Annotated in this window: 51 protein-coding genes (2 of these 51 cut by a window edge); 37 read left to right on the top strand and 14 right to left on the bottom strand. The window is 47.6% G+C overall.

Going from position 1 to position 57,671, the window contains the following annotated elements; translation table 11 throughout:
- Positions 1 to 495, top strand: partial view of a beta/alpha barrel domain-containing protein gene (locus ACZ5R2_RS07925; RefSeq protein ID WP_464901752.1) — the 3' end only. The gene continues 579 nt to the left of window position 1, outside the view; only the last 495 of its 1,074 coding nucleotides appear in the window; its start codon lies off the left edge, out of view; its stop codon occupies positions 493 to 495.
- Positions 496 to 617: 122 nt separating this feature from the next.
- On the opposite strand, the gene purU is transcribed toward ACZ5R2_RS07925, so the two are convergent.
- The gene (gene purU / locus ACZ5R2_RS07930; RefSeq protein WP_464901753.1) at positions 618 to 1,451 is read right to left on the bottom strand and encodes a formyltetrahydrofolate deformylase; all 834 of its coding nucleotides are present in this window, start codon (positions 1,449 to 1,451) and stop codon (positions 618 to 620) included.
- 306 nt (positions 1,452 to 1,757) lie between these two features.
- Here purU and ACZ5R2_RS07935 point away from each other — a divergent pair, with 306 nt between their 5' ends.
- From ACZ5R2_RS07935 to rnd, 6 genes are all read left to right on the top strand, one after another.
- Positions 1,758 to 3,680, top strand: coding sequence for an ATP-dependent DNA helicase (locus ACZ5R2_RS07935; RefSeq protein ID WP_464901754.1), 1,923 nt, complete (start codon positions 1,758 to 1,760; stop codon positions 3,678 to 3,680).
- Between the two features lie 8 nt (positions 3,681 to 3,688).
- Positions 3,689 to 4,390, top strand: coding sequence for a tRNA (adenosine(37)-N6)-threonylcarbamoyltransferase complex dimerization subunit type 1 TsaB (tsaB, locus tag ACZ5R2_RS07940; RefSeq protein ID WP_464901755.1), 702 nt, complete (start codon positions 3,689 to 3,691; stop codon positions 4,388 to 4,390).
- A gap of 59 nt (positions 4,391 to 4,449) precedes the next feature.
- The gene (locus ACZ5R2_RS07945; RefSeq protein ID WP_464901756.1) at positions 4,450 to 4,755 is read left to right on the top strand and encodes a chromosome partitioning protein ParA; all 306 of its coding nucleotides are present in this window, start codon (positions 4,450 to 4,452) and stop codon (positions 4,753 to 4,755) included.
- Between the two features lie 36 nt (positions 4,756 to 4,791).
- Complete coding sequence (locus tag ACZ5R2_RS07950) at positions 4,792 to 5,682, top strand: alpha/beta fold hydrolase (RefSeq protein ID WP_464901757.1); 891 nt, start codon at positions 4,792 to 4,794, stop codon at positions 5,680 to 5,682.
- A gap of 95 nt (positions 5,683 to 5,777) precedes the next feature.
- A complete protein-coding gene (gene fadD, locus ACZ5R2_RS07955) occupies positions 5,778 to 7,472 on the top strand; it encodes a long-chain-fatty-acid--CoA ligase FadD (RefSeq protein WP_464901758.1) in 1,695 nt (564 codons plus the stop codon).
- A 74-nt stretch (positions 7,473 to 7,546) separates the two neighbouring features.
- Positions 7,547 to 8,668: a ribonuclease D gene (gene rnd / locus ACZ5R2_RS07960; protein WP_464901759.1), complete on the top strand. Its 1,122-nt coding sequence runs from the start codon at positions 7,547 to 7,549 to the stop codon at positions 8,666 to 8,668.
- Positions 8,669 to 9,013: 345 nt separating this feature from the next.
- On the opposite strand, the gene ACZ5R2_RS07965 is transcribed toward rnd, so the two are convergent.
- Entirely contained in the window at positions 9,014 to 10,198 is a 1,185-nt protein-coding gene (locus ACZ5R2_RS07965) for a hypothetical protein (RefSeq protein WP_464901760.1), read from the bottom strand.
- A 416-nt stretch (positions 10,199 to 10,614) separates the two neighbouring features.
- On the opposite strand from ACZ5R2_RS07965, the gene ACZ5R2_RS07970 reads away from it, so the two are divergent.
- Positions 10,615 to 11,019 (top strand): amidase family protein, encoded by a 405-nt coding sequence (locus ACZ5R2_RS07970; protein ID WP_464919435.1) that lies wholly within the window; start codon positions 10,615 to 10,617, stop codon positions 11,017 to 11,019.
- Positions 11,020 to 11,118: 99 nt separating this feature from the next.
- Here ACZ5R2_RS07970 and ACZ5R2_RS07975 read toward each other — a convergent pair whose 3' ends face one another.
- Positions 11,119 to 11,733 carry a CoA pyrophosphatase gene (locus ACZ5R2_RS07975; protein WP_464901762.1) on the bottom strand — a complete coding sequence of 205 codons (615 nt, stop codon included), beginning with the start codon at positions 11,731 to 11,733 and terminating at the stop codon, positions 11,119 to 11,121.
- 42 nt (positions 11,734 to 11,775) lie between these two features.
- Positions 11,776 to 13,134: an aminodeoxychorismate synthase component 1 gene (gene pabB, locus ACZ5R2_RS07980; RefSeq protein ID WP_464901763.1), complete on the bottom strand. Its 1,359-nt coding sequence runs from the start codon at positions 13,132 to 13,134 to the stop codon at positions 11,776 to 11,778.
- Positions 13,135 to 13,358: 224 nt separating this feature from the next.
- Between pabB and ACZ5R2_RS07985 the strand changes: the two genes are divergently transcribed.
- From ACZ5R2_RS07985 to ACZ5R2_RS08035, 11 genes are all read left to right on the top strand, one after another.
- Positions 13,359 to 14,882 (top strand): fumarate hydratase, encoded by a 1,524-nt coding sequence (locus ACZ5R2_RS07985; protein WP_464901764.1) that lies wholly within the window; start codon positions 13,359 to 13,361, stop codon positions 14,880 to 14,882.
- A 121-nt stretch (positions 14,883 to 15,003) separates the two neighbouring features.
- Positions 15,004 to 15,189 carry a hypothetical protein gene (locus ACZ5R2_RS07990; RefSeq protein ID WP_438460000.1) on the top strand — a complete coding sequence of 62 codons (186 nt, stop codon included), beginning with the start codon at positions 15,004 to 15,006 and terminating at the stop codon, positions 15,187 to 15,189.
- A gap of 72 nt (positions 15,190 to 15,261) precedes the next feature.
- Positions 15,262 to 16,638, top strand: a complete 1,377-nt coding sequence (locus tag ACZ5R2_RS07995) for a YcjX family GTP-binding protein (protein ID WP_464901765.1) — start codon at positions 15,262 to 15,264, stop codon at positions 16,636 to 16,638.
- Positions 16,635 to 17,663 carry a YcjF family protein gene (locus ACZ5R2_RS08000; RefSeq protein WP_464901766.1) on the top strand — a complete coding sequence of 343 codons (1,029 nt, stop codon included), beginning with the start codon at positions 16,635 to 16,637 and terminating at the stop codon, positions 17,661 to 17,663. Before ACZ5R2_RS07995 ends, ACZ5R2_RS08000 begins: the two co-directional genes overlap by 4 nt.
- Positions 17,664 to 17,761: 98 nt before the next feature.
- Positions 17,762 to 19,306 carry a transcriptional regulator TyrR gene (gene tyrR, locus ACZ5R2_RS08005; protein ID WP_464901767.1) on the top strand — a complete coding sequence of 515 codons (1,545 nt, stop codon included), beginning with the start codon at positions 17,762 to 17,764 and terminating at the stop codon, positions 19,304 to 19,306.
- Between the two features lie 5 nt (positions 19,307 to 19,311).
- Positions 19,312 to 19,875 (top strand): ribosomal protein S5-alanine N-acetyltransferase, encoded by a 564-nt coding sequence (gene rimJ, locus ACZ5R2_RS08010; RefSeq protein ID WP_464901768.1) that lies wholly within the window; start codon positions 19,312 to 19,314, stop codon positions 19,873 to 19,875.
- Position 19,876: 1 nt separating this feature from the next.
- A complete protein-coding gene (locus ACZ5R2_RS08015) occupies positions 19,877 to 20,470 on the top strand; it encodes an HD domain-containing protein (RefSeq protein WP_464901769.1) in 594 nt (197 codons plus the stop codon).
- A gap of 2 nt (positions 20,471 to 20,472) precedes the next feature.
- Positions 20,473 to 20,946 carry a DUF2947 domain-containing protein gene (locus tag ACZ5R2_RS08020; protein ID WP_464901770.1) on the top strand — a complete coding sequence of 158 codons (474 nt, stop codon included), beginning with the start codon at positions 20,473 to 20,475 and terminating at the stop codon, positions 20,944 to 20,946.
- A 750-nt stretch (positions 20,947 to 21,696) separates the two neighbouring features.
- Positions 21,697 to 22,296, top strand: coding sequence for a GTP cyclohydrolase II (locus ACZ5R2_RS08025; RefSeq protein ID WP_464901771.1), 600 nt, complete (start codon positions 21,697 to 21,699; stop codon positions 22,294 to 22,296).
- A gap of 392 nt (positions 22,297 to 22,688) precedes the next feature.
- Positions 22,689 to 24,335: a L,D-transpeptidase family protein gene (locus ACZ5R2_RS08030; protein WP_464901772.1), complete on the top strand. Its 1,647-nt coding sequence runs from the start codon at positions 22,689 to 22,691 to the stop codon at positions 24,333 to 24,335.
- A gap of 121 nt (positions 24,336 to 24,456) precedes the next feature.
- The gene (locus ACZ5R2_RS08035; RefSeq protein ID WP_464902337.1) at positions 24,457 to 25,113 is read left to right on the top strand and encodes an MBL fold metallo-hydrolase; all 657 of its coding nucleotides are present in this window, start codon (positions 24,457 to 24,459) and stop codon (positions 25,111 to 25,113) included.
- A 2-nt stretch (positions 25,114 to 25,115) separates the two neighbouring features.
- Here ACZ5R2_RS08035 and ACZ5R2_RS08040 read toward each other — a convergent pair whose 3' ends face one another.
- Positions 25,116 to 25,820 (bottom strand): DUF2982 domain-containing protein, encoded by a 705-nt coding sequence (locus ACZ5R2_RS08040; protein WP_464901773.1) that lies wholly within the window; start codon positions 25,818 to 25,820, stop codon positions 25,116 to 25,118.
- 251 nt (positions 25,821 to 26,071) lie between these two features.
- Here ACZ5R2_RS08040 and ACZ5R2_RS08045 point away from each other — a divergent pair, with 251 nt between their 5' ends.
- The 3 genes from ACZ5R2_RS08045 to ACZ5R2_RS08055 all read left to right on the top strand — a co-directional run bounded on the left by ACZ5R2_RS08045 (position 26,072) and on the right by ACZ5R2_RS08055 (position 28,336).
- Positions 26,072 to 26,440, top strand: coding sequence for a MarR family transcriptional regulator (locus ACZ5R2_RS08045; RefSeq protein ID WP_438460011.1), 369 nt, complete (start codon positions 26,072 to 26,074; stop codon positions 26,438 to 26,440).
- 420 nt (positions 26,441 to 26,860) lie between these two features.
- Complete coding sequence (locus ACZ5R2_RS08050; protein ID WP_464901774.1) at positions 26,861 to 27,079, top strand: hypothetical protein; 219 nt, start codon at positions 26,861 to 26,863, stop codon at positions 27,077 to 27,079.
- Between the two features lie 408 nt (positions 27,080 to 27,487).
- Positions 27,488 to 28,336, top strand: coding sequence for a MaoC/PaaZ C-terminal domain-containing protein (locus ACZ5R2_RS08055; protein WP_464901775.1), 849 nt, complete (start codon positions 27,488 to 27,490; stop codon positions 28,334 to 28,336).
- A gap of 195 nt (positions 28,337 to 28,531) precedes the next feature.
- Here the strand turns inward: ACZ5R2_RS08055 and ACZ5R2_RS08060 are convergent, their stop codons facing one another.
- From ACZ5R2_RS08060 to ACZ5R2_RS08070, 3 genes are all read right to left on the bottom strand, one after another.
- Entirely contained in the window at positions 28,532 to 31,348 is a 2,817-nt protein-coding gene (locus ACZ5R2_RS08060) for an Hsp70 family protein (RefSeq protein ID WP_464901776.1), read from the bottom strand.
- Between the two features lie 101 nt (positions 31,349 to 31,449).
- Complete coding sequence (locus tag ACZ5R2_RS08065) at positions 31,450 to 33,375, bottom strand: Hsp70 family protein (protein ID WP_464901777.1); 1,926 nt, start codon at positions 33,373 to 33,375, stop codon at positions 31,450 to 31,452.
- Complete coding sequence (locus ACZ5R2_RS08070) at positions 33,375 to 34,007, bottom strand: DUF2760 domain-containing protein (RefSeq protein WP_464901778.1); 633 nt, start codon at positions 34,005 to 34,007, stop codon at positions 33,375 to 33,377. Before ACZ5R2_RS08070 ends, ACZ5R2_RS08065 begins: the two co-directional genes overlap by 1 nt.
- A 254-nt stretch (positions 34,008 to 34,261) precedes the next feature.
- On the opposite strand from ACZ5R2_RS08070, the gene ACZ5R2_RS08075 reads away from it, so the two are divergent.
- From ACZ5R2_RS08075 to ACZ5R2_RS08100, 6 genes are all read left to right on the top strand, one after another.
- Positions 34,262 to 34,792: a 3'-5' exonuclease gene (locus tag ACZ5R2_RS08075; RefSeq protein ID WP_438460017.1), complete on the top strand. Its 531-nt coding sequence runs from the start codon at positions 34,262 to 34,264 to the stop codon at positions 34,790 to 34,792.
- Between the two features lie 367 nt (positions 34,793 to 35,159).
- A complete protein-coding gene (locus ACZ5R2_RS08080) occupies positions 35,160 to 35,402 on the top strand; it encodes a hypothetical protein (protein WP_464901779.1) in 243 nt (80 codons plus the stop codon).
- A 613-nt stretch (positions 35,403 to 36,015) separates the two neighbouring features.
- Positions 36,016 to 37,362, top strand: coding sequence for a MipA/OmpV family protein (locus ACZ5R2_RS08085; protein ID WP_464901780.1), 1,347 nt, complete (start codon positions 36,016 to 36,018; stop codon positions 37,360 to 37,362).
- A gap of 148 nt (positions 37,363 to 37,510) precedes the next feature.
- Positions 37,511 to 41,446 carry an ATP-dependent RNA helicase HrpA gene (hrpA, locus tag ACZ5R2_RS08090; protein ID WP_464901781.1) on the top strand — a complete coding sequence of 1,312 codons (3,936 nt, stop codon included), beginning with the start codon at positions 37,511 to 37,513 and terminating at the stop codon, positions 41,444 to 41,446.
- 139 nt (positions 41,447 to 41,585) lie between these two features.
- Positions 41,586 to 42,044, top strand: a complete 459-nt coding sequence (locus ACZ5R2_RS08095) for an outer membrane beta-barrel protein (RefSeq protein ID WP_464901782.1) — start codon at positions 41,586 to 41,588, stop codon at positions 42,042 to 42,044.
- A gap of 339 nt (positions 42,045 to 42,383) precedes the next feature.
- On the top strand, positions 42,384 to 42,920 hold the full coding sequence (locus ACZ5R2_RS08100) for a GNAT family N-acetyltransferase (RefSeq protein WP_464901783.1): 537 nt from the start codon (positions 42,384 to 42,386) through the stop codon (positions 42,918 to 42,920).
- A 261-nt stretch (positions 42,921 to 43,181) separates the two neighbouring features.
- On the opposite strand, the gene ACZ5R2_RS08105 is transcribed toward ACZ5R2_RS08100, so the two are convergent.
- Complete coding sequence (locus ACZ5R2_RS08105) at positions 43,182 to 43,658, bottom strand: DMT family transporter (protein WP_464901784.1); 477 nt, start codon at positions 43,656 to 43,658, stop codon at positions 43,182 to 43,184.
- 41 nt (positions 43,659 to 43,699) lie between these two features.
- On the opposite strand from ACZ5R2_RS08105, the gene ACZ5R2_RS08110 reads away from it, so the two are divergent.
- The 4 genes from ACZ5R2_RS08110 to istB all read left to right on the top strand — a co-directional run bounded on the left by ACZ5R2_RS08110 (position 43,700) and on the right by istB (position 47,985).
- On the top strand, positions 43,700 to 44,821 hold the full coding sequence (locus ACZ5R2_RS08110; protein ID WP_464899922.1) for an ISAs1 family transposase: 1,122 nt from the start codon (positions 43,700 to 43,702) through the stop codon (positions 44,819 to 44,821).
- A gap of 174 nt (positions 44,822 to 44,995) precedes the next feature.
- Positions 44,996 to 45,430, top strand: coding sequence for a hypothetical protein (locus ACZ5R2_RS08115; protein ID WP_464901785.1), 435 nt, complete (start codon positions 44,996 to 44,998; stop codon positions 45,428 to 45,430).
- A 272-nt stretch (positions 45,431 to 45,702) separates the two neighbouring features.
- On the top strand, positions 45,703 to 47,235 hold the full coding sequence (gene istA, locus ACZ5R2_RS08120; protein ID WP_464899541.1) for an IS21 family transposase: 1,533 nt from the start codon (positions 45,703 to 45,705) through the stop codon (positions 47,233 to 47,235).
- A gap of 9 nt (positions 47,236 to 47,244) precedes the next feature.
- Positions 47,245 to 47,985 carry an IS21-like element helper ATPase IstB gene (gene istB, locus ACZ5R2_RS08125; RefSeq protein WP_464899540.1) on the top strand — a complete coding sequence of 247 codons (741 nt, stop codon included), beginning with the start codon at positions 47,245 to 47,247 and terminating at the stop codon, positions 47,983 to 47,985.
- A 65-nt stretch (positions 47,986 to 48,050) separates the two neighbouring features.
- Here the strand turns inward: istB and ACZ5R2_RS08130 are convergent, their stop codons facing one another.
- The 5 genes from ACZ5R2_RS08130 to ACZ5R2_RS08150 all read right to left on the bottom strand — a co-directional run bounded on the left by ACZ5R2_RS08130 (position 48,051) and on the right by ACZ5R2_RS08150 (position 54,292).
- On the bottom strand, positions 48,051 to 49,673 hold the full coding sequence (locus ACZ5R2_RS08130) for an IS1634 family transposase (RefSeq protein ID WP_464901786.1): 1,623 nt from the start codon (positions 49,671 to 49,673) through the stop codon (positions 48,051 to 48,053).
- Between the two features lie 416 nt (positions 49,674 to 50,089).
- Positions 50,090 to 50,653, bottom strand: a complete 564-nt coding sequence (locus ACZ5R2_RS08135; RefSeq protein ID WP_464901787.1) for a hypothetical protein — start codon at positions 50,651 to 50,653, stop codon at positions 50,090 to 50,092.
- 236 nt (positions 50,654 to 50,889) lie between these two features.
- The gene (locus ACZ5R2_RS08140) at positions 50,890 to 51,276 is read right to left on the bottom strand and encodes a RidA family protein (protein WP_464901788.1); all 387 of its coding nucleotides are present in this window, start codon (positions 51,274 to 51,276) and stop codon (positions 50,890 to 50,892) included.
- Positions 51,277 to 51,597: 321 nt separating this feature from the next.
- Positions 51,598 to 52,233 (bottom strand): LysE family translocator, encoded by a 636-nt coding sequence (locus tag ACZ5R2_RS08145; RefSeq protein ID WP_464901789.1) that lies wholly within the window; start codon positions 52,231 to 52,233, stop codon positions 51,598 to 51,600.
- A 532-nt stretch (positions 52,234 to 52,765) separates the two neighbouring features.
- Complete coding sequence (locus ACZ5R2_RS08150) at positions 52,766 to 54,292, bottom strand: sulfatase-like hydrolase/transferase (protein ID WP_464901790.1); 1,527 nt, start codon at positions 54,290 to 54,292, stop codon at positions 52,766 to 52,768.
- Positions 54,293 to 54,689: 397 nt separating this feature from the next.
- Between ACZ5R2_RS08150 and folK the strand changes: the two genes are divergently transcribed.
- The 5 genes from folK to ACZ5R2_RS08175 form a co-directional block, all read left to right on the top strand.
- Positions 54,690 to 55,196 carry a 2-amino-4-hydroxy-6-hydroxymethyldihydropteridine diphosphokinase gene (gene folK / locus ACZ5R2_RS08155; protein ID WP_464901791.1) on the top strand — a complete coding sequence of 169 codons (507 nt, stop codon included), beginning with the start codon at positions 54,690 to 54,692 and terminating at the stop codon, positions 55,194 to 55,196.
- A 103-nt stretch (positions 55,197 to 55,299) separates the two neighbouring features.
- Entirely contained in the window at positions 55,300 to 55,689 is a 390-nt protein-coding gene (gene folX / locus ACZ5R2_RS08160) for a dihydroneopterin triphosphate 2'-epimerase (RefSeq protein WP_464901792.1), read from the top strand.
- On the top strand, positions 55,689 to 56,327 hold the full coding sequence (gene folE / locus ACZ5R2_RS08165; protein WP_464901793.1) for a GTP cyclohydrolase I FolE: 639 nt from the start codon (positions 55,689 to 55,691) through the stop codon (positions 56,325 to 56,327). The genes folX and folE overlap by 1 nt, the downstream gene beginning before the upstream one ends.
- Positions 56,324 to 57,040 (top strand): dihydromonapterin reductase, encoded by a 717-nt coding sequence (gene folM, locus ACZ5R2_RS08170; RefSeq protein WP_464901794.1) that lies wholly within the window; start codon positions 56,324 to 56,326, stop codon positions 57,038 to 57,040. The genes folE and folM overlap by 4 nt, the downstream gene beginning before the upstream one ends.
- A gap of 236 nt (positions 57,041 to 57,276) precedes the next feature.
- Positions 57,277 to 57,671, top strand: the 5' portion of a protein-coding gene (locus ACZ5R2_RS08175; protein ID WP_464901795.1) for a GFA family protein. It continues 19 nt past the right edge of the window; only the first 395 of its 414 coding nucleotides appear in the window; its start codon is at positions 57,277 to 57,279; the stop codon falls past the right edge of the window.

Raw genomic sequence — 57,671 nt, forward strand, 5'->3', positions numbered from 1 at the left:
TACTCTTGTCCTAACCTAGGTGGTAGCAAAGAGGGTGCTCTGTTCTCAGATCCAGAAAACTCTGCGCTGGTTTCTAAGAAGATCCGCGAGTCTATCGGTGACACGCCACTAATGATCAAACTTGGTTGGATGCCAGCTGAGCAGCTTGAGAAAGTGATTGAAGCCAACCGCCCTTATGTTGATGGCTTTGCGGCAATCAACACCATCCCACGTAAAGTTATCACTCCAGATGGCGTTGCGGCTTTACCAGGTGAAGGACGCCTATCAAGCGGTACCTGTGGTTTTGCGATTGGTGACTTGGCTGAAGAGGTGACACAAAACCTTATCAACCTGCGCACTAAGTGGAAAGATGACTTTGTTATCTGTTCAGTAGGCGGCATGATGAACGCTGAAGATCTGCACCGTCGACTAGACATGGGCGCTGACTTGGTGATGAGTGCAACAGCGGCAATGTGGGACCCGTACCTGGCGCAGAAATTCCACCAGTACAAATAAACCCCACCTTTAACCCAGATTAGCGGTTAATTATTGAAGTGATTGGTGCTAAGTGCTTGGCACCAATCACTTATTCTCTGTATTTCCTTTCGATATTCCCTTTCGATACTGTGGCGAGCCAGTTACAGGATGACTGTCTTATTCCCGTAGACAAACACGTGGTCATTCAAGACCTTATTCAGAGCCTTACTCAGCACGTTTTTCTCTACATCACGTCCAGCCTGGGCCATATCTTTGGCGCTGAAGTTGTGATCAACTGGGATCACGTCTTGTTTGATGATCGGGCCTTCATCTAAGTCATTAGTCACGAAGTGCGCCGTGGCGCCAATGATCTTAACGCCGCGCTCATAGGCTTGCTGATACGGTTTCGCGCCGATAAACGCCGGCAGGAAGCTGTGGTGGATATTGATGATCTTGTGGTGATACTTTTCGACAAAGCCCGGGGTTAACACGCGCATGTACTTTGCCAGCACTAGATAATCAGGTTGATACTGCTCAATCACCTCAAGCACCGCTTGCTCATGCTCTTCACGATTAAGCCCTTCATGACTAACGTGGTGATAGGGGATATCAAATTTTTCAGTCAGTGACTGGAGCGTATCGTAGTTACCTACCACGGCAGCAATATCGATATCTAGCGAGCCATCATAGGTCTTCATCAGGATATCACCCAAGCAATGGGCCTCTTTGGTCACCAAGATCACCACTTTTTTGCGCGTTGAACCAATCAATTTGCGATTGGCACCATCGGGCAGTGCTTGGTCTAGGTCAGCAAGGAAGGTTTGGTCGTTAAAATAACCCTCTAGCTCAGTGCGCATGAAGAAGTGCCCACTGGTGTTATCAACAAATTCGTTGTTGTGGATGATGTTGAGCTGATGCTTGTAACAGATATTGGTGATCTTTGAGATAAGTCCCGGCGCATCACTGCAGTGGGTCAACAGGGTTTTCTTTTCCATCTATCGAGTACTTCCATGATTAATTGATATTCCTTGCGGCAGGCGCGAGTAGGCTCGCGACGTGCTGGTGGTCGGGGTCGTAGGACGCCCAAGCAGCACGGTAAGAAGAGACTTGCCGTTATTGACCCTAATAATTGATCGATTCTGGGGTGATTTTCAACCTAAGTTTCTGAGTAAATAGCACTATCTTGGTGCAAAAGGCCTGTGTGCGCGCAAGGCAATCGCCTGATCTTAGAGACTTGTAGCTAGTGATCGAGAGAAGGAAAGCTGCGATAATGGCGCCAAATTGATGACCCGATACGACCGATGATTGAAAAAACGTTTTCTGCGCAAGGCGCGCTAGGTAAAGCGATTCCCGGCTTTCAACCCAGACAGCCGCAAATAGACATGGCCAAAGCCACGCAGGAAGCGATTGCCGAGCAAAGCCAATTGGTGGTTGAGGCGGGTACCGGTACCGGTAAGACGTTTGCTTACTTAGTCCCTGCGCTGATGAGTGGCAAAAAGGTCATCATCAGTACCGGTTCAAAGAACCTTCAAGAGCAGCTCTTTCACCGCGACTTACCATTAATGGTTGAATCCCTAGGCTTTTTTGGCGCAGTCGCCCTGCTTAAAGGCCGAGCCAACTACCTGTGTCTTGATCGCCTCAGCCGACAAATGGTGGAGGTGCACAGTATTCAAGTCGAGAGTGATACGTTGAGCCAGCTAGTCAAAGTCCGTTCGTGGGCATCTAGCACCAAGAGTGGTGACCTCGGTGAGTGTGACGATATTGCCGAAGACAGCCCGATTATTCCCACAATTACCTCCACCAATGATAACTGCTTGGGCAAAGAGTGCCCAAGCTACACCGATTGCTTTGTGCTCAAGGCGCGCAAGCGGGCGATGGATGCCGATGTGGTGGTGGTGAATCACCACCTGTTTATGGCCGACTTAGCCATCAAGGAGACCGGGTTTGGTGAGCTGATCCCTGAGGCCGAAGTGTTTATCTTTGATGAGGCGCATCAGATCCCCGATATTGCCAGCCAGTACTTTGGTCAAAGTGTTTCAAGCCGCATGATCCATGAGCTAGCCAAAGATATTGAGATTGGCTATCGCACCGAAGCTAAGGACATGAAGCAGCTTAGCAAAGTCGCAGAGCAACTGCAGCAGGCCGCGATGGAGCTGCGACTGAACCTAGGCGATGCGAGCTTTCGCGGCAATTGGCGTGAAGCGGTGGCCTCGCCGGCAATAAGTCGCGCTATCGCAAGGCTAACAGATTCGCTCGATTTCGCGCTTGAGGTGCTCAAGCTTGCCTTGGGCCGCAGTCAAATCCTTGATGCCGCCTTTGAGCGCGCTACCACAGTGGCTAATCGCATCGAGCGTGTGTGTGATGTCTCCATCACAGGTTATAGCTACTGGTATGAGACCACAGCGCGCCACTTTGCCCTGCATATCACTCCGCTGTCGGTAGCCGATAAGTTTTATGAGCAGATTGAAGCTAAATCTGGGGCGTGGATCTTTACCTCAGCGACCCTCGCGGTAGATGGCAGCTTTGATCATTTCTCCGAGCGGCTCGGGCTCAAGCCGAAGCGCCAGTTTTCACTCCCAAGCCCGTTTGATTACGCTGAGCAAGCGCGTCTTTGTGTACCAAGATACTTACCAGAGCCAAACAGTCCCGGTCTGGCCGCTAAGTTAGTCCAGCTATTAACGCCTGTGATTGAACATAACCAAGGGCGCTGCTTTTTCCTCTGCACTTCCCATTCGATGATGCGTGAATTGACCGAGGGCTTTCGCGACAGCCTCGACATACCCGTGCTGATGCAAGGTGAGACCACCAAGCAAAAGACGCTCAATGAGTTTATGGAGCTGGGGAATGCCCTTTTGGTCGCAACTGGGGCCTTTTGGGAGGGGATTGATGTTAGGGGCGATACGTTAAGCTGTGTTATTATTGATAAATTACCCTTTACTGCACCGGATGATCCGTTGCTAAAGGCACGAATTGAGGATTGCCGCCTCAAAGGGGGAGACCCGTTTCGAGATGTGCAGATCCCAGACGCCGTGATCACCCTTAAACAGGGGGTAGGGCGTCTGATCAGAGACAAAAAAGATCGTGGTGCACTTATCTTGTGTGATAACCGGATGGTCACGCGTGATTATGGCGGGATTTTTCTCTCCAGCTTGCCACCCATTCCGAGAACGCGCGATCTTAAAATCATTACGGATTTTTTAACCGTAAAAGAACCCAATAGTTAGAGATACCCATGAGCATGAAAATACTTGCTGTAGACACCGCAACGGAAAACTGTTCAGTTGCACTGATGATTGACGACAAAATCTATAGCCGTAGTGAGGTGGCTCCGCGTGACCACACCAAAAAAGTCTTGCCGATGGTGGATGAAGTGTTAGCTGAGGCGGGTGTTGCCCTGACTGACCTCGATGCATTGGCGTTTGGTCGCGGCCCTGGCAGCTTTACTGGGGTACGTATAGGCATTGGCATTGCCCAGGGGCTTGGCTTTGGTGCAGATTTGCCGATGATTGGTATCTCTACCCTTAAAGCAATGGCACAGGCCACTTTCCGCCGCCATGGTGTTGAGCACGCAGCTGTGGCCATCGATGCTCGAATGAGCGAGGTGTACTGGGGCCAGTTTAGCCGTATGAGCAATGGCGATTGGCAGGAAGTGATGCCAGAGTGCGTGATCCCACCGGCGGAGCTAGCTGACGTTGTCAGTGACTCAGAGCATAACTGGTATGAGGCGGGCACCGGTTGGCAGGCGTATGCTGACCAACTGGCTGATTTGTCGATTACTCGCACTCGCAGTGATGTACTCCACCCAGATGCGCAAGATATGGTGCTGTTGGCTAAGTATGAGCTGGAAAAAGGCAACACGGTCGATGCCGAGCAGGCCAGCCCGGTTTACTTACGTGATACCGTGGCATGGAAGAAACTTCCAGGTCGCGAATAAGCTCCTCGCTTGGCGCCAGCTAGGCGATTGAACTCAGGCTATTAAATTAAGGATTTTTAATGGTTTCCATCGGTGGATTGCCCGTACAGTCGATATCCAATCGCAATAAGGTCGACAAGGCAAAGAACAAGCAAAAGGTTCAGAAGTCACAGGACAAGGCCACCGTTGGTCAACCAAGCAAAGTCGCCAATGCGGTATCACATTCGATCCGGCACCTTAACGAGTCGGATCTTAATCGCGCCCATATCCAATATGATCTGCCACGAGGTCGCGGGCGCAAGGCGATGGAAGAGTACATGGATGTGATGAATCAAGCGTGTAAAGAAGAACTATCGAACCTGATTGGTGTCGATATCTACATCTAACTCTCGATGCAATTTAATCACAACAAGGGACTTTCTATGTCCGACCAAATGCACGGCCCGTCCGATTTGCTGCAAGAGTCGGTTGTGACTCTGGAGTGGGGCAAGCTCTGTTATCGAGAGTACGCACCCAGCGCCCAGACTGAGTCGCCAACCACACTGATTTTTCTCCATGGTTGGCTCGATAATGCTGCCAGCTTCAACTCTACTATAGAGTGCCTGGTCAAACTTCAGCCGAATTTGCGCATAATTGCTGTCGATTTACCCGGTCATGGGTGGTCAGACCACAAATTGCTAGGACAATACTACAACTTCCACGATTATCTACACGATATTTCACAGCTGGTGTGTAAATTGTCAGCGACAGGTTGTTGGTTCGTCGGTCATTCACTGGGGGCATTGCTAGCAGCTTGCTACTGCGCTGCATTTCCAGAACAGGTTTCTGGCTTAGTCCAAATTGAGGGCGTACTGCCACTCTCAGAGGAGCCAGACCAGCATGCCAAGCGAATTCGCAGTGCGATAGTCAGTCGCCAGCGGATCGAGGCAAAACCTGTCAAAAGTATCAGCAACTTGCAAAGTGCAATCTCTCGGCGTAGCCAAGTGAATAAACTTGAAGAGGCATTGATTGCGCCGATTGTTGAACGCGGCACTGTGTGTCGACAAGGTCGCTGGTATTGGCGTCATGATCGCCGTTTGATGGCGGAGTCGATCTATCGTATGACGCCCGCACACGCTGATGCGATTGCCCGCAGTATTGAGTGCCCATGGCAGATTATTTTGGGCAGTGAAGGCTATCAAGCTCTCACTCGCCAGTGGATAGGCTATCTTGATCAACAGCAGATAGACACCATTGAAGGCGGGCACCACTGCCACTTGCAAGCGCCCCAACGAGTAGCCGAAATAATTTCTGGCATAGTTAACAAAATTTAAAACGGTTGTTTAACCCCTAGGTGCTGAGCATCGATGACTATGGTGTAATAGCGCGCCTTATAATAACAACTGTACTAATAACGAGGAGTTTTAACGTGGATAAACCTTGGCTTTCTCGCTACCCAAGCGATGTACCCGAGACAATTAACCCTGACCAGTACACATCACTGGTAGAGATGTTCGAGCAGTCTGTGCAGAAATACGCGGATCAACCTGCGTTTATGAACATGGGCTCAATCATGACATTTCGCAAGCTTGAAGAGCGTAGCCGCGCGTTTGCCGCTTACCTGCAAAACGAGCTTAAACTGAAAAAGGGTGATCGCGTCGCTCTGATGATGCCTAACCTTCTTCAGTATCCAGTAGCCCTGTTTGGTGTGTTGCGCGCAGGCATGATCGCCGTTAACGTTAACCCGCTGTACACTCCTCGTGAACTTGAACACCAGCTAAACGATGCCGATGCCAAAGCGATCGTCATCGTGTCTAATTTTGCCAATACCCTTGAGCAGGTGGTTGAGAACACACCAATCAAACACGTGGTACTGACCAGCCTTGGTCAGATGCTGCCGCGCGCGAAAGGCACCATTGTTGACTTCGTGGTGAAGTACGTCAAAGGCATGGTACCCAAGTACAACTTGCCGGGCGCCATTTCAATGCGTAAGGCGCTGCACAAAGGCCGTCGCCTGCAGTACGTTAAGCCATTTATGTCTGGAGACGATATTGCTTTCTTGCAATACACCGGCGGCACAACGGGGTTAGCAAAGGGCGCTATCCTGACCCATCGCAATATGATTGCCAACGTGATGCAAGCCAAAGGTGCCTATGGTCCGGTACTGTCTGAAGGTCGTGAGCTAGTGGTGACGGCTCTGCCGTTGTATCACGTGTTTGCTTTGACGGTGAACTGCCTCCTGTTTATCGAGATGGGCGGCCGCAACCTGCTGATCACTAATCCGCGCGATATCCCAGGCTTTATCAAAGAACTTAAGCAGCACCCATTTACTGCGATCACCGGGGTAAACACCCTATTCAATGCACTGGTAAACAACGAAGACTTCCATGAGCTGGACTTTAGCAACCTACGCTTAGCCGTGGGTGGCGGTATGGCGGTGCAGCGCGCTGTCGCGGAAAAATGGAAAAATACCACGGGTTGTTATCTGCTAGAAGGTTATGGGTTAACCGAGTGTTCACCATTGGTGGCAGCTTACCCTCATGACCTTGTTGAGTACAACGGCTCGATTGGCCTGCCTGTACCATCTACCGAGGTGCGTATCATCGACGACGAAGGCAATCCACTACCTAATACAGAGGTGGGTGAGCTACAAGTGCGTGGCCCTCAGGTAATGCAGGGTTACTGGCAGCGCCCAGAGGCGACCAAAGAGGTGATCAATCCAGAGGGATGGCTATCCACAGGCGATATCGTTAAGTTTGATGAAGAGGGCTTCTTGCATATCGTTGATCGTAAGAAAGACATGATCTTGGTCTCGGGCTTTAATGTTTACCCGAACGAGATTGAAGACGTGGTTGCCCTGCACGGTAAGGTGCTTGAGGTTGCCGCTATCGGTCAGCCACATGAAGTCTCTGGCGAGCTGGTGAAGATTTATGTGGTGAAGCGTGACCCAAGCTTGACCAAAGAAGAAGTGATCGCTCACTGTCGTCAGCACTTGACGGGCTATAAGGTGCCGAAACTGGTTGAATTTAGAGAAGATCTGCCAAAGACCAACGTGGGTAAAATTCTGCGTCGCGTGCTTCGTGAAGAGAATGACGCTGAGTTAGCCAAAAAACAGTCCGCGTAATTCGCTGTTCAATCTGATAAAATGCCAGCCTTAATCCGCTGGCATTTTTTATTTAGCCCCAAAGAGATAGTTGAGTGAAGTACCAAATCGTAGACAGTCATCAAGCGCTGGTTGCCGTATGTAAGGCGGCGCGTCAAACCGAAACCGTGATGCTTGATACCGAGTTCGTCAGAGTTCGTTCTTATTTTCCCAAGTTAGGGCTGGTTCAGCTCTTTGATGGTGAGCAACTGTCGTTGATCGACCCGCTGGAAATTGAGGACCTGACGCCGCTTGCTGAGTTGCTACAAGATACGGGTGTGCTCAAGGTGTTGCATGCCTGTGGCGAAGACCTTGAGGTGTTTCAGAATGAGTTAGGCTGCCTGCCAACGCCAATGATGGATACGCAGATTATGGCGGCATTTTTAGGCCATGGGCTGTCGACAGGCTTCGCAACTTTGGTCAACGAATACCTTGGGATTGAACTGGACAAGTCTGAGTCTCGCACCGATTGGACAGCGCGCCCTCTTACCCAGAAACAGCTCGATTACGCAGCAGGTGATGTTCACTATCTTTGGCCACTGTATGCCGATCTGGCTGAAAAGCTTGAACAAACCCCATGGCAACAAGCGGCGGCAGACGAGTCGGGAAGCTTGGCACTTAAGCGCATAAAAACCATTGATAAAGACACTCTGTATCGCGATATCAAGGGGGCATGGCAACTGAGCCCTAAGCAACTGGCAGTCTTGCAGCCGTTAGCAAAGTGGCGCTATAAAGAAGCAATCAAGCGCGATCTAGCGCTTAACTTTGTGTTTAAAGAAAATGAGCTACTTGATGTCGCCATTCGTGGTATTACCTCGCTAAAAGGATTGGAGCAGTTGGGTGTTGACCAGAGAGCAATCCGCCGTCATGGCGAGCGTATTATCTCTATGGTCAAGAAAGCCCAATCGCTTTCTAAAGACAAGCATCCAAAACCAGTCTCTCGCATCGTTGATATGCCAGGGTACAAGCAGGAATTTAAGCTGCTTAAAGATGAAGTCAAAAAGGTTAGCCAACAAGTTAGCCTTGCGACCGAGTTCCTAGCATCGAAAAAGCAACTCAATCAGTTTTTGCGCTGGGTAAAAGAAGAGCAAATGGCAGCCGAGAGTCTGCCCGATGTGATGAAAGGCTGGCGAGCCCAGTGCTTCGAGCAACGCCTCGTCAAGGCGTTAGGCCGCTAAACGAACCACGAACAATGCGTTAGTTAACAGTTTATTAAATCAACTCGCGACTGAGTAATCCTTGTGGTGTCGAGTTGATCTAACGCAACTTGTTGTCGATAACCTTTCGTTACAGTTTCGGCGACGTGTGAGGGGCCGTCATGTTTGGTTACTCTAAAAAGGCTCAATAGCGATAACAATCAAAAACTGAACACCCATAATCGCCTCACCAGCAAACATAGAGTTTTAGACTCGCGCACAGGCCAAACGTGCGATAACCGTTTTCCCGAAATAGTCTGAATAATAGACTTTTTTGCGCCGGCATGAAGCTGGCGCTTTTTTTTACAACTCAAAGTTTAAACGCCGTTAATTGTCATATGCATTTAGCGCTTGCAACAGCAAAGGTTTAACGGCGGGGTAGATTTGATTTAAACGCATCTGGTAGAAATCAAACGCTTCTTTCCAAGATTCTTCGTTTTGCCAGTCAAGAGTGATTGTGGGTAGGCGGACTTTTAGCTTCTCTGGTATAAACTCAGTGCCCTTCGGCAATAATGACATCAACGATTCTCGCCTATCGGATAGATAATCAAACAAGTATTGCCCCAGTGTGTCTTTTCTGAATTTGACAAAAACACCCACCTCATTGGGTTTAGAACGATAAGTTGTAATCCAACTATTGTGTGCTCTTGGTGGTAACTCGAACCATAAGTGCCCTTGAGTCGAAGGGGTTGGTAATCTAATACTAGTGTCTTCAAGTTCAAGATAATCAAGCAATGCACTCCAATACTCGTAGGATTGGCTAGAACTTTTATTGGTAGCTAGTTCAATTTGCTCGTTGGTGGATTCCAGTTTTTCAGTAACTTCACTGCTTACTTGATTAATCGAAATCACTCGGCGCTCAATAATTTCAGTTTTGTGCATCACTTGCGGGTTCACGAGTAGTTGTTCACCCGGCATGTGGAAGATCTGCACCTCAACCATGGCAAAGGAAAACTCCATTGATGCATGAGTATTAAGAAAGTCCTTTATTGCAAAAGCTCCCTCTCGAATACCATCGCCTACTACCAATAACAAGAAACGGCCTTTTGAGAGGTTTCGCTGTACTGTATCAATGAACGAGGCTTCTAATACCTTGTGGCCATCTGCCTTAACCAATTCAATAAGCGATAAACCACCATTAACTGCACAAACCTTATTATCAAGTTCGTCGTAGCTCCAACTCATCAAGTCTTTAGCGTAATCGAGTATCTGTCCAATCACTTCTCTACGAGATTGAGGATTTCGATAGAGCTTGGTTTCCACGATGACCAATCGGCCCGATGGCGTCACATAGATGCAGTCCACTCGACCTGATTTAGTGACAAGCTCCATGCACACTGGTACCGCACCGGTATAGTCCGCATCAATCTCATAAAAGGGTAATAGGTCAGCGTTAGCAAAGATAAGTTTCTGCAACCACTTCTCATCGTAGATACCTGTTGCTTGCAACTCGACTCGTTGAAGTCTCTGAACGCCGCTTTCGGGGGATACGATGATTGGACCATTGCTCATGAAAGGACTCCGTTGCTAAATATAAACACTGAGGATAACAAACCGTAAGGCTAGCCTAATTCATTAATTTACAGTGTTTATGAAGTCTCATTTTGCTAACTTAATTAGTTAGCAAGTAGTGGAGCACGCCTGTAAGGGCAAGGCTATTACATTGTCGTGATATAGTCGGATAGGGTGTGTTTTGGCTAACCCTTTTCCTTGCCAGCGACGCTCAAGCAATTAAATCATGGTGATTTGACTTACTTTTTCCTATCTGTGTAATGTCAACTACGCTAGAGCTGAACAACGCCATTTCACCAAATTGCTTGCTACTAAGATCAGTACTAGACTATTTGACATTATTCTACGTTCAGATTGACGATATGACCCATACTAATAGGTATCTAAAGCAACTCCACTTGAGTTTAAGCTGGGTAATGAGTGTGTTATTTTTACTATCTGCTATTGTCATGCTTTTTCAGTCACTCTGGATTTCAGTCCTCTTACTGGTAAACTCATGGTTACTTTTTCCTCCCATCATAAGGAAGTTATCGTTTATTAAAAAGGGAGATTTGATTTTATTTCCCACTGTACCCACGATCGCACCATTAAAAAAATCGCTTGAGGATATGGAAATAGCGCTAGATTTTTATGACCGAACTATGTCGATCACTTCGTTTTCTGGTGTTGGTCGTCTGCCTGAAATATCGATACCAATAGCAAATATAGATAACGCACCTGTTGGACTGTCAGTGGCAGCAGGCTTCTATCAAGATGAATTTTTAATCTCCAGTGTAAAGCAGTTACTTTTGAATTCTACGAAATTCACCCAAGCAGTCTAAATGCAACCTATCAGTTTTCAATCCAGTTGGTAAAGACGATAAATTCCAACGAACCTTTCTCTATTTTCATCTCTGCCATGATGCGCGAGATGGGTTTAACTATTTGCATTGCTCATCAATGAAGGAGAGGTGGAGGGCGAGGTTATGCAAGATCTGGCCGGTGACTCCCCAAATAAAGTGATGCTCAAAACTAATCCCAAACAGTCGATGTTCAGTGTTTTGGATAGTAAAGGTGGCGGTTCGAAGTGCAGATCGTTTGAGTAGGTGGACGACGGGTACCTCAACAACTTCAGCCACTTCATCTGGGTTGATCTTGAGCTGATGGTGGGGGTCAATGAAGGCTAAAATCGGCGTGACATTGAACTGACTGATGGTTGGCAGAGGTGGCAAGGTGCCAATTGGGGTGATCAGGTGGCTGGGAATGCCGACCTCTTCTTGTGTCTCACGCAGGGCGGTATGAGTAGGGGAAGCATCTTCAGGATCTTGTTTGCCACCTGGGAAGCTAATTTGGCCTGGATGGTGGCGTAGATGTGTGGCTCGCTTAGTGAGCAAAATGGACAGTCCCTTGGGCCGCTCGATAAAGCCGATCAGGACTGCAGCTGGACGAAAGGTATCACTGGGCAGGTGAGCAAGTCGCCCTAGTGTTTGTGGATGATACGCCCTTTGAGGAGAGAGATTAAAATGCGTCAACAGTGATTGGCGCGTGATTGTCATAGCTCTCTCCTTGATTTCAGTTTGGGGATTAACGTGTGTTTACTATAGTACAGGCAAAATTCGGCTGACTTTATCCTGAGTTTCTTGATACTCACTCACGCAGTCGCTGTCGGCAACGATACCGCCCCCCGCCCATGCGTATAGTTGCCCGCCTTCAGCAACTAGGGTGCGGATGGTAATACTAGTATCCATCTGGCCATGGCGACTGATATAGCCAATACTGCCGCAATAGGCATTGCGTCGATGTGGCTCAAGCTCCTCAATGATTTCCATCGCGCGGATCTTAGGTGCACCCGTAATGGAGCCGCCCGGGAAACAGGCGCGCAGGAGTTGACTGGCGCTGTACTGACTGTCGAGCTGTGCGCGAATCGTGCTAACAAGATGGTGAACAGCCGGAAAACTTTCAATATCAAATAGCTTAGGAACATGCACACTGCCAGGTTTGGCCACTCGGCCGATATCATTGCGCAGCAAGTCGACGATCATCAGATTTTCCGCCTGATCTTTTGCGGCATTCGCCAGCTCATCCGCATTTTGCCTATCGATGATCGGCTCTTCACTGCGTGGTCGGGTGCCCTTAATTGGCTTAGTTTCGATAGCTGAGTTATCGAGCTGGATAAATCGCTCGGGAGAGACGCTCAGGATCACACTATCGTTCAAGCGAATAAAGGCGGAAAATGGCGCTGCATTTGTCGCTTCGAGCTTTTGATAGGCCTGCCACTCACTTCCTTGGTAGTCGGTTTGCCAGCGCTGGGCAAGGTTGATCTGGTAGCAATCACCGGACAATAGATAATTTTGGATTGCAGCAAACTTATCACTATAGCTTTGCGCCGTCATATTGGACTGCCACTCGGAGGTGCGTTTGAAATTCTCTGTTGTCACTGATGATTGCGACTCGAGCCAGTTCAAGCGAGCTTCGGGCGCCGGCGCAATCAGGTAGGCGGCTTTTAACTTGTGATCGACCACCAGTGCCCAATCGTAAATCCCGACAGCCATATCAGGCGTCGATAGGTCATGCTCAGCGATGGCTGGCATTGTTTCTACTCGGCGACCAAGATCATAGCCAAAATAACCCAGTGCACCGCCCACAAAAGGTAAGTGAGTATCGATCTCCAGTGATGGGCAATAGCGCTCGCTAAGTCGCTCTACCAATACAAAGGGGTCGTCGATTGATTGCGACTCGCCAGTTGGCTCATGGATGTCACTGACTGTGCCACGCGTGGTGACGGTCGCTACAGGGGCCGCAACCAAAATATCATAGCGACTATCGATATGCTCTTGTGAGGCTGAGCGAAGCAGCATCGCCCAGGGCTGTGCTTCGATAGTGGCAAAATAGCGTGTGGCAAGCTGTGGGTGGTAGTCGAGCTGGAGAAATTGTGGCTTGGCAATCGAGTGTGGCATGAAGCGGTGATCTTATTCAAAACAGTGGCGGCAATTTTTGACTATGTACTTAACAATAGCAAGCGATTGCCACTTGCTGGTACACAAAATAATCATCTTTGTCCAAACCGCGGTGAATATGTGCTCTGTGATCTAGTGACGGCTCGTCGAAGTCGCTATGATGTTGAAAACAAAATATGTCTATAGAGACTCTCTGAGACAAACACTTGAGCAAGAGGGAAGCAATGACGGTTATAAAAAAACAAGATGTGATTACAAGTGTGGCTGATGCACTCCAGTACATCTCTTACTACCATCCACTCGATTTCGTCCAGGCACTTGAGCAGGCTTATCACAAAGAGCAAAGCCAAGCAGCCAAGGATGCAATTGCCCAGATACTGATTAACTCCCGCATGTCGGCCGAGGGCCATCGTCCAATATGCCAGGACACAGGTATCGTCACCTGTTTCGTCAATGTCGGCATGGGCGTTCAGTGGGATGATACCAGTATTACCCTGCAGGAGATGATCGACGAGGGTGTGCGTCAGGCGTACACCAACCCAGATAATCCGCTGCGTGCCTCAATCCTTAAAGATCCCGCTGGCAAGCGCATTAACACCAAAGACAACACGCCAGCGGTAGTGCACCTGAATCTAGTCCCGGGTGACAAAGTTGAGGTTCAGATTGCGGCTAAAGGTGGCGGCAGTGAAAACAAAACCAAGATGGTGATGCTTAACCCATCTGACGATATTGCTGAGTGGGTAGAGAAGACCCTGCCAAGCATGGGGGCGGGCTGGTGTCCACCGGGTATGCTAGGCATTGGTATCGGTGGTACTGCCGAGAAAGCCGCGGTGCTGGCGAAAGAGTCTCTAATGGAGCACATCGATATTCACGAGCTTATCGAACGCGGTCCACAAAACGCGGAAGAAGAGTTGCGGCTGGATATCTTTAAGCGTGTTAATCGTTTGGGCATCGGCGCACAGGGATTGGGTGGCCTAACTACAGTAGTGGATGTCAAAATCAAGACGGCACCAACTCATGCTGCCTCAAAGCCGGTCTGCATGATCCCAAATTGTGCAGCAACTCGCCATGTGCACTTCACTCTTGATGGCTCGGGGCCAGCAGAGCTGACGCCACCAAAACTGGAAGATTGGCCAGATATTACTTGGGAAGCCGGTGAAAACACACGCCGAGTTAACCTTGATACGCTCACCCAAGAGCAAGTTCAAGAGTGGCAAACCGGTGAAACCTTGCTGCTGTCAGGTAAAATCCTGACGGGTCGCGATGCTGCGCACAAACGCATTCAATCGATGCTGGAAAGCGGTGAAGGCTTACCTGAAGGGGTGGATCTTAAAGGCAAGTTTATCTACTACGTTGGCCCTGTTGATGCCGTTGGCGATGAAGTGGTTGGTCCTGCAGGCCCGACAACCTCAACGCGGATGGATAAGTTTACCGATATGATGCTTGAGCAAACAGGCATTATGGGCATGATTGGCAAGGCCGAGCGCGGCGCTCAGACGGTAGAGTCTATAAAGCAGCATAAGTCTGTCTACCTGATGGCAGTCGGCGGTGCGGCTTATCTGGTTGCTAAAGCGATTAAGAAAGCACGTGTCGTGGCATTTGAAGATCTGGGTATGGAAGCGATCTACGAATTTGAAGTCGAAGATATGCCAGTTAGCGTGGCTGTTGACTCAAATGGCGTTAACGTGCATCAGATCGGTCCCGATACCTGGAAAGTTAAGATTGCAGAAGCAGAGGGGCAAGATTAAGGGAAAGATCTGCGTGGTCTCCCATATTCCCCAATAGAACTTGCTAGCTCTATTGGGGTGGTCTAACTTTAATCTGTTGATGTAACCGATTGGAAAGACGAGAAAATTAAGGGAGTAGTGCATGCCACGTTTTGTGCAGATCTTACAAATTTTGATTGCGATTGCCGTAGGTGGCTTGATCGGCTACGACCTGATCCTTCACGGCATTACAGTTTTTGAACAAAAGTACGTTCCAGTAACCTGCGCCTTGTTTGTCTTGCTTGAAATCAGCTTGTTCGTCATATACAAACTGATAGAAGACGATTAATCTGCAGTAAAAAAGTACCCAATCAGCCTCGGACCCTCCGAGGCTTTTTGCGCTAGAGGTATAGCCTAATTAATGAAGAGCCTAACCAGAGAAGTTTCCGATCTCGTTAACCGTGGTCTTGATGCCCATGTTCGGGTTGCAGTGACCGGCTTATCCACCGCGGGCAAGACGGCGTTTATCACCTCCTTGGTCAATCAATTTTTACACACTTCCACTCATGAAAACCTACCACTGCTCGATGCGGCCCGTAGCGGGCGACTGGTTGGCGCCAAACGTGTTCCGCAAACCAATCTAATGGTGCCAAGGTTTGGCTATGACGAAGCAATGGCGCAATTGACGAATAGTGAACCAAACTGGCCAGTACCAACGCGTGATGTGAGTGAGATTCGCCTTGCGGTTAAATATCGCCCGACCAGTAGGGCGCGGAAACTGGTGTCGAAAACCGCTACCTTGTACCTTGATATCGTTGATTATCCGGGTGAGTGGCTATTAGATTTACCTTTGCTTGAACAGGACTTTTTCCAATGGAGCGCAGGGCAATTTGTGCCTTTGTCTGGTAAGCGCGGCGAGCTGTCGGGTCAGTGGATTGCCGGGCTTGAGCAACTGGACTTGGATGCAGCAGCCGATGAATCACAGCTTCAGTACCTGAGTGAGCAATACACAGACTATCTCCATCAGTGTAAGCAAGCTGGTTACCACTGGGTTCAGCCCGGACGATTTGTGCTACCGGGCGATTTAAAAGGAGCGCCGGTGCTACAGTTTTTCCCAGTTAAGATACCGGCAGGGCATACACCGATAAAAGGCTCTAACCTGGACATGCTCATCTCTCGCTATCGCCAATATCAGACTAATGTGGTCAAGCGTTTTTATAAAGACTATTTCTCTTCGTTTGATCGTCAGGTAGTGCTGGTGGATTGCCTGTCTCCGCTAAACAAAGGCCGTGAGAGCTTTCAAGATATGCGCTTTGCGCTAGAGCAGATTATGCAAAGCTATCGTTATGGGCAAGCTAATATTCTGACACGCTTGTTTGCGCCTAAAATAGATAGAGCTCTGTTTGTTGCGACCAAAGCCGACCACATTACTCCGGAGCAGCACCCCAAGTTGGTGGCGCTGCTGCAAAATATGATTCACTCGGTCTGGCAGCGGGCGGCCTTTGAGCACATTGAGATGCAGTGCATGAGTATCGCGTCTATCCAGGCAACCCAGCCGGGGCATGTTTATGCCGACGGTAAGATGCAATCGGTGATCAAAGGCTGTGATATTGATGGAAAGCCATTGACCCTATTCCCAGGTAGCGTTCCTAAAGCATTACCAGGTGGAGACTTTTGGCGCAATCACCAGTTTCACTTCAGTGCATTTAGGCCACAGCCCATGGTCGAACACCAGCCACTGAGCCATATTAGAATGGACAAGGTGATCCAATATTTGCTTGGAGATAAACTTCGATGAAAGAGCATCAGCCACGGACCATTTATAAAGATGCCCAGTCGGTCGACGAGTCTGACACTCAGCACCTATTTGAGCAAGCTAAGCACTTTTCTGAGCAGGAAACCTTTGTCGTGACCACCTCAGAGTCAGCTCAGCCACCTGTGCTCGATGAGCTTGAGGGAATTATCCGGCCGAAAAAACGTCGTCGCTGGCCAGCGATGCTTGCAGCGGGCAGTTTTGTGGGTTTGGCGGGATGGCAACTGATTGATAACCTGGCTACGGCGATCGGGTCAAGCGATTGGCTGAGCCTCGGTTGGGCGGGATTTGTCAGTGTGTTAGGTGGCTTTGGCCTAGCGGCCCTAAGCAAAGAATGGCTTAAGCTGCGCCGCCTACGGGGGCACTTTTCTGTTCAAGAGCAAACCGAGCAACTGATCAAGGGCGATTCTGTCGGCAAAGGCGCTGAGTTTTGCCAAAAGCTTGCCCAAAAGAGCGGCCTTCGCGAAGAGTATCAGCCCTATGAGCGCTGGCGTAATGCGGTTAAAGCCCACCATAGTGATACTGAGATCATCGAGATGTATGATGCGATGGTGGTGACGCAGCTCGACCGCAGAGCCGTTCAGGTGATCACCAAGCATGCCACCGAATCGGCTGGCTTGGTCGCGATTAGCCCGCTCGCGACAGCGGACATGCTGTTGGTTGTATGGCGAAACCTCAAGATGATTGATGCGCTGTCTGAGGTGTATGGCATCGAGCTGGGTTATTGGTCGCGAATTCGACTGCTCAGGCTGGTGTTTGTCAACATGGCGGCTGCAGGCGCGAGTGAACTGGCGATTGACGCGTCAATGGACATGATGTCGATGGACTTGGCTGGCAAGTTATCGGTACGTGCAGGACAGGGGCTTGGTATTGGTATCCTAACCGCGCGCCTAGGCCTTAAGTCGATAGAGTTACTGCGGCCGACGCCATGGCATGAGGGTAGACGGGTTACCTTGGGCAGCATTCGTAAGCAAATCGTCTCAAAAGTTGCGGCATTGACGATCAAATAACCAGATTAACCCCTTGTACGACAACAATTCTTGACGCTTAAACCGAGGTGAGAGAAACTACTGTCAACTTTTCGTGACACCGTTAACAGGATAATTTTGTGCGTCTAGAAGTCTTTTGTGAAGATCGCTTGGGTTTGACTCGTGAGTTACTGGAGATATTAGCCAAACGTAGTATCGATCTTCGAGGTATAGAGATCGATGTGTCGGGGATCATCTATCTCAATTGTCCCGATATCGATTTTGATACCTTTAGCGAATTGATGACCGAGATCCGCAGGATCAATGGTGTCAAAGACGTGCGCAAAATCCAATTTATGCCAATGGAGCGGCAGAACCACGAGTTGCTGGCGGTACTCGATAGCCTACCTTCTCCGGTACTGTCGGTTGATCTCAAAGGCAATATTGATACTGCTAACCACGCAGCCAACAGTTTGTTCTGCGCCGATTCTGAGAGCTTGCATGGACGCAACATTTCGCAGGCACTGCCGAGCTTTTCCTTCCAGGATTGGCTGGATGGTCAGCGTAGTCGTGTGAGGGAAAATGTCGTCCATAACGGGCTAGATTATATTCTTGAACTGATGCCAGTATTTATCAGCGGCGATGATCGCGACCAAGCCTTGGTCAGTGCGGTGATTGCCTTAAGGCCGGTCGCAGAAGTGTCGCATAACACCGATGTGTTAACCCCGTCCCAAGAGCTCGGCTTTGAGCATTTCGTCGGTATTTCTAATCGCCATAAGTCATTAATCAGTCAAGCTAAAAAGCTCGCTATGCTCGATCAACCATTGCTGATTGAGGGTGAAACTGGCACGGGAAAAGAGATGCTAGCGCGTGCTTGTCATAATCGCTCTCATCGTTCGGCTGAGCCGTTTATGGTGTTGAGCTGTGCCTCTATGCCTGACGATGTCGCAGAGACCGAATTATTTGGTAACGCGCCAGGCTCATTCAACGATGATATTGGCCATAAGGGTATTTTTGAACAAGCCGATGGCGGTACAGTGTTTCTCGATGAGATTGGTGAGATGAGTCCACACCTGCAAATCAAACTACTGCGCTTGATGCAAGATGGCACATTTAGGCGTGTCGGTGAGGAGCAGGAAATGCATGTCGACGTGCGTATTATCGCCTCTACTCGGCACAATCTTTCAGAGCTTGCGGAATCAGGCCGCTTCCGTGAGGATCTGTTCTATCGCCTCAACGTATTGACTCTGACTATCCCACCATTGCGAGAACGTGCTAGTGATATCGGTCCACTACTTGAGCTATTTGTGGCCAAGCACGCCCACAATATGAACATGACCATCCCTAAGTGGTCTTCGGAGCTCGCCAGTCAACTCGCCACCCATCACTGGCCGGGCAATATGCGTCAGCTAGACAACACCGTTCTGCGCGCGTTGACCGAATTAGAGGGCAGTGAGTTGGTGGTGGATTACTTCCATTTGCCAAGCAATGAGAAGTTACCGACCTCATTCAACAGCCATCAGCTTGATGGCTCACTTGACGATATAATGAAGAGTTACGAAGCGCAGATCTTAGAGCACCTGTTTCAGTCTTATCCGTCGAGCCGTAAGTTGGCCAAGCGTCTTGATGTTTCCCATACATCGATTGCCAATAAGCTGCGCGATTACAGTATTCGTAAGCAGTAATCAAGATGGGAGAGATGTTTCGCAGGGGTGATGAGTTTATTTTGCGTACCGCTAATACTACGGACGCACAGATGATCAGTCGTTACTTTTGTAATAATAAACATGAGCTTAGGGCCTGGGAACCTGAGCGTGATGTGGAGTTTTTTACCGAGGTCGGTTGGCAAAAGAAACTGCTTAAACTGCAAGAGATGCATCGACTTGGGCTTGGCTATTATATGTTAATCACCGATCGCGCAGACAAACAGATGCTAGGTACTGTCTCTTTTAGCAGCGTGATGAGATTTCCTGTCCACAGCTGCAATGTAGGTTACTCCTTGGCAAAGTCTGAGCAGGGCAAGGGCTTAATGACTAAAGCACTGACACTCGCAGTGCAATATATGTTCGAGATTGAAAATATGCACCGAGTTTGTGCCGCTTATATGCCGCACAATAAAAAAAGTGCGGCGGTGTTAAGTCGAGTAGGTTTTGAGCGAGAGGGATTCTCTCAGCAATATATTTTAATTGATGGTCAGTGGCAGGATCATATATTGACCGCGATGATCAATCCAGATTGGAAAAAAAGAGATTAATATGTCACTAAGATTAGAAAAACAGCTCGCGCTATTAATGGAGCTCGACCAGCTAAAATCTGTGTTACGACGCACACGGGTAAAAAGTGCCGATGGGCGATTGGAAAATAGTGCCGAGCATAGCTGGCATGTGGCATTAATGGCGCTATTGTTCGAAGAACATGCCAATCAACCCGTTGACGTGGGTCGAGTGATTAAGATGTTGCTATTGCATGATGTGGTAGAGATCGATGCAGGTGACACCTTTGTCTATGATGCGGTCGCCTCTGAGAGCCAAGAGCAGAAAGAGCTTGAGTGCGCAGAGCGATTATTTGGTCTGTTACCCGAAGAACAAGGTCAGGCACTGTTCTCTCTGTGGCAAGAGTTCGAGCAAGCTCAAACGGCGGATGCAAAATTTGCTAAAGCCCTTGATAGAATTATCCCAATGCTGCTCAACCACTATAATCAAGGTCAGAGTTGGCTTGAGCATGGCGTACACAGAGATCAGGTTTTGACGGTCAATCGACGCATTGAAGAGGGCTCTGAGGCGCTATGGGCCAAGGCTCAGCAGATTGTAGAAAATGCCGTTGCCAACGGTTGGCTGAAGGCGGATTAACTATGTCTTACATTTCAATTGATGAATACAACAGAAAGTGGATCTTTACCCACCAATCGATGCCAGTGCCAGAATCGGATCTTGAGTTGATCAAACCGATGACACAGGCACGAGCCTCCCAATTATGGAAAGAGCAAATCAGTGCTACCAGTCCGGACGCTGCGCGATTCAGTAGTCAAGATTGGCCCGCTAACGACAGCAATTGGCTGGAGAATATCGATTGGATGCAGGCGTGGGAAGCGGAGGACAACCTAATGCCTGAGGGACTAGTTGAATATATTGACTGGCAAGATGATGTCACGGTGTATTTCTGCTACGAGAAGTACAATATCATCGAGACTAAGTGGTCGATATTCAAACGCTACTGGAAGAACTTCCTGTTTTATGATGATGGGCCGATTTTAATTGGTAAAAAACGCAGCCAAGCACTGTGGTTCCAAGAAGATGGCAGTGTAAAATTAGGTAAACGTCGCTAATTACTCATGGGGTTATTACTTCAAGCAATGATAGTTTCATAACCCCGTTCTCAATAAAACTATAAGGCTATTTGTTGAATTGGTTGCACATAAACTACTATTAGTTGTTGATAGAACGTGCAATTTATTCTCAGGTTGATAATATAGTCGCAGAATTAAAAATGGATTTTTTATTTGACTGGGTAGATATTGTGGAATCACTAATATTACAGCTTAAAAAAGATTTTTACGCTCGGCTAAGCAACCTACAAACTAATGGGATGGCGAGCAATGAATCGACTCTGTCTATCCTCACCTCCGAGGAAATTTCCGAACTTGAATCTGCTTGGGTTCAACTTAACGTCTGGAAACAGCAACAAACCTCTCACAGCGCGTAATCTTCGCGCCATTTCATTACCTTAATTTCATTACTTAATTTGTGGTTATTATCTCGTGGTAATTACGCATACCTTTGCCTACAATTGTTATGTTATAACATGTGCGATCAATTGCATTTCTTACTCGAGAAATACGGTTCATTGTCACTTATACTCAAATGACTACCTTGGCAGTAAATTGCGGGCGGCCACTGCGGGCGCCTAGTAAGACTGAAACTGCACCTTAAGGTGGCTTGAGGATAGGTATACAGGGTTGAACTTTTCATTTTCACCCACATATATAAGGTCGAAAGCAACTCAGCGTGGATAACAAGTAAAGCTAAGAGCGTAGCAACATGCACAGCACGCGTTGTTTGATGAAAGAGAGAGAGATATGGCGGAAGTAAGAGCTAGAGTAAATTTTAAAGTTGGTCAGCGAAGCGACATTGCAGCTGAACTTTTGTCGTTCAATGGTCTGAAAACCGCTAAAGAGCACGTAGCGGTGGTTTTCAAAAAAGCTGACCAAGCCCCATCAACCCCGCCTTTAGTCAGAATGCACTCTGAATGCCTAACCGGCGACGTCTTCCATTCCTCGCGTTGTGATTGCGGTGAGCAGTTGGATGAGACCATCAATCTGATGGGGGAGAAGGGCGGCATCATCTTGTACCTGCGCCAAGAAGGGCGTGGCATTGGGCTGTATAACAAGATCGACGCATATCGGCTGCAAAGCGAGGGTATGAATACTTACGAAGCGAATAATCATCTAGGTTTTGGTGACGACTTGCGTGATTTTACCGAGGCAGCTCAGATGCTCAAAGCGCTAAACCTGACGCGAATCCGCTTGGTGACTAACAACCCGAAGAAGGTGCGTGACTTGGAAGAGCATGGGATTGAGATAGCTGAGGTGGTGCACACATCAGCGCATGTAAAGTCGGGCAACGAGGAGTATCTCAAGGCCAAAGTTTCCCACGGCAAACATCGACTAACCATCTGATGCTATAAGGCAGTAGGTGATACGTAAAGTATTGAAACGCATCGGCTTGAACCGATGCGTTTTTTTAGGCCACGACAACACCAAGTCGTGCAGGGCAGATTAACGATATGTCATACCCAGTATGAGCTTAGATTTTGAGAACGCCCGGGTCTTGAGGCCAGCGAGATATAGGGTGTTGATTTAGTTCTACTCGTGCTTACGCGAGTGTTCTGTGGGCTAAGTGTCTAAATTTGCAACATTTTCATCTTCTGTTTGCCTTCCTATTCATCTAATATCACTGAATTAGTCTGGATATTAGATGAGACATAACCTTGTTGTTTCTAAACTTTAATACAGTTTCAAATGTGTTCTTTGCCATACTTATGTCATACACCTTACCTAGGGGATAGGACATGAAATCTTGGGTATTTTTCGCAGCATTTGGGGCATGTGCCTACGCCGTCGCCGAACCTTCGGACAATAGTAAACAGCTCATTTTGGCGGACTCGGCTCAACCCGCGTCTTCGATGATCCAGCAGCAGTCCGTCGATACCCTAGCTAAACCATTGACAGTTGACGGTGTTACGCTGGCATTTCCTACTCATGTCGAACGTCTTATGACATTGGCCAAACCCCTGTGGATTGACCCTGACGACCGCTTGGTTTTTCAGGAGCAACTTGCTCTGGTCGCACTCTCTGGTGTCAGCCCACTGCTAGAAGCGCGGTTAGACAGCTTGCTGGCGCTGGAAGAGCAGGAGAAATGGCATGCCTATGACCAGGTCGCGACCGATACCCTGCTGCTCTATGTTAGTTACGCTGAGAACGCCTCGGAGTATGGGCAAACTTGGTTCTATCAAGCGCCAATGCGCGAACTGAGTATCAAACCCTCAACCACTTCCCAAGACTCCTTAGTCAGTGCTATCGAAATGAATGCGCTATCTCAGTTTATTGACTACTATCGCCCGCCCCATGCCTCTCGAGAGGCTATTCGTAGTGCGCTTGAAGAGCTGACGGAACATTCGAATCAATGGGTCTCTTTAGTTTCAAGTGATGGCCTCAAGCGTGTTGGAGATTTACTGCCCGAGCGTGACTTGATTATCGAACGGATGAACATGGCGGGCATCGACACCTCTGGTGTGGTTCACGGTCTAGATTGGTATGATGAATCACTCAAGCAAGCCATGGTTGAATTTCAACGCATCCATGGTTTAAAACAAGATGCCATTATTGGTCCTAAGACTACTCGTTGGCTGAATGTGTCACCTCGCTATCGTAAAACCAAACTTGCCCTCAATCTTGAGCGTGCGAGGCTGTGGGATAAGGGTAATACCACCCAAGTCACCGTCAATGTCCCAAGTTTTGAGATGCAGTTTTCACACTCGGGGCAGCAACTGTTTGAGTCTAAGGTAGTGGTGGGTAAATTGCGTCGTCCGACCCCAATCATGGAAACACAGATGAAGTCAGTTGTTCTCAACCCAACTTGGAACATTCCGTGGAAAATTATGGTTGAAGACATCATTCCCAAAGCTAAGCATGACCCAAGCTATTTGGCCCGCCAGGGGATCGATATAATTGAGAGCTGGACGTCACCACAAATCATTCCCCCTGAGACAATCAACTGGGAAACCCTGCACCCAAGAGCTTTTCCTTTTAGAATGCGCCAACGTGCTGGTTACAATAATGCCTTGGGTCTATACAAATTTAATACGCCCAACCCTCGAGCCATTTACTTGCACGACACTCCAAGCAAAAACTTGTTTGACCAAGACATGAGAGCATTCAGTTCTGGCTGTATCCGGGTCGAGCATGCAGAGGAATTTGCTCAAGCTCTATTGGATTATCAAGGGATTGAGCGCGACAAATTGCTCAATGCAAGCACCAATCGGCATATTCGTTTTAACCGACAGATCCCAGTGATGATAATTTATCAGACGGCTTGGTTAGAAGATGGTGTGGTCCATTATCGCGATGATATTTATGATCTCGATGCACCTTATCACGAGAGCAATCCCAGGCTAATCGATATTGCTGTCGCGGGCAAAGCTCAAACAAAGCATTAACTCTACCGTTGTCAAAGCATTCGCATATTGTCAAATGACCTGCGCATATTGTCAAAGCACCCACATAGTGTCATAGTCTGTGCAAACTAAAATCGCAGACTATGACAGTAAAGGTAATGGTATGTCTCTAAAATACCAAGTGGTTCCCGTAACCTCTTTTTCTCAAAATTGCTCAATCGTGTGGTGTGACGAAACGATGAAAGGGGTAGTGATTGACCCCGGAGGCGACGTCAAGCAATTGCAAATGCTCATCGAAGAACTTGGCGTGACGGTAGAGCGTCTTGTATTGACTCACGGTCACCTTGACCACGTTGGTGGTACACAGTCTTTGGCACGTAATTTAGAGGGCGTAACGATTGTCGGCCCGCACAAGGACGACAATTTCTGGCTACAGGGCCTTGAAGGGCAAAGTCAGATGTTTGGTTTTCCATTAACAGAGGCCTTTGAACCGGATCAATGGCTGGACGAGGGTGACACTGTCACGTTTGGCAGCCAGTCGCTATCGGTTATTCATACGCCGGGCCACACTCCTGGTCATATCGTGTTGTTTAGTCAAGAAGCAAAGCTGGCTTTCGTTGGCGACGTGCTGTTTAACGGCGGTATTGGGCGCACTGATTTCCCGAAAGGCGATTTCAATACCCTCATCTCTTCCATCAAAGAAAAACTGTGGCCACTTGGTAATGAAGTGCGCTTTGTTCCTGGGCACGGTCCAGAGTCGACCTTTGGCTACGAGCGCAGAACCAATCCGTTCGTTGCTGATGAGATGCCGATGTTCTAGTGTCACCCCGCTGAGGTATCTCGTTCGTCCATCGCCTTCTCAACCGTAGTTGGACGGGATGCAGCGGCTAGATAGCGACGCGACAGGCCAATAAAATCCTCTATTGGTCTGTCCAAATCGCCTTGGGCAATAAAGATGTCGTAGCCGAAGGCACCACGCATGTGCCGCATTCGGTTAGCTAGCGTAGCCTGCAATCCCTTGTAGTAATGTTTTCCATCTTGGACGTGCTTGGAGTCCAAAACCAAGTCCTGAAATTTCTCACGCTCTTCTCTGTGAATGCCTGCATACAGTAGCGCGCGTTGTTCCATCAAGAGATCAACGGCCAATCTTGGGCATATTGAGTTGATAAATGGATGGTAGTCCTTAATCTTGATCCCTATCCATGGCAGGGGGCGTTTCCACCCATCGTCGTCTTCCTGACACTGGCCAATGACCTCGATATTATCCCAACTGAGCAGCCAGCCCCCTTTAACTCGATGTTGTTGAAGGTGGGTTGCGGTCAGTGTGAAGCCGTTATAGGCCTTGCGCATAATGTGATAGGTGAGTGCGACCGCAATACTACCAACTAAAAGAGAAATGAACGCGGTGCTGATCGAAGGTGATGAAAGAAAAAGAAAAACCAGAGCGACGCCAATCAGCACACCGATTAGCTTGATGACCATTGACTGGCTGATTTTTTCGCGATTGCTGATGTGTAGTGTTTCCATAATCTTCTTATCCAGGTTGGATCATAAGTGTAGGAAAGCGGCTAAGTTTTTGCTTTAGCGCCACCTACAGTTACTACTCAAAGCGGTGAAAATAAGATCAATTAACTGATTATTGATACAGTGGTTGTTAACAAAATGAGGTGACTTGGCAGCAAATCACAGCACTACCCTACAAATCGTCGCAATAATTTGGTATAAAACGCGCTATTAATTTTGACCACTGCGTATGGCAGTGTAGCGGAGATAATTGAATGAGACTTGCTCACAAGCGTAAGGTACAAGCTAAACTACAGAAACACATCAAAGCAACGGTTGCGAATGTTGCAAAAGCGAAAAAAGCAGCGCCAGCCAAACCAGTTGTCGAGAACGTTGTAGAGAAAGCAGTTGCTAAAACCAGCGTTGCAGCCAATGTTTCACTAACTCCTAAGCAACAGCAAGTATTTGATATTGTTGCTAACAATGCAGAAGGCATCAACCCTAAAGGCATTGGTCTAGCAGCAGGTCAAGAGGACGCAAAAGCGGCTTCTTGGGCAACAGGTGCTCTTAAAAAGCTTCTAGAAGAAAACCTAGTCGTAAAAGAGCAGCTTGCTGGTAACAAGGTGATCTACAAGATTGCTTAATGCTAGTGGCTAATTAGTGTACAGACGGTCTCTTCGGAGGCCGTTTTTTTCTTTAGAAAAGAGGCGAGAGGTGGGATCGCGTTGCTGCGCGAAGCGAGATGTGATCGTTAGGAGTTCACGCTAGACGCTTTAACTGATGGCTCGCTTTAACTTTCGATGAAATTAATTTTGAAACCGGCTGCTAGACCCAACCCTTGGAGCAACAACGTCACTCTAGCTAATCTCATTTCTACTTTAGGCTCAGTATCGCCTCATGTCCTTTCTGTAACACTCTGAGCAGTCTAACAAAACTGGCAACAGGTTTCTGTCATCGTTGCGTGATGGTTTGGTTAAGCAAATGACTGTATAAAATAACAGTATTCTTCTTGTGTTCGTGTTGGTTACTTCTATACTGTATATAACAACAGTATGGAGGTTGCTATGTTATTAGAAAAACTTGAACGCGTTAATCGCCTTCGTAAGCAAGCCATGAAAGACCCTGAGTTTCTTGCCGCGGCACAAGAGCATCAGAAGGCACTTGAGTATGAAAAAATTCACTCTGAAGCAAACAAGCAGCGCTCACGCTCACGTTCAGCTCGAACGTTATCAGAAATCTATCAAGGGCTTGATGTTGGTCAACATGGCAGTACTCGCCATTAGTCGCTATTGTTCATAACGGATCAGTATTGCTTAGGGGGATAGCTATTATTCGCGTTGGACCGTTATTAGTAGCATAAGGTCGTTGCATTGAGGTGCGGTCAGCATCGAGGCATCGAGATTAGATCGAATGATGATATAGGGCAGGGTAGCAGCATGGCACGGCGCAGATCGGCTGCGTGGACTAACAGAATTGAGTTAGGTTGCATAATGGTTTGGGTTTGCAGAGTTATGTGAGGTTAAAGAGTTATATGAGGTTGATAGTAACGACTGGTACTCGTCGTGGACTTGGTTCAGAATAGGGCATAGCTTTCTGTTTGGTATAGCTTTCTGTTTGGTATAGCTTTCTGTTTGGTATAGCTTTCTGTTTTTGCAGTAAATCAGCGTCTTGTTTATGAGGAACACTCGATTATGACTACCTTGGCCTCTATGCCTCGCTACTACAGTGAGTTGCTAAAAATGCTGTTTGCTCGTCACAAGCCAAAGGTGATTGCCAATGGTAGGGTAAATAATGACAGTCGTCATTCGTGTCGATTGACGGTGCTATCGGCACAGATTGACCCCAAGCAACTCAGCGATTACAACCGCTACTTTATGTTTGAGCAACACTCTGTTGCGTTACCCTTTTGGTTCGTATTCTCACAGCCAGCACAACTTGCCCTATTTAATCTGGAGAGCTTTCCTGTCTCCGTGCTCGGCTTGGTCCATACAGGGTTGACGATAGAGAAGCACCAGGAACGAGGGGCTCAAGAACAATACACCGTAGTTTCTGAAGTGACTAAGATAGTACAACAGGATTCAGGAACAGAGGTCGATGTCGCGATTTCGATATTCGCTGGAGGTGAGCTATGCGTATCTATGCTAAGCAGTTATCTGAGTCCAAGTCGTAAAAGAAATAGGCCTGGCCTTAAAGTTTCATCCAATGAGCAAGGTTATGACATGTCAGAGGCTCACCTTGTTGACTACAACATTGGCAAGGCACGCAAATATGCCAAGTTATCAGGCGACTATAATCCGATTCATATTCACACCGTTCTCGCGAGACTGTTTGGTTTCAAGCGACCTATTTTACACGGCATGTACTCGGTTGCCTCGCTATTTGCTTATTGCAACAAACGCAATCTGGGCAGTGATAAACAGATGCGAGTGCGTTTTAAGCGTCCGCTATTGCTCCCCCAGCAAGCGTATATCGTCCAGATGGATACACGCGGTTACTTGTTAAACCATGAGGGAAAATGCTGCGTCGAAATGGTTTGGTAAACCCCGTGCTCTCGCATCGATAAATAGGTATGAGGAGAGGGAGTAGAGCCTGATGAGAGACTAAGCCAGAGGTTGGCGTGACAGGGAGAGTGCGAGATGCACGTGGATTCAGAGCCGCGCAATTAACTACCCGCACCTCGGAACGAAGTGTAACTTGCTCCTCGCCCCTGCCTTTAGAAGTCCTCGCCCCTGCCGTCAAAACATGGTGAGTCCGTGAGGAAGGGCATCGCCAAACATGCGTTTCGAATCACTCTGGCTAAGGGCTTGAACCTGCTCGACCATGGTAAGCCAAGAGCCTGGTAACTTACTTTTTTTCAACTTCTCAATCACTTGAACTCGATAGTCATCGGCGATATCAAGCTGACGGTCACCTGTTTTGCGGCACATCATCACCGTAGCAAAACCAGCCATGGACTCTTTGCTCCAGTCTTGACCGAGCAGTTTAGGCAACCACTGCTCAACTTGCTCTCTTGGGATCACATTGTGTTGACTACCGTACAGTGGGGTGCGCGAGGTGAGTCTGCCTACCGCCCACCAATGTGCCTGTGCGTATTGGCTGTTGGATGCCGCTTTGCTAATAAACCATGACGATAGTAGCGTTTTGTCCTCAACATCAAGGTTCTCTAGCGATGCCGCTAATCGCACCATAGACTCGTACCCCATCTCTTGCGCCGCTTGGGCAGATTTTGGGTTTTTCATTGCGCCGGGGTGCAGGTATTTGGCTATATCGGCAAGGATGGTCTCTTGTTGCTCTTGATTGAGTCCACCCGAGACACGGCGCCAGAACACCCACCAATCACTCCAACCTTGAGTATTTTTGAACTGGATACCTTGCTGATAGAGCGACCAAATCTGTTCAATGCGCCAAGAATCGGTGGCATCACCAAAACCTGGGCGAAGACAAAAGCCGGCAAGGCGCAACCAGTTTTTTTCATGCAACTCAGAGCGTCGACGGCGCTTGCGTCCGAGAGAGAGCGTATCAAACAGCTGTCTTAGAGTAATAAACTCCCACTCATCGCGCTTACCTAGGCGTTTTTCAAGGTCGCGGCTGAGGGTTTTGATTGCCTGATTGTCAGCGCTTTTCTTGTTACCACTATAAAGGCGCGAGATCATCTCTTGGCACTCGCCAAGTCGCGGGTGTGTCACGATGGATTCTTGCTGATCCTGGGCCTGATGACGGACCTCAAACTCCAGCTGCCAGCGTTGATTGTCATCGGAAATGCTGACGCACTGGATACTCAGTGTGCCGACTTCAGTGAGCTTACACGCCAGTTGTACCTCAACCCGCTCCTTTTGGTTGGCGGCAAGTTCAGCACCTTGACTGTCTAGTGTTGTGATGGAGGGGGGCAATGGCGAAAAATAATCAGGGTCGATTGGGCACAGCAGCCCATTTTGAATTTGCGTGCCGTCGGCCAAGGTATCATGGGTTGACGTCAACAAGTTAAAGCGTACCGGCTCTCCTAAGGTGAGAGCGAATCGTCGACCACTTAGTCGAATTTCATGCCCTTCCTCTGTCCCCTTGGCAAGCAGACATAGTGCTTTTCCCATGCTGTTTTTCTCCTGCAAATGGAGAAAGTACGAGCGCGCAGCACCACCACCGATTTTCAGCTGCGCACCACGACGCGCCTTACCAAACGCGACTGCGCCCAAAGCGACCGAGAAGTCAGGGTGTGGATTATCTAAAACGGTAACAGCTTGTCCCTTCCAACTCTCAAGCAGGCGAGTAATCCGATCAGTAACTAATGGGCTGTTGAATACCCCACCGTTGAGCAATAACCCGACGGGTACTGCAGGCCTGTCATTGGAAGTGTCTTCACTGACATTCATTGACAGTGCCGCCTGAGAAACGCTTTGATGTTGATCGAGAAACTTCGCGATGTGTTTACTGACAGCAGGGTCGGCAACGTAAGGGAGACCAAATTCCACCACAGCGCTGCGTCGCTTATCTGGGTGTTCGCCAATGTCTGTCAGTGGGAAAAACCCCTCGAGCGCAATTTGATGAACCTCTTGCTTGCTCAGGTCGATGCTTTTTGTGCCACCAAGCAGCTTAGAGCCACTGCCTAACATGGTGATTTTTATCTGCTCTGGTGCTGTATCGGCAAGCAGTTGCTCTTTTGCAGCGCGGGTTTGCTGGATCAATTTAGTCAAACTGGATGCATTGAGCCGCTTGGATTGGCTGAACCTTTGCTCTGCTAGGTGGGCAAGCGCCAGATCCAGGTTATCTCCCCCAAGCATCAAGTGCTCACCAACCCCTATTCGATCGAGGGTCAGCTTTTTCTCGGTGAAACCTGCTTGAATCAAGCTAAGATCCGTTGTTCCACCGCCCACATCACAAACCAAGATCAGTGGCAGTTGTGCGAGCTCTTCTGTGGCTGTGTCTTGGTGGCGTGCATACCAGTCATAGCAAACTGCTTGGGGCTCTTCGAGTAGCACCACTTGGTCAAGCCCAGCCAGTTTGGCTGCCTCAAGGGTCAGCTGGCGGGCCGCCTCATCGAAAGAAGCGGGCACTGTGACAATGACCTCTTGCGCCTCAAGCAGGTTGCCTGGGTGACGATGGTTCCAAGCTTGGCGAATATGGTTTAGATAGCTGGCACTGGCAATCACTGGCGAGACTTTATCAACGTCACTGGCACCGGCCCATGGCAGAATGTCAGAGCGGCGATCAACACCTTGGTGAGAGAGCCAGCTTTTAGCACTAGCTATCTGGCGCCCCTCGACCTTAGTGCCTAGCTCGCGTGCCCATTCACCAATGATCGCTGGTTGAATGTCTCCCTCGATACCTTGCTGCTCCCAAGGTAAGGTTAAATCTGCCGGAGCGATCTGCTCTTTAGCGGGATGATAGCGGAAGGACGGTAGCAGTGGTCTTCGCGCCACTTCTCCTGCTCCGACGAGTTGGTCGATTTCAAACAGTTGAATAGGGGCGTGTTTAAGGTCGTCCGTGATCTCACAGAAAGCGACGACTGTGTTGGTGGTGCCAAGATCGATGCCAACGAGAAAACGAGCTGCTGCCATAGGGGAGCCTTTTATTGTGGTGATTGTTAACTTTTGCTGAAGTTGTACTTAACATAGCTGGAAAAACGGCACCGTGAATGGTGCCGTTGAGGTACTTGCTGCTACTCTCGTTCTGGTGCTGGGTCTTGCTCTGGGGCAGGGTCCTGATGAGTGTTCTCGTCACGTACATCGAACTCGACATGCCACTTTTGGCCATTGTCAGTCGCGATAGCTTCAAGATACAAGGTACCAAGCTCTGTCACGCGAGAGGCGAGCGTCACCGGCACGACCTCACCCTCTTGGCGGCCATCAGAGATAGGCAGCGTGACATGGATTTCTGGCAGTTCTTCCAGCTCATCTGGCGCCCAGTGATCTAGGTGAGTGCCCGCCTCATCATCACGGCGCACGGTAGAGCCAAAGAACTGGAAGTGGACTGGCTGGCCAATCACCAATCCAAACTCTTGGCTTGGTACATCGACGCTGGAACCTTCTTCCATGCCAAATGGGGCAACACATAGTGCCTCTAGCGGTGGTGCCATACCTGGAATCGCCGGCATCGCGCTCTCAATCCCAACATAATAGGCCGATGCAATACCACCGCGGATACGCACGCCTTGGCCACGGCGCACTGCACCATAATAGGAGGCACCGCTGGCTACCGCCAAGTCAAGGTCAACCCCGGTCAAGCGCTTAGCGCTGTCACAGTCCGCTGCCTGCAGCCAGGCATTAATGGTTTCTTGAAGTCGGGTTGCTAACAGATCTGATTTAAGTACACCACCGTTAAACAAGATAACGCTTGGCTTAATAAAGTCACTGGTTTGCGCAGGCGCTTCCATGCCAGGCATCCCGGCAAATGGGTTGACGTCTTGCTCTGGCGCTTCACCGCCCTGTGCATAGGCTTGTTTGGCTAAAAACGCCGCAATATGGCGGGTGATCCCAGCATCTTGCGCATAAGGTAGGCCCATTTGGGTTAAAGCACCGCGTCGACTTTGCACCGGGTGTTCATCAATCGCAACTTTAGGGAAGAAACCATCGACTAAAGTCTGCTGAACTTCTTGCTGGGTCAACTCCGTCTTCAGTGTCGCGCCAAGCAGCTTCGAGCCACGGCTTGGTACCACTATTGGCACGGAACTCAGTTCAGCGTCATTAAGAAGCGCCTCTTTAGCATCACGACAAGCGTGAGTCATTGCTTGCACCTGCCACGGCTGAAGATCTTTCCCCTCTTGGGCGAGTTTCATCTTTAGTCGATAGGCGAGGGCAAGATCCATGTTGTCACCGCCAAGCAGGATATGCTCACCAACCGCGATGCGGTTGAGTGATAGGTTACCCTCGTCTTCGGTCACTTCCACCAAAGATAAGTCAGTGGTACCACCACCGATATCCACCACCAGCACGACGTCACCAACAGAGACTTGGTCACGCCAGCCATCGTCACTGTTATCAATCCAGTTATACAGTGCCGCTTGAGGCTCCTCGAGCAGCGTTAGGTGAACAAAGCCAACATTACGTGCCGCCTCAGCAGTCAAATCACGCGCGGCTGGGTCAAAAGACGCCGGAACCGTAATCGTGACATCTTGATCAGCAAGAGCGTGCTCAGGGTGTGCGTGATCCCACGCTTGCTTGAGGTGCTCAAGATACAATTCAGTGGCACGCAGTGGAGAGACTTTTTCAACTTCTTCAGGGCTGCCGGCAGGCAAAAATGCCTCACGACGGTTGACACCGCCGTGGCAAAGCCACGATTTGGCACTGGCAATCAGACGGATTGGTGTTTTCGCGCCCAAGTGACGTGCGATAGCACCGACCAGCGCTGTTGGCTCTGTCGTCCAAGGTAATACACGCGAAGCGGGGTCCATCTCATGCTCATGCGGTTGATACAGGAACGATCCCAGTTGATCGCGAGACTCGACCGTACCAGGTGCGGTCAACTGTGGAATTGGCATTACAGCAACGCGCGCGTCTTCATCGTGGGTGTCAACGAAGGACAACACACAGTGGGTGGTACCCAAGTCGATACCAACACTAAATTTAGGGTGGTCTGTCGCTTCCATTATAGTTCTACCTCCGCAGGAGCAATCACTGATGCATCGTAATTCTCGGCCAATTTTGGTAGGTTCATCGCAGATGCGCGCCAGCCCTTGTGAACTAGGGTCCCGTTGAACGGCGCCGAACCGGTCACGTTACCCGTCAGGCGGATCTCTTGAGGGTTAAAGCCCTCTTGAACGGTAATGCGTGTTTCTTCATCTTCAGTGCGAACGTGCTCTAGGGTCACGTATTCGGCAAGCACTTTTTGTCCACCAGAGTGGATCACACGAGCAGCAGCGCCGACTTCTTCATCCGAGAAGGCACTGACATCTTCTTTAAGAAAATCAATTAAGCGAGCCTCTTGCTGCATGATAGAAAGTAACTGCATTGCAGAGTCTGTTGATGCAGTGGCCAGCTTGGACTCAACTTCGACAACCTTCTCAATCACTTTTTCTACTTCAACCACTTTTTCAACTTCAACGATCTTCTCGACCGGCTTTTCAACTTCGACAATTTTTTCTACTGGCTTCTCGACGATTTTCTCAATGGTTTTCGTTTTTCGTGACGCCGCGATAAGAAGCAAAATAACGCTCGATGCTGCTAGACCAGCGTGAAGCATATCGAACGTTTGGGGGATCATTTGTAAATCAAAATTCATAATCAATACTCTTGTTATGAGGGCGCATATATGCGCGGTTCTGAGACCTAATTTTCTGACGATAGTAGCATAGTCATGTAAAAAAGCGGTAAAAAAGGCAAGGGCTTGGCTGGTCTCGCGGTCCGTTTGCAGTCTATTTGAGCACTTAAAGTGTCAAATCCGGGTTAATGTTGTCAGGGATTCGATATTTTCTTGCCTCTCAGGTAGACTTTGCAACGTTTTGAGCCCTGCCAACCAGAAAGAGATAGCTAATAATGAACTACAATCGCGTCGTCTGCTTTGACCTAGAGATGTGCTGTTGGAACCAAGACGGCAAGGGAACCACGGGTGAGATCATCGAGATTGGATTAGCCGAGATCGACTTGGTCAAGCAAGAGGTGGTTAAGCGAGCTCAGTACTATGTGAAGCCTGAGCAAGATGAGATTTCCCTGTTTTGTACCCAGTTGACTGGGATCACGCCGCGCAAAATAGAAAAGCAAGGCCGCCCATTGAGCTCGGTGTTGCAATCGATGATTAAAAACTTCGGCGGTGCAAACAAAATCTACGCCTCCTGGGGTCGTGATGACCTGATCCTTGCCAAAGAGTGTCAAGACAAAGGCATCGAGCTGCCGTTTAAAGAGTTTGTTAATCTGGCGACCTTGTATCGCATACAGAACCGACTAAAAGACAAACGTATTGGTCACAAAGCCGCCCAAGAAGCCAAAGGAATAGACTGGGAAGGGCGCCAGCATTCGGGCTATGTCGACGCCTACAACCTAGCCAAACTCGCGCTCACCATGCTCTAAGAGCATGTAGGGGCGAGGAGCGGGTATCACTTCGTTCCGAGGGGCGAGTAATAACCCGCACTCTACAATTTCCTCGCCCATCCTTAATATAGGCTAATGCTTAACCCCCCCTGCCGGTTGGGAGAGCGAGTAATACTCCTCGCGCACAAAACTCCTCGCTCCTCGAAGGGCACAGCCCGTCCCCGCACCTCGCCCCCTGTGTTTCAGGTCTCAGTTTGAATACTCAAACGAGTGCAAAGTGTGCTGTATGGCGCATAAAATCCTAAAGTTGGCTAAAAAACAATCTCAAAGTGACCGTCAGCACCTAACATTAGTCGCCAATACGATAGGATAATTCATAACGGCTTGATATCACGAGGGTTTACTAGTGAGTAGAAATTCCAAAATTGCGCTAACTTCTGCCGGTTTATGTGGTCTGTTTTTAGTGCTTTTCCAATTGGATATGATGGGTGTAATGGCGATGATGGGAGCGGTGCTCACAATGCTTATCGCGATCAGCTACGGGTTACTGGCGATATCAGGGCGAGATGATGGAGTGTTTGATGCCTACGAAAAAAGCAAAAAGGACACCGCCAAGTCGTTGCGTGATTTCTTTGAGCGGCAAGATTGACAGTGACGCTCACTAAATGAAGGGTATCCTTTAACCTTGTAACTTCTCAATGCTCTCAATGACCTATGCGCTTGGAACTTTGTGGATCATGAGTATCAATCCAAGTATCGTATCTGCTTTCTCAGGCACACGTCATGGTTCGTGAGAAAACCACATAATTTTCTTACGCAGCAGTTCAACCTCATGTTCGACAAACCCCCTTCCTCCCTCTGGCAGTAAGTCTTCACTCGGAGCATGACCAAAAACCGAGTGCAATAGACTATCATTTTCTTGATGGGCACCAATAAGTCGCTCAGGGAGCCATAGCTCGCCGGTCGCTATTTTGGGCTCTGAGTGCACTGGCAGTGCGGCAAGTTTGTGTGTTAGATCCGATAATTTCGCTTTTGCGGGATTCAGTGTTTAGTGCGCTATTAAGGTAGACGAAGACACAAAAACGATGTAAAACTGGTTGCATATTATTGGTAATGCATCAACGCCAATCTCGGGATAGGCTATAAAGCCAACCGGGACAATGTATCTAGGTTTGTTTCACACGGATTTTACGCAGGCTAAAACCGAGGTTGATATACTTTGCCTCACTAAAACCATCATCAGAAGCACATTTAGGAGCTCAATGAGACGCTCGGGAATACCTCTTACACTGGCACTTAGTTTACTGCCCTTTACCGTTGCCACACAAGCGCATGGTGAGGAACAAGCGACGTTTTTTCAACGTGATAATACCGATCAAACCTGGGGTGTGTCGGCACAATACCGTATCGCCACGGTCCCTTACGCGGTCGGTGAGAAAAAAGAAACCACAAGCAGTTTTGTACCTCTGATCCACTTCGAAAATGACTACTTCTATATTGATGGATTTGACGCAGGGTACAAGGCATACAGCTTGGCGGCTTGGCGTTTCGATATCATGAGCCGTTTGCGCTTGATTGATTTGCCGGAGGATCTTCAGCATGAATATGGCAGCGCCAAGCTGGACATGGGGGCGGAGCTGACCTACCAAATAACCGAGGCGACACACACCAAGTTTAATGTCCTCTCTGATGCCGAAGGGCGCGCCCAAGCTAATTGGCAGGTGGCTACTGAATACAGCAGTCAAGATTGGTGGTTTAAGCCCAGTGTCACCCTGCGCTACAAGTCGGCGGGCTTTAACTCTCACTACTATGCGGTAGAGGATTTCACCAAACAACGTATAGGCGCAGGGGTTGATGCCAACATTGGTATTGAGGGGCGTTATCACGTCTTTTCCAACTTATATTTGATGGGCTCGACCAGCCTTACTGTACTAGATCACAATGCCTACAATGCCGATGTGATTGACAGCAATGCTCAGGGAGAGATCTATCTTGGTTTTGGTCTGTTTAATCAACCAGAGCGTAACAAGCGCAGCGATGTCAAAGCTAAGCCATATTGGCGTATTGCCCATGGTTGGGGGACGCTATCAAACCTTGGAGAGATTATTCGTTTCCAAACTGAAAAAGATGAGTTCAACAACCAAATGACATCGATTTTCTATGGCCACCCGCTGAGCGACACCTTGTTCGGCTTCCCGATAGAGATCTACCTCACCCCAGGGATAGGGCACCATTGGTCATCGGAGGTTCAAGGAGCCAGTACCGAATATATTGCTGCGATTAAGGCTTACTATACCTTCGAATGGCCATTCAGGTGGCGTTTTGGTGTGGCAGAGGGATTGTCTTGGGTAGATCGCACTACCTACCTAGAATATCAAGACATGATTGTTGAGAAGGACCAATATACCACCGCCAGTCGTTTACTTAACTACCTCGATTTTTCGTTTGATTTCAGTTTGGGAGATGCTTTTGATCGCCCAGAATGGAAAGATGTTTGGCTTGGCTACACCATCCACCACCGCTCAGCGATCTTTGAGGCCTCGGCGCAGTATGGCCGCATGAAGGGCGGAAGTAACTACAATATGGTCTACTTGCAGTATCATTTTTAGTCGGCTGCGTGTCACTTGTGAACCAGCGCCTTTTTCTATCATCAAAACCCAGCGAAAGCTGGGTTTTGTCGTTATTACAGGAGTCAACTTAGACTCGCTTTGTGATACAATCCGCGCAATTTTATTGAGTTAGAAGATAGGTAACGCTTTGACTTCGTCACAGCCAGAAAAACAGTCTCAAACTAATCAGACTGAATCCGCCCAAGCGAACAACACTTCTTCATTGCGCAAGGCACTTAATCAATGCATGATGCGCGACCGTTTTCGCCTAAGCAAACGCATCCAAGGTGCCAGCCGTATTAAAAAAGAGGCCTCGCGTAGCGCGGTGTTCGATGAAATCGCTTTGGATATTGCCAAGTCGATGATGGAGGCTGAGCAACGCGCCAGCTACCCAGTCAAGATAGATTATCCAGAAATCCTGCCAGTGAGCCAAAAGCGTGACGATATCGCCAAGGCGATTGAAAATCACCAGGTTGTGATCGTGGCGGGTGAGACGGGATCAGGTAAAACGACGCAGTTACCAAAAATCTGTGCTGAGCTTGGCCGCGGAAAATATGGCTTGATCGGTCATACTCAGCCACGCCGCCTTGCTGCACGCTCAGTGGCTAATCGTATCGCCGAAGAGATGGAAACTAAGCTTGGTGAGTTTGTTGGCTATAAGGTTCGATTCAACGATCAAATCTCGGAAAATACTCAGATTAAGTTGATGACAGACGGTATTTTGCTAGCGGAAATTCAGCATGACCGTTTCTTGAATCAGTACGACACCATCATTATCGATGAAGCGCATGAGCGTAGCCTAAATATCGATTTTATCCTTGGTTACCTAAAAGAGCTTCTGCCACGTCGTCCCGATTTAAAGGTGATCATCACCTCGGCAACCATTGACCCTGAGCGCTTCTCTAAGCACTTTAATGATGCGCCGATTATTGAGGTCTCTGGTCGTACTTACCCGGTTGAGCTGCGTTACCGCCCGCTGAGTAGTGAAGGCGAAGCAGACCGCGACCAAATGGAAGGGATCTTCGATGCGGTTGATGAGCTGTGTGATGAAGGTTTGGGCGATATCCTGATCTTTATGAACGGTGAGCGTGAGATCCGTGACACCGCAGATGCACTAAGCAAACGCAAGCTTCGAGATACTGAGATCGTGCCTCTGTATGCCCGTTTGTCGGCTGGGGAGCAGAATAAGATCTTCCAGGCGCACACTGGCCGCCGGATCGTGCTCGCGACCAACGTTGCTGAGACCTCACTGACTGTGCCAGGGATCAAGTACGTGATTGACCCGGGTACCGCGCGGATCAGCCGTTATAGCTATCGCACTAAAGTTCAGCGACTACCTATTGAGCCGGTGTCTCAAGCCAGCGCCAACCAGCGTAAGGGCCGTTGTGGTCGTGTCGAGGAGGGGATCTGTATCCGCCTCTATTCTGAAGAGGATTTTGACTCACGTCCGGAGTTTACCGACCCAGAGATCCTGCGTACCAACCTTGCATCGGTTATCTTGCAGATGACTGCGCTGGGTCTAGGCGACATTCAAGCCTTCCCCTTTGTTGAAGCGCCAGATAAACGCAATATTCAAGATGGTGTGCGTCTACTTGAAGAGCTTGGTGCAATCAATGATAACGCCAAGGATACCAAGAAGCGTCTCACGCCGATTGGCCGTCAACTGGCACGCTTGCCAATCGACCCACGCCTAGCACGAATGGTGCTTGAAGCACCGAAAAATGGCGCGTTAAAAGAGGTGATGGTCATTGCTTCCGCACTGTCTATTCAAGATCCGCGCGAGCGCCCAAGCGATAAGCAGCAATCCTCGGATGATAAGCACCGCCGCTTCTTCCACGAAGAGTCTGACTTCCTGACATTTGTTAACCTGTGGGACTACATCCAGAAGCAGCAAAAAGCACTAACGGGTAATCAGTTCCGTAAGCAATGTAAGCAGGATTACCTCAACTACCTGCGTATTCGTGAGTGGCAGGACGTGTATTTCCAAATCCATCAGTCGATGCGCGAGATGGAGTTTAAGCTCAGTGATGAGCCTGCGTCTTACCATGGTGTGCACAGTGCGCTACTGGTTGGCTTGCTATCTCATGTGGGTATGAAGGATCAGGAGAAGAATGAATACCAAGGCGCGCGCAATGCCCGTTTTCATATCTTCCCAGCATCGGGCCTATTCAAAAAGCAGCCTAAATGGATCATGTCGGCGGAGCTGGTGGAAACCTCTAAGCTCTGGGGGCGGATCATCGCTAAGATCCAGCCAGAGTGGATCGAGCCACTGGCCAAGCACTTGATCAAGCGCAGCTACAGTGAGCCGCACTGGTCGAAGAAACGTGCTGCCGTCATGGCTTATGAGAAGGTGATGCTGTACGGGATCCCTGTGGTGCCAAAACGCTTGGTCAACTATAGCCACATTGATACACCGGTCAGTCGCGAGATCTTTATTCGCAGTGCGCTAGTAGAGGGGGAGTGGGAGACGAAACACGCCTTCTTCAAGCAGAACCGTAAACTACTGCAAGAGGTGGAAGAGCTCGAGCATAAGTCACGTCGCCGCGATATCTTGGTGGATGACGATGAGCTGTTTGATTTCTACGATCAACGCGTTGATACCGAGGTGGTGTCGGGCCGTCACTTTGATACTTGGTGGAAAAAGGCGTCGAAGCAAAACAGTGAACTGCTCAACTTTGAAAAAGAGATGCTGTTTAAAGGCGATGCCAGCCATGTTACCGATCTCGATTATCCAAACTTCTGGCACCAAGGCGGGCTTAAGCTCAAGCTGAGTTATCAGTTTGAACCAGGCGACGACAATGATGGTGTGACGGTGCACATTCCGCTGCCGATCTTAAACCAAATTGAGCCAGCTGGTTTCGACTGGCAGATCCCGGGTTTGCGCCATGAGTTGGTCGTGAGCTTAATCAAGTCACTGCCGAAAACACTACGCAAAAACTTCGTGCCTGCGCCAAATTATGCCGATGCGTTCCTGTCTCGTGTGACGCCGATGGAAATGCCGCTGCTTGATGCGCTGGAGAAAGAGCTGCGCCGCATGAGTGGCGCTGAGATCTTGCGTGACGATTGGAATCTTGACCAGGTGCCTGATCACCTTAAAGTGACCTTCCGCGCGGTGGACCATCGTAACCGCAAGCTGAAAGAGCATGCTGACCTGCATGAGCTTAAAGAGAGTCTTAAAGAGAAGGTTCAGCAAACCCTATCGAAAGTCGCCGATGATGATATCGAGCAGCAGGGCTTACACACTTGGAGCTTTGGTGAGTTGCCACGCGTCTATCAGCAGAAGCGCGGTGGCTATGATGTTAAAGCCTATCCAGCGCTGGTGGACAACAAAGACAGTGTTGAGATCAAGCTGTACGAGACCGAGCAAGAGCAGCATCTTGCGATGCAGGCCGGTCAGCGCCGTTTGGTACTACTCAACGTGCCGTCGCCAATTAAGTATCTGCACAGCAACCTACCCAACAAATCGAAGCTGGGTCTGTACTTTAACCCATATGGCAAGGTACTCGATTTGATTGATGACTGCATTGCATGTGGTATCGATAAGCTTATCGAAGAGAAGGGTGGTATTGTCTGGGAGCCAGAGCAGTTTGAGGCACTCAAAGAGCACATTCGTGCTGAGCTTGGTGATACCGTGGTTGAGATTGCCAAGCAGGTGGAAACGATTTTGACCACCGCCTTCAATATCAACAAGAAGCTCAAAGGCAAGATTGACTTTACCATGGCGTTTGCGCTGTCTGATATCAAAGCGCAGATTGAGGGGCTTATCTTCCGCGGCTTTGCCACCGAATGTGGTTGGAAGCGTCTGCCGGATATTCTTCGTTATATGAAGGCGATAGAGCGACGTATGGAGAAACTGCCGATTGATCCTAATAAAGATCGCCTGCATATGCTCAAGATCGAATCGGTGACCAATGATTACAAAGAGCTACTGAACAAGATCCCAAAAGGCATGATGGTGCCGCCAGAAGTGAAAGAGATCCGCTGGATGTTGGAAGAGCTGCGGGTGAGTTATTTTGCTCAGCAACTTGGCACGCCATACCCAGTCTCTGATAAGCGAGTTAAGAACGCGATAGAGGCCATTTAACTAAAGAAATGCTGATTTGATAATCAAATGCGTTGGGCAAGTCAATATTAGGTAGTGTTGGCATGTCTAATGCTTTAGAATTTCAACAGGATAGAGATGATTGCCAAATTTGGCATGTGATCGATTAAAGAAGGGTATTATGAAAAAAACACTTTTGGCAGTTGCACTTTTGGGAATGTCTGCATCAGCAGCTGCAAACTCTTTGGTCTACGGTGGTGTGTCTATTGGTCAGTCAGACCTTGATGGTAACACAGACACAGCATACAACATTCACGCTGGTACAAGCTTGTTTCCACTGCCATTTGTTGGAATGGAGCTAGGCTACACCGCTCACGGTTCACTAGCAGGTGAAGACGTTGATTCACTATACTTCGCAGCACGACCAAGCATCGGCTTTGGCCCACTACGACTGTATGGCAAAGTAGGTGCACACTCATGGGAAGCAGATAGTGACGATGGCTTTGACGCGATGTACGGCTTTGGCGCTGATTACCAAGTGTTTGGCCCGGTAAATGTGGGCGCTGAGTTCATGATTTACAATGTTGATAAAGAAGAGATCAGCAACTTTGCTCTGACAGCATCGTTTAACTTCCTATAAACGATAGTGTTATGCATTGTAGAAAAGGGCCTTATCGTAAGGCCCTTTTTTATTCTCTAAAATTCTTGCTAATGGCGAGCAGGTTTGCTTGGTTTTGAAAAACACAATCACAGGGGAAACAACCAGGGCAATGACGATCACTGGGCCAAGAAGTGATTTTTATGCTGTATTGCTTCAACTCCTCTCATTTCGAAGGGCTCAATGTATCAATGTGTCGTGGGAGGACAAATAACAAACTGATAATAGGCGTCGCGAAGTTTGATCGATTTAATCCTGCTTGACCTGTCTATCGCTTTATAGCTTACCCTTGGTTCAATCATCAAAAACAGGTTAGTTGAAATGCATTTAACACTTTTAAATCAGCCACAGGTTGAATCACTAGAACAACTTTTCACGTTAACATTTAGCGACTCGGAAGGTCCTGAAGAGGGAAAGGTCGTAGGTCAGCTAGCTAAAGAGCTTATCGAACAGACAAAGAGCGACGATATTTATGTGTTTGCTGCGAAAGACAACGATGAGCTAATTGGCGCTATCTATTTCACACGCCTTCGATTTGAATCTGACAAAATAGCATTCCTGCTCGCTCCGGTAGCGATACACACCGATTTTCAGGGCCAAGGCATTGGTCAAAAACTGATTCAATATGGTTTAAAAGCGATGGCTGAAAGCGGCGTATCTATTGCCTTTACCTACGGAGATCCAGCGTTTTACGCCCGAGTTGGTTTTGAGCACATTACTACCGAGCAGTTTTCTGCTCCCTGTGAACTGAGCTACCCGCATGGCTGGCTTGCCCAATCATTAACTCAAGATCCCCTAGAGTCGATCACTGGCCCCTCGCGATGTGTAGAGGCGTTTGATAAACCGGAACTGTGGTGATGAGCTATGTCATGCACCAGAGCAAGTTAAGGCTTACCCAAAACGAGCTAGCTAAAACGCTAGCTCGAAACCGGCCCTTTTCTGATCTAGTTCAATCACTCTACAGCGGGTTACGCTGATAAGCTTGCAATACGTGAAGTTATAGCCAATACCAGAACAGTACTGCACGGGATCTCCGAAAACTTTGCATTTCCCGCCAGTACAGCCGCGCACTTGACTTTGAATAGCCGTTCAATGAGTCGAATGGGAATACGGTAGAATTTAGCTATTTTGCTTGAACGGTGCATCTAAGCGATCGAACTTTATAACCCCGAGAGCTAAGAACATACCGACACAGATAATCGCCGAACCTATGATCTCATTAGCGCTCATCAACTCATCCAAAATGACAAAACTTAAAAGTAATGATACAGGTGGGACTAGCGAGGCAAAAACTGCACCTCTAGCTGCTCCTAAAACAACAACACTTTTTGAATAACAATAAAGAGCTATGATAGCGACGAAAAGTCCCTGATAGACGCCATGATAGATTAATAGGTCCATTGGATTGTTTTGAATTACGTTTAGAGTAAAGGGGGCGCATATCACACCTGATACAACTGAGACCATCGCTGTTGCGACCCATGATTTAAGTTGCCAATATTTAATGAATAGAGTGAAGGATGCCCACAGAGCACCACACCCAGGGTGAGATCGTGAACGTTTTATAATCAAAATAACGATCGATTTGACGATCACATCTACCTGTGATCATATACTCCCTTTTTAGGGAGCATACGATGCACATTGACCACTTCAAAGAACATTTCCAAACGATGACCGACCAACGCCAAGGAGCAAAGGTAACTTACTGCTTGTTTGAAGTTCTTTTTGGCTCGCTATGTGCCGTGATAGCTGGTGCAAAAGGCTGGTTTGATATTCGTGAATACATTCTCGGACACCATGATTGGTTTAAACGCAATGAGCTCTTTTTGAATGGGATTCCTGCCGATGACACGATTGCCCGCATAATATCTACGATTGAACCTGAGCAATTCCATAAGTGCTTCGTTAGCTGGATATCGTCGATACATACACTCACCGACGGCCAAGTCATTGCGATAGATGGCAAAACGCTTCGCGGCTCCTACAATCGCGAAGACAGAGCAAGCACTATTCACATGATCAGCGCCTATGCCTCATCAAATAAGCTCGTATTGGGACAGCTAAAAACCGAGCAAAAAAGCAATGAAATAACGGCAATCCCAGAGCTGATAAAGATGCTCGATATCAAGGGGGCTCTCGTCACCATTGATGCAATGGCCTGTCAAACCAAGATAGCCAAAGTCATTGTAGAACAAGGAGGGGACTACTTGCTTGCAGTGAAGTGCAACCAAGGAAAACTTCGACAAGCGATAGAAAAAGCGTTCTCAACTGAGCGAGCAACTGTGGCAGAAGACATTGTGCTTGAAGACGGGCATGGGCGTATAGAGTCTCGCCAATGCTATGTATTTGACAGTGCCAAACTTGAAGGTAACTTCTCTCGTTGGAAAGGCTTGAAGAGCATTGTTATGGTTGAAAACTTCCGCTTTGAGAAAGGAAAAGCAATAGGCCTAGAGTATCGTTACTACATCAGCTCCAAAGAGCTTAGCGCCGAGCAAGCAGCGACAGCAGTCAGAGAACATTGGGGTATAGAGTCAATGCATTGGGTGCTTGATGTGAGTATGAATGAAGACGCGTGTCAGATATACAAAGAGAACGGCGCAGAGAATCTATCTTGCTTACGCCATATGAGCTTGAATATGCTGCGAGCAGAACCAACCAAGTTAAGTATTGTTGGGAAACAGAAGCGATGTATGATGAATACAGCCATGCTAGAGGCGGTATTAAGTGCTGGTTTTAATCTGGCGGTGAAAAACTAGACACTCATGCGGTCGCCCTGTCAAGAGCACCAAACTCGGCTGCTTAGTTTACTGGGTAAGTTCTATGAAGCGGTTTATTCCTGAATAAGGTGCGGAATCTCGGTTAGACATCTGAAAAAATCATTGACTCGATTAGTCAATAATTTTGCAATCTAAACACTAGGTATGGGGCAAATGAAAATACATATCAGTTACTCAAAATTATTCTTAATTACACTTATTACCCTAGTGGGGATTAGGTTAATTTATAAGTCTGATGATTTTTACCATTATGAGCGCTTTCTAAAAGATGTTAAATCTAGTTCGATAGTAGAGGTCACTCATGGTGAACGGTTGGTTTATAAGGGAAGGTTAGGTAGAGGAGGTGTTAGCTGTTTATCCTCATACAAGAAAGAAGGGATGATCCCTAAAGGGACTAACTATTCTTATAATATGAGTGTAAACGGTAACGAAGAAGTTCACTACATTACTTTGTACTTTCTTAATGGAAAATTTCATAGTTATAAACTTTGGTATAAAACTTCATCCTCAAGCTATCAAAGCAAAGCTGTAAGAGTTAATTTATTGAAAGATTGTACGGTAACAAACCTAGGGCTAATTGATAGATAGCCACTTTATAACCGAGATTCCGCACCTTATTCAGGAATAAACTGCATGCGCCGGAGCAAACCGGACACCTATTCCGGCATTATCCGGACAGCAATTCCGTTTTAATCCGGACACCCGTTCTGGTTTAATCCGGACGATTTTGGCCTAACTCCGGAATCACTGTCCGGTTTAGCGGAAACCCTGTCCGGATACTCCGGAATCCCTACCTTTTCTCTTTTAAATCAATGCCTCACAATCTTTGTTGTCGATTTTAATGCAGCAAGGAAGTGAGAATGCCGAAAAAGAGAACGTCTATGGACAAGATCAAAGAGGTATTGCGCCTCAGATACGAGTGTCACTTATCACTTAGAAAAATCGCTTCCTGTACTAAAGTAAGCCGATCAACGATCTCCGAGATCCTTACTCGCTTTGAGCACTATGGTGTTGGTTGGCCGTTGCCAGACAACCACTCAGAAGCTCAACTTGCTCAAGTGCTGTATCGCGACAAAACCACATGCGCCAGTAAGGTGATGCCCAACTGTAGCTATATCCACAAAGAACTACGCCGTTCTCCAATGACTAAGCAGTTGTTATGGGAAGAGTATGTCGCTGAGCATCAAGAGCGAGCCTATCGATACAGCCAGTACTGTGAGCACTATCGCCGTTGGCTTAAAAAACAAAAGCGCAGTATGCGTCAGAGCCACCTGGCCGGAGATAAGCTTTTTATCGATTACTGTGGTCCCACCATCCCAATCATCAACCCCGAGACTGGAGAAGTTCGCAACGCTCAAATCTTCGTAGCCACACTGGGCGCTTCAAATTACACGTACGTTGAGGCCTGTGAAAGCCAAAGGCTGGAGCACTGGTTAGAGGCTCATGCTAATGCCTTCGAGCACTTCGGTGGTGTACCTGCATTGCTGGTGCCAGATAACCTCAAGGCTGCCGTCACTAAAACAGATCGTTATGAGCCGAAGCTTAATGACAGTTATCGCCAGCTTGCCTACCACTATCAAACTGCAGTCATGCCTGCACGACCATACAAACCCAAAGATAAGGCCAAGGCTGAAAATGCGGTTCTTGTTGTTGAGCGCTGGATCATGATGCGGCTGCGCAATGAGCGCTTCTATACCTTCAAAGAGCTGAATCTGGCTATCAAGGAGCTTATGCAGTCACTGAATCAACGTCGAATGAAAGAGCTAGATGCAAGTCGGACTGAGCTGTTCAACACGCTTGATAAACCCGCCCTGCGGCCTCTACCGGCAGGTCGCTTCCTCTATACAGAGTTCAAGCAAGCCAAGGTGGGACCGGACTACCATATCGAATATAAGCAGCATTACTACTCCGTCCCACACCAGTTGGTTGGGCAGCATGTTCAACTAGAGGCCAGTCGTAAGCTTGTTCGGATCTACCATCAAGGTCAATGCGTGGCTCAACACCCAACAAGCACAAGGGCACGTGGCCAAAGTACCTACACAGAACATATGCCAAGTAATCACCAGTATCAGAAATGGTCACCGGAGAGGCTACAGAGTTGGGCAGAGAGGATCGGTCCCGCAACGAGAGAAGTCATTAGCTACCTGCTCCAGTCTAAAGATCATCCCGCTCAAGCCACCCGCAGCTGTCTAGGGCTGCTGAACCTATCAACTAAACATAGTGAGCAGCGTCTCGAACAAGCCTGCAAAGATGCCCTCATCGTCCACAAGCCGTACCTGCAGTTCGTCAAAAACTTACTGCAAAATCATCGGGAGGGTCGGTTGTCCACCTCACCAGAAATTACACCGGACATCCAGCACAGCAATGTTCGCGGCCCGAATAGTTATCACTAGGAGCACACCATGAACTCTATCAATGAACAACTCAAAGTCCTGCGCCTTGGCCATGCCGCAACAGCGTTGGAGCAGCAGCGAGAGCAAGCCTCCACTTACGCTGAACTGAGCTTCGAGGAGAGGCTCACCTTGCTGTTGGAAAGTGAAATACTCGGTAGGGATCAAGCTAAGATCCTCAGACTGAAACGGCAGGCAAAGCTCAGGTTAGATGGGCTTGCTAGCCAGATCATCTATGAAGAAGGTCGAGGGTTAAGGCGAGTACAGATAAGTGAACTGCTCACAGGTAAGTATCTTCAGAAGAAACAAAACGTTCTGATCACAGGCCCAACAGGAGCAGGGAAAACTTACCTGGCTTGCGCCTTGGCGGGACATGCGTGCGAGCAACTACACAGTGCTCGATATTACCGCCTCAGCCGACTGCTCGACGACCTTAGCTCAGGCCGCCTTGATGGCACATACCAAAAGCAGCTACAAGCGCTAGCCCGAAAAGATCTCCTGATCTTAGATGACTGGGGAATGGAGAAACTGAGCCAAGATCACGCTGGCCATCTGCTAGAGCTTCTTGAGGATAGATACCAAACAAGCAGCACGATCATGGTCAGTCAATTACCGGTTAAGGAGTGGTACAACATGATCGGCAATGCCACTGTTGCTGACGCTCTATTAGATAGGTTGATCCACAATAGCCACCGCATAGAACTGAAAGGTGAATCCATGAGAAAACTAGCGCAAAACGGACAGGTAGAGTAAAAATAGTGGTAGAGAAAAGCTTGGGGAAAAGGGTGTCCGGTTAAACGCGGAATGGGTGTCCGGAATCAGCGGAATACGCAATAAACCGCTTCATAGAACTTACCCAGTAAACTAAGCAGCCGAGTTTGGTGCTCTTGAAGCCCTGTAATGAATCGTTGGTCGTTAATATCTAAGGTATCTATTCCCTCGAACTTCAAGAAGACCCAGCGTGCAGTCGGTTTCGATGTTTGCTTGTTCTTAACCATACTCGGGAAAAACTCCTCGGTTTGTCCCAGTTGCTCTCTGATCTTGTGCTCTAAGCTGGCATAAACTAGCAGACTCAATGTCATTATCATGAGTAACGCTTCAATGCGTTGGGGCTTTTTCAAAAATATTGAAGAGGTCAAAAACTCGGGACTTTTTAGAAAACGGAAGCCACGCTCAACCTTTTGTTGAGACTTGTAGTGATCTAGAAGCGCTGCCATTGTCAGACTTTCGTTGCCGATGTCATTAGTGGCTAGAATGAACATGCCTACTTTGAGCTTTGCTAGCTTCACTTTTTCTAGGTCGGTGTACGGCACGGCCTCTATAAAATACTGATATCCTGAGGGTTCATCGCCTTTCTTCGGACGACCTGGATTGGCATAAATAGCAGCTTTGACGATAGCGGAGTGTTCAAAGCCTAGTAACAGGCACTGCGCCTTGAACTCCTTAAGCGCATGCTCAGCATCAGTATCGCATGCAAATGGCTTTTTACTGAGCTTGTTCAACGCTCTGATTTCTTTGGCGATGTTTTTCTCTAAGTTCTTGTAGAAGGTAATTTCTTCTCGTTTAGTTGCTTGCTCACTGTGAACCAACAACCACCGCTGAGCAACCTTGCCATAGTTTGAGTCTACCCAACATCCTGAATAGCCATCTACAATCTTACTTAACTGCTCTGGCTCTAGGCTAAGTAGTGCTTGTTTTGCTTGCTTGATAGTCATTGGAACACGGGTAATGAACTTTTGTTTTTGCTCATCAAGTGAGCAGATACTTTCTTCAGTGTATAGGGCTGCATCAGCGATAAAGTATCGACTATTCTGTGCCGCTTTTAAGCAATGGATATGATTACTAGTGACTTCAACGAATGCCTTGGCATCATTGGTGTTGCCACTAAGCGCCTGCATATAAACAGGAAGGCCAGCTTGGTTTTCACAAATGAGCTCAAGAACCACCTGATTGAGCTCAGGACGATGATCTCGGCTATAGCCCTTCACTAACTTGATTGCCTTGGTATCTTCCTCGTGCGCATACTCACCATCAACGTGAAAGCTCGTGATATCAAGGTGTACAGAGTCGCTAGCGAGGCCAAGTTTATCGACCACACGTTCGGCGATGACCTGATAAAGCGCTGAGACATCGGCCTCATACAGCGCATCCAAGGTTCGGCCGAGTACATCATCGGTGAGATGGTGCGCTTCAATATCCTTAGCAAGCAACTTAGAGATGGGTTTGGTTTCAAAGAAGTCAGAGAACATATGCAATGTTCTACTGTGAAAGCCTAACCCATTGAGAATCATGGCTAAGACTGCATCACCATGGGAAACGTTGTGATTAGAGTACTTGGGAATGACTGAATCTATCATTTTTGATAGGCCAATCTCGTGACAAAATGCAGCAATGAGCCCGAGGTGATCCAAACGCTTAATAACAGGTTGCTGAGTAGGCATAGTTTAAAACCGTCAAATAACAGTAATAGATCAAACCTGCAGATCGCGGTCAAGATGTTATCATCCTTTTCACTGCTAAATGTTCACTGGATCACACTGTTTTAATTCTAAAATTAGGTGCGGAATGACGGTAATATAACAATTGTGACACCCCTACCGACGTTAACTTTGAGTGTAGCAGCTTGAGAATTTTGGTATCTGTATCAACAAAGTCGATCAAAAGATTCGTCATTTTAGCTGAAGCTGACTTTTTTCAGATTACAGGCATGAGAAAAAGTAAGTCAATTTAGACTGTCACGGACTAGGGGTTAGATCGGTCGAAACTCACTATGGGGAAAATTTGTGTTACATCCCCCCAGTCAGTAATACCATGGACCATTGTAATTTGAGATTAGTAGGGCATTCGAGACTATCCCTTATCCAGCATAATTTATCCAACAATCAATAAAATCTATATAGTCTTCACCGGACAAATCACCATAGTTAACACCTAGATTTTCTTTTGAAATGACTAAGTTATATATGTGCTCTCTAAAGATGTTGGATATATCTTTAACAGTAATCACCCCTAAGACAGAGATTGGGGGTCTATAGTTGATCGATGGCTTATCAAACAACATCATTAAATTATCATCATCAATAAGACTAATTAATTTTTTATACTTGCGATAATCCCAATACACCATTTCTGAACTCGCTACTTCGATAAGTGCTATAGGGAAAAACTCTTCATTGTATCTTAACTCTGGGTTCTCTTCAATTTTACTATATATTGCAACCACTAACTCGCTAATATTATAACTCGAACCACCTTCAAACCAATTTTTAGCCCAGTTTTCCCTCTCTATCCAGTGACCTTCCGATGTAATATTTTCATTTCCATGATGATAAAATTGCTTTATAAGTTTAGAGCATTCGTAACCAGCATAAGTGACATTACTAGCACAGGTAAAAATAACAAAAGCTAAATATCTAATCACTACTTACCCTCTATATGTTGAAATAACACCTTAGTTCACTGCTATTTTTTTACTATGATGGCACAGTTGTCAACTAAATTTGGTCCCACTCCGAGGATTCTTATTATCATGGTAAGACCTGACAACTGTACTCACGTATAGATTAGAATAATTGATGAGAGCTTCGGATACTGGTCCATCTTCTGCTATCTGGAGAAACGCGCTTTGGGGCAGTTTTGACTGACGAAGAGTTGATCTCAGGACCCATTTATCACTGCATCCATCTCTGTCTCAACTAACCACTCAGGGTCAATAAACCCCTTTACTTCAACAAACGTGCAAGCTGGCCGTTGTTCTGAAAATAATTCTCCGTGAGCTTTTGCTGCCTGTTCCCATTCAGAGATATCAGTGAGCATTATCCTCGTTCGAATAACGTCTGTTAGACTACCGCCTGCTTCTTCTATAGCTGAGATTGATAGCTTTAGACAATATTTGGTCTGTTCGTAAACATTTCCTGCATGAACAGTCATCCCATTGTCTATTGGTGCTGTGCCTGCTACGGCAATGTGATTGCCGATACGACTGGCACGAGAGAAACCAATCGGAGACTCAAGATGGGAGCCTGAGCTTATTAATTTCCGCAAACGATACTCCTTATTAGCAAATTTGACCTCACATCAATACAGAAGATTTATGGTGACTAGGGACACTCGAAGTGCCTCTAAACAACCCAACAATCATTACACACCGTATTGGGGAAGTAAGTCATACAAATCATTGATATAGCAAAACACTAGTCAAATGTGACGAATGGCACAAAACTTGGCAGTCTCGATTGATGAATTAATAACTTAAGAAGCACGTCGCATAACTATAATTTGGGCAAAACCATTAAAGGCTTGCTCGCCTGTTTGTGGGGCATAAATTGAAAAGGGGCAATTCTCAGTCAGCATCAGTTAGCCACACTAAGCTCGAGAACTCAATAGAACACCACCACCCATACTAATAAATAGACCACCTGTGACTTTGGATAACTTTTCTTCAAATCGAATCGATTTTAACCTTTGACCAACACCGCCAAAAATTAAAGCGTACGCAACGTGAACTAAAAGCACAATAAGGCATATCGAGCAATACATAATGCCGAATTGGCAGAGCTGAGACTTGGCGGTATTAATAAATTGAGGTAGAAATGCTGATAGAAATATCAGAGTCTTTGGATTACTTGCTGAAACCAAAAATGCCTGTTTGAACAGTGTTTTAGCAACGGGTACACCATTCCCTGCATCTATTTTCTTACTTACAAATACGCCAGTGTGCTTCTTCGTTAAACTCTGATAACCAAGATATATGAGATATACACCACCTACACATTTCATGACGAAAAACCATGTCGGTAGTTGAGCTATTATGCCACCAACACCAATAGCCACCATACCAACAACGATAAACTGGCAAGCTAAATTTCCTATTATCGTCGATATAGCTGATTTCCAGCCATATTTTACGCTGTTTTGAACAACTAATAGCACATTGGGGCCGGGAGAGAGAGTTACCGTTAGATAAGCTAGGCTAAACATCAACCAAACTTCCACACTCATAGAACATTCCTTTGTTTACATAAAAACACGTTAAATAAATAGCATACATAAGGGTGTTCTGGGCTGAAGAAAACTTAGATTTCATGGATTACAGTGATCGTTTCTTTCAAATATAGCACTTAGGATCGCTCTAGTTTTGAGTTACGGAGTTATGATTTCACGGCCTATTTATTACTGCACACAACTCGTAAAGCCCCAGAACTTTAGACACTCACAAGGCATGAGGAAAAGTAGGCCAAACCACTTCACGGTGATTTGTGAAGTTGAGCGCCGCTGGCACGAAATGGGGCAAAAGTGAGCTATGGTAATCTGTAAGATCTGATTACATCTCTGCTAGAGAACTGGCAGGTCACGTCCTGACTAACCCAACTTAAGCTACAGAGGACTTTGACTAGCGATTGCTTCTATCGTCTGACTCAACTGTTTTCTTGTTTGTGCTTCTTGATTTCATTTTTCCTGTCCCCTGAATCTCAACCCAGAACATTTGCTTAACCAGGGTTGAGAGTGCGCTTCGTGGTTGATTATAGCTATATTAATTCTGGGCAGTTTCCGGTTCCATTACCTTTGATGGCAACTCAAAATCAAGTTGCTTATCATCACCTGTGTCTAACTGCCATTGTCTTAGTTCGCGGCGCAAAGTTTCGACTCGCTCTGCATGCTCCGGACTGTGAATTAGGTTGTCTAGCTCGTATGGATCGGAGATTAAATGATACAACTCATCTCTGTCTTTATGGTTGTAAACATACTTGAAATTCTCTTGAATAATTGCACGGCCAAAATAGCGACTTCCCTTCCTGCCATGAGTTTCTATTACCAGATTGTTACGTCTTTGACTTTCATCTTGTGTCACGGATGAGAGTAAGCTTTTACCATGAACGGGCTGATCGTAACGACAACCAGCAGCATCAAGTATGGTTGGGCCAATATCTAGGTTACTCACTAGCGCCGAGTTGGTGACACCCTGTTCGATTTTGCCTGGATAACTCATCGCCATCGGGATACGCAGTAGCTCTTCAGGCATCGCTTGATCTTTATCGAAGTGCCCCCCATGGCTAGCAACTGTGTCACCATGGTCAGTCGTCCACAATACAATGGTATTTTCACTTAGCCCCAACTCCTCAAGGCAATCGAGGATTAACCCCGCAGCTTGGTCGGCTAATGTGATCTGCCCGTAGCAGAGTGACAATAGTTGCTGCCACTGCTGCCACGACATAGCGTTGGGGTTTAGTCTATTGTTATGGCTGAGCTTTTCATTTTCCTCGCGCCAATAAATATCTGGCTTGGTGGCAAGGTTATCGCGAAAGCTCTTATATTCGGGGATCTGCTCAGGTGGGTAAAGGTCAGTGAACTCAGAGGTAGCAAAGTAGGGTTGATGTGGGGCCCAAAAATCAACTCTTAAATGGAATGGTCGATCACTATCAGATTCAGCTAACTGCTTTAACTGACGGCAAGCTAAATCAGCGAGAAAAAAGGATGAATGGGTCTCTTTGGGAGTCAGTAGACGGCCAGCTGCTGGAAACCAAAAGTCATCGAAGTCTGTAGTAAAGTCACTACCAGTTTCAGCGGCGGCACTTAGTTTATGAGCATAGTCAGCATCACGCCCTTCACACAGGTTAAAATCGACTTTAAATTGCGGTTTAGGGAGACCTGTTCTTTGTAAATAATCGTGATACTCCGGCGAGCGATAAGGATTGCCATAGCCAGATTGACTGAAGCCTTGACAATGATGCTCTAAAGCATCACCCGGACCAGTATGCCATTTACCAAAGTAGTAGTTATCGTAACCGTTTTCTCTGAGTACCTGAAGGTAGGTCTGCTTGTCGAAAGGATGATTAACATCGTTGTCAAGTTCTCGATGACTATGTGGATATAGGCCTGTTAACATGCTTCGTCTAGCGGGACCACAAAGTGGCGCTGCACAGTAGGCATTCTCAAATGACACCCCTTTTTGTGCCAGCTTGGCGAAGCTAGGTCGTTGTACTTTTGGGCCGCCGTCCCAACCATGTCGATAATACGCCTGATGATCATTGAGTAGAAACAGAATATTCTTTCGTGTCATGTTGTCTCCATATCTGCCTAGAGCGTCAGTTGTTGCCAAAACGATATTTGGAAAATCACTAACTTGAAGAAGTAGTTTTTGTGGTGATATGTTTGCGTGCGGGTAGCAGCTAAACCGTATGAACTACAATTGAGAACAAACACTATAATTGAAATACAATACCAATATTGTTATCCGGTTAACCAAAAGCAAAAAATTCTAGTTGATACGCTCGAATATTAACGGCCCAAAGGGAGCGTTTTGCTCATCGACTTTCGACAGCGATATGCGACTTGTTCTCTAGTAAATATGACGTGTGGCCTCTCGGAGTAAACGTTTGAGAGCTATCCTTATCTTTTACATCCAGTGACGTAGCGCAACTCACCAATCCACTGACGAACAATAGGAAGATAATAGTATGGCCACTGTCTATGTCAGCATCGGTAGCAACATTAATCGTGAGCACAACATTACAGAATCTTTAAAGGCGTTGAACAAACAGTTTGCACCTTTACAAATCTCTGGTTTTTACGATTGTGAGCCCGTTGGTTTCGAAGGGGAGAGCTTCTTAAACCTAGTCGTCGGGTTCGAGTGTGAGCTACCTGTTGCAGAGTTGATTGAGATTCTCCACCAAATCGAACTAGCGAGTGGTCGCCAGCGTGAGACCAAAGCATTTGCTTCTCGCACGATGGATATCGATCTCCTTTTGTACGGCCATCAAGTGGGCCTTGTCGATGGCGTAGAGCTGCCGAGAGGCGACATCACCAAGTATGCTTTCGTGCTTCGACCCTTGGTCGATGTTGCCGCGCAAGAGTCCCATCCCACGCTAGGCATCTCGTTTCAACAAATCTGGAGTGAATTCGATCAGTCGAGCCAGAAAACACAACTCATACCTTTTAAGCTCAACTTCAATGAGTCTTTGTAGCTGATTTAAACCAACGGCTGGCCTTCTGGTCGCTATGCCTTGGATGATCTTTTTTTCTAACCAGCACGTAACTGCGATCACTCCCTAACGATCGGAAACAGTTATGAATCACAACGCGATTATTACTATTACTAATCTCAGACTGAGAACCTTTATAGGTTTCAATGAAGAAGAGAAAACCAAGCAGCAAGACATCATCATAAACGCAGAGATCCATTATCCCGCCAACAACCTTTGCCTTGCTGATGATGTGGACAACGCGCTCAACTACAAAAATATCTGCAAGAAAATTATTCATCACGTCGAGTCGGGCAGGTTTTTGCTACTAGAAAAGCTCACCAGCGACGTGCTCGGTATTTGTATTGATCATCAATGGGTACGGTACGCACAAGTGAGGGTCGATAAACCTCATGCCTTGCGTTTCGCCGATTCCGTTTCGCTTACCTTGAGCTACGAAGCAGACCACAACCATAATCCACAAGGAGCGAGCTAATGTTGACTGCCGAAGCCGAAAAAGTAAGAAAAGCCTTGCTCGCACAGGGCCTCGAAACCCCGATGATACCGAGTGAAATGAACAGCGACCAAAAGTACAATCGCATCAAAGGACTGCTAACAGAAGTTGTTAGTACGCTTGGTTTGGATTTAACCGATGACAGTCTTGCTGAAACACCGCACCGCATTGCCAAAATGTATGTCCATGAGATATTTTCAGGGCTTGATTACAATAACTTTCCAAAAATCAGCATTATAGAAAATAAAATGTCCGTCGATGAAATGGTCAAGGTGTCGGGCATTGATTTAACATCAACGTGTGAGCATCACTTTATCACCATTGATGGGTTGGCGCAGGTAGCCTACATTCCTGAATCCAAGATTATTGGGCTATCGAAGATAAACCGTATTGTGCGCTTCTTTGCTCAGCGTCCTCAGGTCCAGGAGCGCCTTACTCAGCAGATCCTGGTTGCGATACAAACTCTGGTTGAGACCGAAAATGTTGCGGTGACGATCAAAGCCACTCACTATTGCGTGAAATCCAGAGGGGTGATGGATACCAACTCTGAAACCTCAACCACCGCGCTTGGTGGTATTTTCAAAACCAACCCTCAAACTAGAGCTGAGTTCTTGCGATGAGTGAAACCATTGTTATAACCGGTGTGGGAAAGCGTCTGGGCTTTGCGCTGGCGCAGCAGCTTTTATCCGACAAATACAAGGTGATTGGCACCTACCGTAGCGACTATCCTCACTTGCAACGATTGCGCGACGGTGGCGCCGACTTACAGCACGTAGACTTTTATCAACAAGGCAGCTTAGAGAGATTTCTTAATTACGTGGGGCAAGAGTACAAGGCACTTAGGGCCATCATACATAACGCCTCTGACTGGCAGCCGGAAAACAAGCAAAACCCCAGTGAGAACGCCTCACAAATCATAAATCAGATGATGACGGTGCATGTCAGTGTGCCCTATCTCGTCAACTTAACCCTCAAAGACCAACTGATGTTCGGCGATGTAACCTCAGACATCATCCACATCAGTGACTACGCTGCAGAGAAAGGCAGCAAAAAACACATCGCTTACGCGGCCAGTAAAGCGGCTCTCAACAACCTGACGCTCTCCTTCTCCGCAATGCTAGCTCCCAAGGTGAAAGTTAACACCATTTCCCCGGCCATGCTTAAGTTCAACGAGCATGACGATGAGAACTACAAAGCCAAAGCCTTGCAAAAAGCGCTGATCCCCACAGAGGCGGGCTTTGAAGAGGTGATTGATGGAGTCAAATTTGTTCTGGCGAGTCAGTACATGACAGGGAGGACGCTGCACCTAGATGGCGGTAGGCATTTGAAGTAAAACCTGTGGTTGTATGTCTATTGCACAAAGAGTACTGGAGTATAGCGGAAGCGGGGCTGTCTAACATAAGGGTAGAGGCAAGTTAATCCCCGATAGATTCGGAGCAACTAGGTGTGTCGACATCAGTTGATTCAAACAATATTCTAATACCATTTGAGTTTCATGATGAATGCCATCAACATAGGCGGAAAAATTCCGCCCTCAAAGGCGGCATACATTCTAGTTAGCTCAGGAGAATGAAGTTGAAAGGAAGTTGTTTGTGTGGTGATGTTTCGTTTGAATTGTTGGGGGAATTACCCTCGATCTATCAATGTCATTGCTCTTTATGTCGTAAAGTTTCTGGTTCTTCTTCAAACTCGGCATTAATAGTCAAAGCATCAAACTTTAGATGGTGCTCAGGCAAGCCGTTAATCAAGGCGTACGCCACAAAAACCGGCTTTAAGTCGGAGTTCTGCACGCAATGTGGCAGTCCAGTGCCAAATTTGACCACCAGTTGTGATTCATACTGGATACCCGCAGGCTTAATAACCGACGCTACTAATACAAGTATATCGGCTCACGTTTTTGTTGGCTCTCGAGCCGACTGGGATGAGGGCTTTCTCGGTGACAATATCCCAAAATTCGAGATGAT

It is taken from the genome of Vibrio sabulosilitoris, from assembly GCF_055391395.1.

What these genes read in the sequence shown, in the direction of transcription:
- purU (WP_464901753.1), bottom strand. Translation starts at nt 1,451, where the DNA reads ATGGAAAAGAAAACCCTGTTGACCCACTGCAGTGATGCGCCGGGACTT.
- ACZ5R2_RS07935 (WP_464901754.1), top strand. Translation starts at nt 1,758, where the DNA reads ATGATTGAAAAAACGTTTTCTGCGCAAGGCGCGCTAGGTAAAGCGATT.
- tsaB (WP_464901755.1), top strand. Translation starts at nt 3,689, where the DNA reads ATGAGCATGAAAATACTTGCTGTAGACACCGCAACGGAAAACTGTTCA.
- ACZ5R2_RS07945 (WP_464901756.1), top strand. Translation starts at nt 4,450, where the DNA reads ATGGTTTCCATCGGTGGATTGCCCGTACAGTCGATATCCAATCGCAAT.
- ACZ5R2_RS07950 (WP_464901757.1), top strand. Translation starts at nt 4,792, where the DNA reads ATGTCCGACCAAATGCACGGCCCGTCCGATTTGCTGCAAGAGTCGGTT.
- ACZ5R2_RS07965 (WP_464901760.1), bottom strand. Translation starts at nt 10,198, where the DNA reads ATGAGCAATGGTCCAATCATCGTATCCCCCGAAAGCGGCGTTCAGAGA.
- ACZ5R2_RS07970 (WP_464919435.1), top strand. Translation starts at nt 10,615, where the DNA reads ATGAGTGTGTTATTTTTACTATCTGCTATTGTCATGCTTTTTCAGTCA.
- ACZ5R2_RS07975 (WP_464901762.1), bottom strand. Translation starts at nt 11,733, where the DNA reads ATGACAATCACGCGCCAATCACTGTTGACGCATTTTAATCTCTCTCCT.
- pabB (WP_464901763.1), bottom strand. Translation starts at nt 13,134, where the DNA reads ATGCCACACTCGATTGCCAAGCCACAATTTCTCCAGCTCGACTACCAC.
- ACZ5R2_RS07985 (WP_464901764.1), top strand. Translation starts at nt 13,359, where the DNA reads ATGACGGTTATAAAAAAACAAGATGTGATTACAAGTGTGGCTGATGCA.
- ACZ5R2_RS07990 (WP_438460000.1), top strand. Translation starts at nt 15,004, where the DNA reads ATGCCACGTTTTGTGCAGATCTTACAAATTTTGATTGCGATTGCCGTA.
- ACZ5R2_RS07995 (WP_464901765.1), top strand. Translation starts at nt 15,262, where the DNA reads ATGAAGAGCCTAACCAGAGAAGTTTCCGATCTCGTTAACCGTGGTCTT.
- ACZ5R2_RS08000 (WP_464901766.1), top strand. Translation starts at nt 16,635, where the DNA reads ATGAAAGAGCATCAGCCACGGACCATTTATAAAGATGCCCAGTCGGTC.
- rimJ (WP_464901768.1), top strand. Translation starts at nt 19,312, where the DNA reads ATGGGAGAGATGTTTCGCAGGGGTGATGAGTTTATTTTGCGTACCGCT.
- ACZ5R2_RS08015 (WP_464901769.1), top strand. Translation starts at nt 19,877, where the DNA reads ATGTCACTAAGATTAGAAAAACAGCTCGCGCTATTAATGGAGCTCGAC.
- ACZ5R2_RS08020 (WP_464901770.1), top strand. Translation starts at nt 20,473, where the DNA reads ATGTCTTACATTTCAATTGATGAATACAACAGAAAGTGGATCTTTACC.
- ACZ5R2_RS08025 (WP_464901771.1), top strand. Translation starts at nt 21,697, where the DNA reads ATGGCGGAAGTAAGAGCTAGAGTAAATTTTAAAGTTGGTCAGCGAAGC.
- ACZ5R2_RS08030 (WP_464901772.1), top strand. Translation starts at nt 22,689, where the DNA reads ATGAAATCTTGGGTATTTTTCGCAGCATTTGGGGCATGTGCCTACGCC.
- ACZ5R2_RS08035 (WP_464902337.1), top strand. Translation starts at nt 24,457, where the DNA reads ATGTCTCTAAAATACCAAGTGGTTCCCGTAACCTCTTTTTCTCAAAAT.
- ACZ5R2_RS08040 (WP_464901773.1), bottom strand. Translation starts at nt 25,820, where the DNA reads ATGGAAACACTACACATCAGCAATCGCGAAAAAATCAGCCAGTCAATG.
- ACZ5R2_RS08045 (WP_438460011.1), top strand. Translation starts at nt 26,072, where the DNA reads ATGAGACTTGCTCACAAGCGTAAGGTACAAGCTAAACTACAGAAACAC.
- ACZ5R2_RS08050 (WP_464901774.1), top strand. Translation starts at nt 26,861, where the DNA reads ATGTTATTAGAAAAACTTGAACGCGTTAATCGCCTTCGTAAGCAAGCC.
- ACZ5R2_RS08055 (WP_464901775.1), top strand. Translation starts at nt 27,488, where the DNA reads ATGACTACCTTGGCCTCTATGCCTCGCTACTACAGTGAGTTGCTAAAA.
- ACZ5R2_RS08060 (WP_464901776.1), bottom strand. Translation starts at nt 31,348, where the DNA reads ATGGCAGCAGCTCGTTTTCTCGTTGGCATCGATCTTGGCACCACCAAC.
- ACZ5R2_RS08065 (WP_464901777.1), bottom strand. Translation starts at nt 33,375, where the DNA reads ATGGAAGCGACAGACCACCCTAAATTTAGTGTTGGTATCGACTTGGGT.
- ACZ5R2_RS08070 (WP_464901778.1), bottom strand. Translation starts at nt 34,007, where the DNA reads ATGAATTTTGATTTACAAATGATCCCCCAAACGTTCGATATGCTTCAC.
- ACZ5R2_RS08075 (WP_438460017.1), top strand. Translation starts at nt 34,262, where the DNA reads ATGAACTACAATCGCGTCGTCTGCTTTGACCTAGAGATGTGCTGTTGG.
- ACZ5R2_RS08085 (WP_464901780.1), top strand. Translation starts at nt 36,016, where the DNA reads ATGAGACGCTCGGGAATACCTCTTACACTGGCACTTAGTTTACTGCCC.
- ACZ5R2_RS08095 (WP_464901782.1), top strand. Translation starts at nt 41,586, where the DNA reads ATGAAAAAAACACTTTTGGCAGTTGCACTTTTGGGAATGTCTGCATCA.
- ACZ5R2_RS08100 (WP_464901783.1), top strand. Translation starts at nt 42,384, where the DNA reads ATGCATTTAACACTTTTAAATCAGCCACAGGTTGAATCACTAGAACAA.
- ACZ5R2_RS08110 (WP_464899922.1), top strand. Translation starts at nt 43,700, where the DNA reads ATGCACATTGACCACTTCAAAGAACATTTCCAAACGATGACCGACCAA.
- ACZ5R2_RS08115 (WP_464901785.1), top strand. Translation starts at nt 44,996, where the DNA reads ATGAAAATACATATCAGTTACTCAAAATTATTCTTAATTACACTTATT.
- istA (WP_464899541.1), top strand. Translation starts at nt 45,703, where the DNA reads ATGCCGAAAAAGAGAACGTCTATGGACAAGATCAAAGAGGTATTGCGC.
- istB (WP_464899540.1), top strand. Translation starts at nt 47,245, where the DNA reads ATGAACTCTATCAATGAACAACTCAAAGTCCTGCGCCTTGGCCATGCC.
- ACZ5R2_RS08130 (WP_464901786.1), bottom strand. Translation starts at nt 49,673, where the DNA reads ATGCCTACTCAGCAACCTGTTATTAAGCGTTTGGATCACCTCGGGCTC.
- ACZ5R2_RS08145 (WP_464901789.1), bottom strand. Translation starts at nt 52,233, where the DNA reads ATGAGTGTGGAAGTTTGGTTGATGTTTAGCCTAGCTTATCTAACGGTA.
- ACZ5R2_RS08150 (WP_464901790.1), bottom strand. Translation starts at nt 54,292, where the DNA reads ATGACACGAAAGAATATTCTGTTTCTACTCAATGATCATCAGGCGTAT.
- folK (WP_464901791.1), top strand. Translation starts at nt 54,690, where the DNA reads ATGGCCACTGTCTATGTCAGCATCGGTAGCAACATTAATCGTGAGCAC.
- folX (WP_464901792.1), top strand. Translation starts at nt 55,300, where the DNA reads ATGAATCACAACGCGATTATTACTATTACTAATCTCAGACTGAGAACC.
- folE (WP_464901793.1), top strand. Translation starts at nt 55,689, where the DNA reads ATGTTGACTGCCGAAGCCGAAAAAGTAAGAAAAGCCTTGCTCGCACAG.
- folM (WP_464901794.1), top strand. Translation starts at nt 56,324, where the DNA reads ATGAGTGAAACCATTGTTATAACCGGTGTGGGAAAGCGTCTGGGCTTT.